This window comes from Alkalihalobacterium sp. TH-98, from assembly GCF_057473385.1.
Genome location: NZ_JBYCKM010000020.1, coordinates 1 through 57,671, shown reverse-complemented (window position 1 = coordinate 57,671; position 57,671 = coordinate 1). Strand labels below are relative to the sequence as shown.

The following is a 57,671-nucleotide window of genomic DNA, read 5'->3' as shown; positions in this document are numbered from 1 at the left end:
GGGACCAAGGCAATTTAGCGATGCTTGATAAAATTGTCCAAAATCAACATTCTGTAACAGATGAGTTTATTCTGTACTTACTGGAATTAAGGTGTTCTTTGACGCCAACGTACATTCATGATGCTGTCGCAAATAATCAAGCCAAAGTCGTTGCTTTGCTAGCTCACTTAGAGGATTTGAAAGACGATGCCGACAGTTATGCAGCATTTGATTGGAAGTTACAAAAAGAATTTGCCCGCCTATCGTCAAACCCTATTTACCTTCTTATTCTAAATAGCTTTGATTCCTTCTACTTAAGGATGGCAACTAGATACTTTTCTATAGAATCACATAGAAACTTATCATTGCAATATTACAACGAGCTGCTAACGATAGCTCTAAAGGGGGACGCCATTGAAGCCGAAAAGATTGCTAGACAGGTAATGAAAAGAAGCTTGACACTTTGGAAAGATCGAGACGATTAAAGGAGGATTTTAAATGAAAGGAAAATACGTAAAAGAGTTTTTCTTATTTCCCGATGTGTTAGTCATGAACTGCCTCTTCTTGATTAGTTTTGGTTGGATGATTTACTCCTTTTCGATAATAACCTTACTGGCTTTTTTTCTAGGAATGGTTGGCTATACGCTAAACGAATACCTCACACATCGATTTATATTCCATATGAAGCCACCTAAAAACCGTTATCTGCTTAAATTCATGAAGCGTATTCACTATGACCACCATTCAAAACCAAGTGACTTGCATCTACTATTTTTACCCCTATGGTACAGCTTACCTGCCATTGCTATTACTGCTGTTATTGTCTACCTTTTTACGTGGAGCTTCACCATTACCAATGCTTTTATTGCAGGTGTAATGCTTTTCTTATTATTTTATGAGTGGAAACATTATGTCGCTCACCGCCCCATTCAACCTGTTTCTCCATGGGGGAAGTGGATGAAGAAAATTCATCTATGGCATCATTATAAAAACGAAAATTACTGGTACGGTGTTACGAATCCAGCCTATGACTTTTTACTAGGAACATTTAAGGATCAAAAAGATGTTAAATCAAGTGAAACGGCTAAAAACCTTGAGAAACGAGGCGAACATAATATGAAGTTGTAATGTATAATAGATTATTTTCGGTTTGATGATCCACGAGACAATGAGCTGGTCAAAAAGCTGATTGGTGAAAGAACGTCCTTTTGGTTTTTGTGTTTCAACTCAAAAAAGGGGCCATAGTGTTGCCACTATGATCCCTTTACATTTATAAATGTTCAGAAATATTATATATTTCATTTTGAAGGATCTTTTTCGTTTTCTTCCATCAGTATAATTTGCGAATGTTTTTACTTAACTCCTTATCACTCAATTTTGAAAAGCTTTCTCATAATTGAGTGATGATTAATTCTTGTTCCCTACGTAATCTAGTATTTTTCGATTATCCATCTCTTTTTCTAACATTTTTATAAATTCTTTTTCTAAATTTAAATCTTTCGCCTTCTTGTATGTATTTACTAGCAATTCATCACTTAATTGATACATATTTCTACCACTCCTAAAAAACTAAGGTATAGTCCTATTCACTGTGATACCTATTCTTAAACCTATCCGATCATTTAAAAACTATGTTTATATAAAAAATTAGAATTATTAAGCATAGTATTAGTTATTTTAGGAGGCTAAATGGCTTTTTAACTTTTTACAGGCACTTCTTACAAAACTTTATTCCATACAGCTTTTAGAAACAAGCATGCCTGTTGAAGTAATATGTTTAAGGAGCTATAAATCACAAAAAAAGGAATATAGCTATAGCTTTATATTCCTAGTTAGATGTGATTTTTCACTTTACTTGGAGATATTTTGGGGATACTTTTTACAGCCTAGAAGATAAAATGACCGTAGGGAATTTTGCTTTCCTCTACTCTTTAAGATTTCCCTAATTCTTGAATTTCATCTGAAGGGTAGATGGTTACTCCTTTGTGATCCAATTGTGCTGCTTTAAACATAGCGTTAGCAACCGTTGTTCCTTGTATTGCTTTAAACTTTTTCAATGGGCCGATAAAGAAAACAGAAAGTGCTTTATAGACCACTTCAGCCGTTCTTTCTCCTATTCTAAATTCCCCGCGCTTTCCCATCAAAAGAGATGGACGGAAAATCGTAACAGAATCAAAATCAATCTTACTGACTTCTTCTTCTAGCTCTCCTTTTATTCTTAAGTAAAAGTTCGAGGCTTGAGCGTTTGCAGAAAGGGAACTCACAAACAGAAATTGCTTGGCTCCCATTTTTTTAGTTAGCCTTGCAATTGTTAACGGGTAGGTGACATCAATCTTACGCATCACTTCTTGAGACTTGGCTTTTTTGATCGTCGTTCCAAGGCAACTAAACACATCATCGACTTCAAAATTAATAATCGACTCATCTAATCGGTCAAAATCAATGACCTTTTCTTCTAATTTGGAATGGTTGAACCCAAGCGGTTTGCGTACAATTGCAATTATTTTTTTATATTCGGATTTGTTAAGTAAAATCTTTAATAATTCATTTCCAATTAAACCTGTAGCTCCTACTATGAGGGCAGTTTTTTGCTTCATTTTTATCTCCTCTAAGCGTGATCATAATTCTAACGATCGACTCTGGTAAAAATTATTTGTGTACTACTTAAAATGTTCTCACATCCATATTACTTAAAGTAAATGAAACAAGCCAGAAATCTCGCTCCTAAGCACTGACTGGTTTATAGGGAGATTTCTAGCTTTATTTTTTTAGATCCTATTACTTATACTGTGTCACTTTAGATTAAGTACCGCAAAATGTACGGTAAGGATGGCTTGATGGATCAGGCAGCGTGCTGTACTCTGCTTGTTCACAAGAATGTGCGTACGGATTAGATAACGCCTGAAGGAGTCTCTCCATCACACTGTAATCTCCACGTTCCACGGCTGCTTCTAACGCTTCCTCCACGCGATGGTTGCGAGGGATGATTGCAGGATTGTTATTTTTCATTAATTCGTGTGAAGCCTCTTTAGATTCTTCCTGTTTACCAAGTCGGGCTTGCCACAGTTCATACCATTGCTCAAATTCTTTTTTGCCTGACAAGCCTGTATCCTCGAGCTGATCGAACGTTAATGCGCGGAATGTATTAGTAAAATCAGCACGATACTCGTTCATGATACTTAGAAGGCCTTCAATCAAGGTTTCATCCTCTTCTTTCTCATGAAATAACCCTAACTTCGCTCTCATTCCAGCCATCCAGTTGGCTGTATACAACTCGGTAAATCCTGAAATTTCTGTTTGAGCGAGTTTCACAGCCTCCTCTTGATCATCATGTAGTAGCGGTAAAAGGGTTTCTGCAAATCGTGCTAAATTCCAACCTCCAATATAAGGCTGATTTCCATAAGCATAACGACCTTGTCTGTCAATTGAGCTGAATACGGTGTCCGGATCATAGGTATTCATAAATGCACATGGTCCATAGTCAATCGTTTCCCCGCAAATCGTCATGTTGTCTGTATTCATCACCCCGTGTATAAATCCAACCATTTGCCATTTCGTAATTAAACTCGCCTGTCGTTTAATCACTTCGCGAAGAAGCGAAAGGTATCGATTTGATTCCGTTTTAACCTCCGGGTAATGTCTCTCTATCGTATAATCAGCTAACGCTCTTACATCATCAACCGCACCCCATTTAGCGGCATACTGAAAGGTACCAACTCGCAGGTGACTGGCAGCCACGCGAGTCAAAATGGCACCTGGTAAATCGGTTTCACGAATAACGTGCTCACCTGTTGTTACCACCGCTAAACTGCGAGTCGTCGGGATTCCAAGTGCATGCATTGCTTCGCTGATAATATATTCACGCAGCATCGGTCCAAGTGCGGCTCGCCCGTCACCACCTCGTGAATAGGGTGTTCTCCCCGAGCCCTTAAGCTGAATATCAAACCGCTCACCACTAGGATTCAACTGTTCACCAATTAAAAGAGCCCTTCCATCTCCAAGCATCGTGAAATGACCAAACTGATGCCCCGCATAGGCCTGAGCAAGAGGTATCGAGCCTTCAGGCACCGCATTACCTGCAAACACCGCTACAGCGTCATCCCCTTTTAGCTCCTCAGCTTTTAATCCTAAAGAGACTGCCAACGATTCATTGAGAATAACTAGTTCAGGTGAACGAACAGGGTTTAAATCAATGGTAGAAAAAAAAGGTTTCGGTAGACTTGCATAACTATTGTCTAAATTCCAGCCTGCTTCTTGCATTGCATTTCTTTCGGTCATGATAATCTCCTTCTCTTCCTTCGTCTTTTTTTCTATCCTAACTTTTCTTCCCGTTAAAATAAAGCAATGTACATTACTTTAGTGAATCCCGATTTTATTAAAAAACTGAAATTCATTAGACAGGGATTTGACGAGTGGTAACCGTAACCGGACTCAGAGGCCTTTATCTGTGAACAAAACGTTGATTTGGATAGTTTCGCGGACTCAGAAGCCTCTATTCGATGAAAAGTCGGGCATTTTCACCTGTTTTTATTAAAATAAGAGCCTCTCAGTCCGCGAAAGTCAAAAAAACGAGGATTTTTGATAGATAAGGGCTTCTGAGTCCGTTAAAAAATCTACAAGACCATCCATTGCATTTTTTTTAAAAATTGACTAGATATTCAGAAAACACTAAGGGATTACCTTAACCAAAGTTTGATCCCCTTGAATTTTGCAATCAAATCAACAACATTATCTAACCTAGAATACATAGCCTTATTATTATCTGCTTTTCCAATTTATTATACTCTGTCTATACGAGGAAGCTTGTCATTTAAAACTAAAAAAACCGGTCAAGTAGTCATCCCCTTAACCGGTTTTAAATCATCAACCTAAATTATTGAGTTATGCTATACACCTTTAAAAGCATTTCGATAAATCTCTGCTAGCTCATTGACTAGAGGCAGCTTTGGATTCGCAGTTGTACATTGATCTTCAAATGCACGCTCTGCTAATTTTTCTACTTTCGCCTCGAAATCCTCTTTCGTTACGCCGCAAGCTTCAATACTCATTGGAATGTCTAGTTCTTTTGCCAAATCAATAACCGCTTGAACTAAGCTTTCAACTCCCTCTTCTATCGTTCTAGCAGGCAATCCGAGCATTCTTGCAATTTGAGCATATCGCTCGTTGGCAATGAAGTGCTCATACTTAGGAAAAGCGGTAAACTTCTTCGGTTTTGTTGCATTATAACGGATAACATGCGGCATTAAGATTGTATTGGCACGACCATGCGGAATATGGAATTCAGCACCTAGTTTATGGGCTAAACTATGATTAATTCCTAAGAAAGCATTCGCAAAGGCCATCCCTGCGATCGTTGAAGCATTATGCATTTTTTCTCGAGCAAGCTCGTTGCTTCCATTACGATAGGCTATTGGAAGGTAGTCAAAGACTAGCTGTATGGCTTTCATAGCCAAACCATCTGTATAATCATTAGCCATGATGGAAACATACGCTTCAATCGCATGAGTTAATACATCCATTCCTGTATCTGCAGTAACTTGCTTTGGTACTGTCATTACAAATTGAGGATCAATGATGGCTACATCAGGAGTTAACTCATAATCAGCTAACGGATATTTTACATTGTTTTCTTTATCAGTAATGACCGAGAAAGAGGTAACCTCTGAACCCGTTCCTGAAGTCGTTGGAATGGCAACAAACTGTGCTTTTCCACCTAGGTTTGGATATTTAAAAATTCGTTTACGAATATCGAGAAACTTTTGTTTTAAACCTTTAAAGTCCGTCTCTGGATGCTCATAAAACAACCACATTCCTTTGGCTGCGTCCATTGCAGAACCGCCGCCAAGCGCAATAATTACATCTGGTTGAAAATTGTGCATCATTTTTGCACCTTTCATGACGGTTTCAATCGATGGGTCTGGTTCAACATCTGAGAAGATTTCACAATGGACATAATCACTACGTTTTCTTAAGTAATACAAGACCTTGTCAACATAACCGAGATTGACCATGCCTGGATCAGTTACAATGAACGCTTTTGAGATTTTCGGCATCTTCGATAAATACTGAGTAGAATGTTTTTCAAAATAAACTTTCGGCGGCACTTTAAACCATTGCATGTTTGTATTCCTTCTCGCTAATCTCTTGATATTTAACAAATGAACGGCACTGACATTGGAAGAAACCGAATTACGTCCATAGGAACCGCAACCTAAAGTTAATGAAGGTAAAAATGCATTGTATATGTCTCCGATCGCGCCTTGACTAGAAGGTGAGTTAACAATTAAACGACCAGCTTTCATTCGATTTCCAAACGCTTTAATAACCGCATCATCTTCAGAATGGATGACCGCTGAGTGACCAAGTCCCCCAAAAGCTAGCATTTCTTCTGCCCGAGTTAAGCCTTCCTCTGTTGAATTCACTTGATAAAAGGCTAGAACTGGACTTAACTTTTCTCGAGACAGTGGATATTCTGGGCCGACACCTTTAATTTCTGCTATTAGTATTTTCGTATCTTCAGGTACATCCACACCAGCAAGGCTCGCAATATAATAGGGTGATTTTCCAACAATCTCTGGGTTAACTGCGCAACTCTTTTCGTTAATTACCAGCTTTTCTACTTTCTTTCGTTCGTTTTCATTAAGAAAATAGCAACCATTCGTCTTCATTTCTTCTTTCACTGCTTCATAGATTTCCTTGTCGACAATCGCCGCTTGTTCAGAAGCACAAATCATGCCATTATCAAAGGTTTTAGACAGGATTAAGTCGTTAACGGCTCGTTTTACACTGGCTGTTTTTTCAATATAACATGGAACATTTCCTGGACCGACCCCAAGAGCTGGTTTACCAGTACTATAAGCTGACTTCACCATACCTGCCCCACCTGTAGCTAGTACAAGTGCAATTCCAGAATGGTTCATCAATTGTTGGGTTGCTGCAATGGACGGTGTTTCAATCCACTGAATACAATGTTGCGGTGCGCCTGCTTTTATAGCTGCATCCCTCAGTACACGAGCTGCTTCACTACTAGATTTCTGTGCCGATGGATGGAATGCAAATATAATAGGGTTTCTCGTTTTTATAGCAATTAGTGCTTTAAACATAGTAGTAGATGTTGGGTTCGTTACCGGGGTGACGCCTGCTACTACGCCGACAGGCTCTGCGATTTGCAGAATTCCCTCGTGCTCGTTCTCTTCAATAACACCAACCGTTTTATCGTACTTTATGTTATGGTAGACATACTCTGTTGCGAACATATTTTTAATAATTTTATCCTCATACACTCCGCGCTGCGTTTCTTCAACAGCCATTTTTGCTAGCGGCATATGTTGGTCTAAACCGGCTAAAGCCATTTCTTTTACAATGCTATTGATCATTTCTTGGTCAAAACTCATAAACTGGGCTAATGCAGACTGGCCGTTTTCCACCAGTTTCTCAATCATACTCGTCACATCATTTTGTTGCTTTACTTCCTTTTCTAAAACTCCCACGTGAAGTCCCCCTTAAAAGTGAATACAAAGTTTGTGAAATGTTGAGCAAGTTATTTTAAAAAAAATGTTAACAATGGATTTCGTTCGAATGGTGTTAGTTCACCAACTGCCTTAGACTAGACATGCTTGTTATGTTTAAATTTCTCATTACTCACAAACTGGATTTCGTTGAATTTTTGTAATCGAGATATCATTGTAAAGCTTGGAGTTCTCATTAATGATACAAACGTAATTTACGGTCCAAATATAAGTCGGTATTTCCTTCCCCTCTTCAAACATCATCGCCTCAAACTCATCGCCAACAAAATCTTCAAACATCTCTAGTGAGTAAGTTTCAGTGTCGGTAGTAAAGTCTTTCCATTGGCATAATATCAATTTGATCAACTCCTTATGTCTTTCATACCTTTATCTTATCACTAAAAAGTTTGTGAAGTAGTGAACAAACTTTGTCTCTTTTTAAATCGCTTTCATGTTTCTATTTATTGTTGGCTTAAAGGCAGTTGTGGTAATAACCCATGCTTTTATGCCTTTACGGACTCAGTTACACTTCATTCTCATAAAAACTTGATATTGAGCTATAAAAAAACAAAAGGCCATAATTTAATCGGCCTTCTGCTTTAACTTTTTTTTTGGTGCTCATCTTTTTATTTTTGTTTGTTTTATGCTTTTTTCTAACCAACACTAGTCTAGGCGTTCGCTTGTCCTAAAACACCTTGAGTAGCTGCCATCCCAATAATGACACATCCCCACATGTGCTTATAAGCGGTTACCATGTCCGGTGCTGTAAAGCGAATCGTTTTTGGACCGATCAGTTCCACTGAAGGAATGGTTGTCGTCATCAATGCTTGGTTTGTTCCTTTAAATTCAATCTCAAAGGTGATAGGTCCCTCCACTTTATAAGGCTCGATGCTCTTAGCTTTTTCAACTGCTAATTGTGCTTTTTCTTTAATCATTTGCTGGGCTTTTTTAGGCGGAAACAGTTCGGCCGCCAAGCGATCAATACCTCGTTTGACAACAGCTGCTTCAACGTGAGGTAATGTCTCCTTCACTTCTTCCACATAAGCATCATCCCCAGTAATTAAAAGGGCAGGTACATTAAAATCACCTGCAACCGCTGCATTCAGCTCGGTTTCACCAACAACCTTGCCATTCATACGGAATTCATTTACACAAATACCTGCTAAAGAGTGATTGATGACTGTACGTTCAGAGCCACCTTCACGCCCATGGTGGCCAACAAACAAAATTCCATCATATGTATCGTCTAGTCCTTCTAGCTGGCACATCACACGATTATTACCAGAAATTAGACTTGCACGCTCATCAAGGTCCTCTATAAAAATATTTGACATATTTCCATGTCCGTCAGCAACAACAACTTCTGTAGCACCGCCATTAAAAGCCCCTTCAATTGCAGCGTTAACATCTTGAGTCATAAGCTTTCTGAAACGCTGATATTCACTTTCCTTTTTTAGCTGGACGCCTGTAGCAACTCCTGTGACCCCTTCAATATCTGCTGAAATAAAAAACTTCATCCTTTTTCTCCCTCTTTCTTTTTCTGATTATTTCTAGTTTAAACTAAATTTAGTATACCTACAAAATGTTTGAAGACCTGAATTCACTGAAATAAAGGATGCTGTGATCATCCCAGCAGGTAAAGCCGTTTCCGAAGTCCTTCGTTACTTGGTAGCAGAAGGTAAAATTCACAATCAAACGATTTATACGATTTTGATCATCCTTCTGGAGCGAACGGTCACCAGAAAAAGCAATATAAGGGAGAAGAAAGAGGGGTTTAAGGAGAAGCCAAGGGGTAACCTCACCGTACACTCCGAAATATTCTTCAAAACGACCTTGTTCAATACCATAAAGAAGGCATCTCAACAACTCACTTTTTTGAGATACCTTCTCTTTCATCACAATATTATTAAACACTCAAATACTTACTAACCTCTTCCTCAATTAGTTCACTACCTTCATATACGATCCGACCTTTATCAACGATATAAAAATAGTCAGCTACACTTTTGGCAAAATCAAAGCTCTGTTCTACTAGTAAGATTGATGTGTCCTCACTTGTTTCTTTGAGTTCACGAATAACGTCTTGAATATCTTGAACGATGTTTGGCTGAATCCCTTCAGTTGGTTCGTCGAGCAACAAGCAACGAGGATTGGCTACTAAAGCACGAGCAATCGCTAATTGTTGCTGTTGTCCTCCACTTAAGTCTCCTCCACTTCGATCCTTCATTTCTTTAATGACTGGGAAATAGTCATATACTTTTTCATCGATTTTCTTAATGCTATTATTCGCTTCAAGACCTAAAAGTAAATTTTCATGAACAGTTAACTGCGGAAAAATTTCCCTTCCTTGTGGTACATATCCAATACCTTTTCTTGCTCGATAATTAGGAGCCTTCTTTGTTACATCTTCATCATCATAGGAAATGGAGCCACCTTTTAGTTTCAAAAGGCCCATAATTGCTTTGATTAGTGTAGTTTTCCCAACTCCATTACGTCCCATTAAACAGACGACTTGACCTGGTCTCACCTCTAATGAAACATCACGGATAACTGTACTTTCATCATAAGCAATTTCAACCTGTTGTAGCTGCAGCATATTTTTCATCACCTTTTCTACCTAAATACACTTCCATGACACGTTCATTTCGTTGGACTTGTTCCATTTTACCATCACACAATAATTGCCCACCGTGCATGACGGTCACTTTTTCAGCATATTGACGAACAAAATCCATGTCATGTTCAACAACAACGACCGTACACTTTTCTTTTAACTTTAGTAGTAATTCACCCGTCTTATGTTCTTCTTCCTCTGTCATGCCAGCAATCGGTTCATCCAATAAAAGAAGATCTGGCTCCTGCATCATGACCATGCCAATCTCAAGCCATTGTTTTTGACCATGGGATAGACTTTTTGCTAGAACATCTTCTTCCTTTGTTAACCCTATCAACTCTTGCATCCCATAAATTTTTTTCTTTTCCTGTTCCTTTTTCTTTGCTCTCAAGATAGCAAACAAGCTCTTATCTTGCTTCATCGCAAGCTCCAAGTTCTCTGAAACAGTTAAGTTAGGAAAGATAGATGGCGCTTGGAATTTTCGCCCGATACCTTTACGAACAATTTCGTATTCTCTTAAATTCGTAATTTTTTCATCGTTCTTAAAGCGAATATCTCCTTTTACCATCTTCGTTTTCCCACATAGCACATCAAGGAATGTTGTTTTCCCCGCACCATTCGGGCCAATTATGAAATGAAGCTCATTATACTTTAACGAAAAGGAAAAGTTATTAATTGCAACAAAGCCTCCAAACGCCACGGTTATATCTTTACACTGCAGGATTGTTTCGCTCACTTGTTGTTTTACTTGTGTCATTACGATCACCCCTTCTTAATTTTGATTTCATTTTGCTAAATAAACTCATTAAGCCACCAGGTAAAAATAACACGACAACTACAAAGACAGTTCCAACAAAGTACAACCACATGTCTGGATAAGCTTCACTAAAGTGCGTCTTCGCTACATTCGTAACGATCGCTCCGATTACAGGTCCAATTAATGTTCCACGACCCCCAATCGCCACCCATAAAATCATCTCGATCGAAGGAACAATACCAATCATCGTCGGCGAAATAATACCAACTTGTAAAACAAACAGCATCCCTGCTAACCCTGCAATCCCAGCTGATATGGTAAAAACTAATACTTTAAAAATAGACGTATCATATCCTGAAAAACGAAGTCGGTTTTCCCCATCGCGGATCGCAATGAGCACTTTCCCAAACCGACTATTAACGAGTCCGTAGCAAAGGAAGAACACGGCAACTAAGCAAGCAATACTGATAAAATAAATAACCTTTTGTGTCACTGGAGCAGCTAGAGAATAGCCTAATACGGTAGAAAAACCTGTTAATCCATTGGTTCCTCCTGTATATTGCTGCCAACTAACGATCAAAGTTACGGTTACGATCACTAAAGCTTGGGTAAGAATTGTGAAATAAACATCTTTGATACGATTACGAAATATTACAAAACCTAAAATGGAAGCTATGATCATCGGAAGTAGAATTGCCCCTAATATAGCGACAAACGGATTTTGAAAGATCATCCAAAACCACGGTAACTCTGTAATTCCACTCCACATCATAAAGTCGGGAACCGTAGCTGTTGCCTCGAGCTTCAAGTACATTCCCATAATATAAGCACCAATTCCAAAAAAGATTCCATGCCCTAGACTTAGAACACCTGTGTATCCCCAAAGTAAATCTAAACCAATAACTAATATAGCAAATGCTAAAAAACGACCAAGTAAATTTAAACGAAAGTCTGATAGAAAAAAAGGACACAATGCGAGAATGACAACGATCGCTAAAAATAACCACCTGCGATCATATAAAATTTTTGATATGGATGCTTCCACTGTTTATATCTCTCCTTTCCTTCCTATTAATCAAGTGAGCGCGAACGAATAGAAAAAATTCCATTGGGGCGCCACTGTAGAAATAAAATGATAAGAGCAAAAACTAATACTTTCCCCATTGAAGCATTCGTCCAATATTCAAGAACCGTGTTAAACATCCCAATGCCCATCGCTCCAATAACAGTTCCTATTAACATTCCAACTCCTCCAACGACCACGACCATAAACGCATCAATGATATAATACGTTCCGATGGATGGACCAATTGGACCAATAAGAGTTAATGCTGATCCAGCTACACCAGCAAAGCCTGCTCCAATCGCAAATGTTGTAGAGTCGATTCGTCTTGAGGAAATCCCTAAACAAAGGGCCATGTTTCGATTTTGCATAACTGCCCTAATACGTCTACCACTTGTTGTCTTATACAAATATATAAAGAGTAAAGCGATGCTGATAACCACTAATGAAATGATGAATAAGCGCGTATATGGTAGCGTTACGGACATCACTTGAACACCACCTCGTAAAAACCCTGGCGATTCAACCCCAACATTAGGGGCACCAAAAATTGAACGAGCCGCTTGCTGTAAAATTAAGCCGACACCAAATGTAGCTAACAAACTATCAAGAGGACGGCCATATAAATGCCTAATTACGAGGAACTCCAATAGCATTCCGATTAATGCTGCCACCAAAAAAGCAAACGGTATTGCTAGAAAGAAGTACATATCAAACCAGCCTGCTGGTAGATACTTTTGAAATGTCATTTGAACGACATAAGTGGCATAGGCTCCAATCATGATTAGTTCTCCATGAGCCATATTAATAACTTTCATTAATCCAAATGTTATTGCTAAGCCCATGGCAATCAACAAAAGGATTGACCCTAGACTAATTCCGTTAAACGCTTGGACGATAACCCCTTCCATATTTCGCACATCCTTTGTTAATAGTAGTAGATTGGCTGACAACAAACGTCATCAGCCAAAGCACGCAATTACTTTACAGATCCACTAATGCCACTAGCCCAATCATAGTTCTCTAAAAATGGGTCTGGTTTAATAGGTTCTCCAGAATTCCAAACTTCCTTAAACTGACCGTCTGCCTGTACTTGACCGATACGAACTGTTTTATAAATATGTTGGTTTTCACCATCGATTTTAACGAGTCCACCCGGACCATTAAATTCAATTCCGTCAGCAGCAGCTTTAACTGCATCTACATCTGTAGACCCTGCTTTTTCTGCAGCAGCCGCCCATAAGTATACCGCCAAATACGCAGCTTCAATCGGGTCACCAGTCACACGGTCAGCACCGAATTTTTCTTTATACTTTTCTACAAACGCTTTATTTTCAGGAGTATCTGTTGTTTGGTAATAGTTCCAGCTAGCATAATGCCCTTCTAATACATCAGCACCAATTCCACGAATCTCTTCTTCGGCTACACTTACAGACATGATCGTAATATCATTTGGTGTAATTCCCGCATCAGCTAATTGCTTGAAAAACGCTACGTTACTATCTCCATTTAATGTGTTGAAAATTACTGTTGGTTTAGAGTCACGAATACGAGAGATGATTGTGTTGTAATCCGTATGACCTAAAGGTGTATATTGCTCCTCAACCACTGTTCCATTATTAGCTTCGAGCTGTGCTTTAATAATTTGGTTAGCTAAACGAGGAAAAACGTAATCAGAACCTAAAAGGAAAAATTCAGTTCCTTTATTTTCAAGTAACCAGTCCACTGCTGGGACGATTTGCTGGTTCGGTGCTGCACCTGTATAGAAAATATTGGGCGAAGCTTCCATTCCTTCATATTGAACAGGGTAGAAAAGTAACCCGTTATTTTCTTCAAAGACCGGTAGCATTGCTTTACGACTTGCAGAAGTCCAACCACCAAATACGACATCAACTTTATCTTGTTGCAATAGTTTTGTCGCTCGTTCCGAGAATGTCGGCCAATCAGAAGCACCATCTTCAATAATTGGAACAAGCTGTTTTCCTAAAACACCTCCAGCTGCATTGATCTCTTCAATCGCTAGAAGTTCAGCATCTCTTAATGATGTTTCACTCATTGCCATTGTTCCACTTAATGAATGAAGAATTCCGACCGCAATTTCATCAGAACCTACTTCAACTGCTTCACCTTCATCACTTGTTGCTGGTGTACTACTACTTTCCCCTCCACCACAAGCTGTCAGTAAACCTACTAAGACAGCAGAGCTTGCGATCGTTTTTAATACTTTACTAACCCTACCTTTTTTCTTTTTCATAATATCTCCCCTTTTCCAGTATTGTGTTTTCCTTCCACAATGAACACTTTAAACAGAAAAGTATGAATATTCATTCTTTATGTCAACTAATCTGACAGATAATTTACAAACGATGTTAGTAAGGTGTTAGGAATTTCTTTGTAAGATTTCCTAACAATTGCCTTGCCCCCTACCAACGATATCAAATACGATAAACAAAACCTCACATGTGATGTTAGGAAGGAGTGAACGAGACAGCATGAAATTAACACCTGTTGAGATAGAGAAATTAATGATATTTACAGCTGGTGAACTTGCATTAAAGAGAAAAGCACGCGGACTCAAACTAAATTACCCTGAAGCTTGTGCAATTCTTAGCTGCTTTATATTAGAAGGAGCAAGAGATGGACGAACAGTAGCGGAATTAATGGCGGAAGGCAAAAATGTACTCTCTGCAGATGATGTTATGGAAGGCGTTCCTGAAATGATTGATCAAATTCAAGTTGAAGCCACCTTTCCTGATGGTACAAAACTTGTCACTATTCATGAACCTATTCAATAAAGAAATTACTGGATAACGATAAGAACCAAGAATATAAGGAGGTTTCCAATGATACCTGGTGAATATCGAGTAGCTAAAGGCCATATTGTATGCAATCAAAATCGAAAGACAATCGTGTTAAGAGTTTCTCACACTGGTGATCGTCCAGTCCAAGTCGGCTCACACTATCATTTTGCAGAAACCAATCGTTTTCTTTCTTTTGATCGACGCACTGCTATAGGAATGCGCCTAAACATCGCAGCAGGAACAGCCGTTAGGTTTGAGCCTGGAGAAGAAAAAGAAGTTGAACTGGTTGAACTAGCTGGAGACAAAAAAGTATTCGGTATTAATAACCTAACGGATGGATCAATATCAGATGTAGACAACATTGCCACTGTTATTTCATCTAAAGGATTTAAAGGTAGGTCAGGACAATGAACCTAACGAGAAAACAATACGCAAACTTATATGGCCCTACAACTGGTGACAAAGTCCGCCTTGCTGATACTGATTTATGGCTTGAAATAGAAAAGGATTACACTGTATATGGTGATGAGTGTAAATTCGGTGGCGGAAAAGTCCTTCGTGATGGTATGGGACAAAATGGAATGCTTACACGCGATGAAGGTGTATTAGATTTAATTATTACAAACGCAACTGTTATTGATCACACAGGCATATACAAAGCGGACATCGGAGTAAAAGATGGGCGCATATCAGCGATTGGTAAAGGTGGCAATCCAGACTTAATGGATGGTGTAGATCCTAATATGATTGTTGGAGCTAGTACCGAAGCCATTGCAGCTGAAGGGCTTATTGTCACGGCTGGCGGGATTGATGCACACATTCACTTCATTGCTCCCCAACAAATTAATACAGCAATCGCTTCTGGAGTGACAACCATGATTGGCGGCGGGACAGGGCCAGCTACAGGTTCCAATGCAACGACATGTACACCAGGACGTTGGAACATCCATCGTATGCTAGAAGCAGTCGAGGAATTCCCGATGAACTTCGGTTTTTTAGGTAAAGGAAATGCTTCTGCATTAGATCCTCTTCGAGAGCAAATTCACGCAGGTGCTATCGGATTAAAACTTCATGAAGATTGGGGTACAACACCTGCAGCCATTAATACATGCTTAACAACGGCTGACGAATTAGATATTCAAGTCGCTATTCATACCGATACATTAAATGAAGCTGGTTTTGTAGAAGATACGATCGACGCTATAAATGACCGAGTCATTCATACGTATCATACAGAAGGTGCCGGTGGCGGCCACGCTCCAGATATTATGAAGGTAGCTTCCTTCAATAATGTTCTACCATCATCAACGAACCCTACACGACCTTTTACTATTAACACCATAGACGAACATTTAGATATGTTAATGGTTTGCCATCACTTAGATCCCGATGTTCCTGAAGATGTAGCATTTGCCGATTCACGAATTCGCCCTGAAACCATTGCCGCTGAGGATATTTTGCATGATTTAGGTGTCATTAGTATGATCGCCTCAGACTCTCAAGCAATGGGACGCGTTGGTGAGGTCATTCTTCGTACTTGGCAAACAGCAGATAAGATGAAGAAACAGAGAGGTTACCTCCCTGAAGATGCAGCAAATGAAAATGATAATACAAGAATTAAACGCTATGTAGCCAAGTATACAATCAACCCTGCGCTAACTCATGGAATGGCACATGAGATCGGTTCTATAGAGGTTGGAAAGTTAGCCGATATCGTTTTATGGGACCCTGCCTTTTTCGGTGTAAAACCAGAAATCATTCTAAAAGGTGGTCTCATAGCACATGCACAAATGGGAGATCCGAATGCTTCTATCCCTACACCACAGCCAGTCTTCCAACGACCGATGTTTGCTAGCTTTGGAAAAGCGCGATATGCGACTTCCATGACGTTTATCTCGCAATCAGCGTTTCAAGCAAATGTTCATAAAACACTTGGCTTACAAAAAATGATTGGCGTCGTTAAAAATTGTCGCAATATTTCTAAAAAGGATATGAAGTGGAATGATGGTACACCTGAAATCGATATAAATCCGGAAACCTATGAAGTAAAAGTAGATGGAAAACGAATTGAGTGCGAGCCATTTAAAGAAGTAGCTATGGCACAACGATATTTCTTGTTTTAAGACTTTGTTAAGGCAATGTTATTGGTGATATAAAACGGTATAGACTCTATATGTCAATTACAAGCAGAAAAGCGATGTATAGAACCTATTTAAAGGAGACGAAAACTATGATCTTAAGTACAATTGTTGGGAACGTAAAGGATATTGAAAATAATGAACTGATTGAATGGATTGAATTAGATTGGGAAGAGTTAACGAAGCGAATTCTTAGAAAAACGACAAATAAAGGCCGAGAAGTAGCGATTGCGTTTGAAAACGAAGACCATCATCTACATGTTGGTGATATCGTGTACAAAGATGAGAACGTGACGATTGCTATTCGTACAAAGCTTGAGCCTGCTTATGTGGTCAAACCAGAAACGATTGCAGAAATGGGTAAAATCTCTTGGGAGATTGGCAATCGCCACACGCCTGCTGTCTACGAGAACAATGAAATTATTTTAAGATACGATGAAACATTAGTCCCTCTATTTAAAAAGGTTGGTGTTCAATTTGAAAAAACAGAAAGAAGATTCTCACAGCCAATTAAATATAATGGACACCACCACCATTAATCCAAACATTCTTCATCTAATGCAAATACACGATTCAGCTTTTCCGATCGGCGCCTATACCCATTCCTTTGGGATGGAGACATTTATTCAAAAAGGAACGATCCATAATAGAGAAACGTTGCTGTCATTTTGCAAAACCTACTTACATGCCAATTTAGCTTGTGGAGATGGTATTATCGTGAAATTAGCTTACCTTCATACGAAACAGGAAGATCTTGAAGCGTTACGTGAACTCGACTTCATATGTAATAGCATGAAAGTAGCTACAGAATCTCGAAACGGGAGTATGCGAATGGGCAGGCAATTTCTACAGACTATCTCCCATATAGAAGAAACTGAATTTTTCTCAGGGTGGAGTCGTGAAGTTGTTGAAAAAAGAACAAAAGGCCATTTTGCCGTTACTTATGGCATTTATGCTGCTCTGCTTGATATCCCTTTGTCACTTGTGATCTCAACGTTCTTTTATTCATCGGTCAGCTCTTTAATTCATAATGCTGTAAGAGCGATACCGCTAGGACAAACTGACGGAGTAAAAGCGATCTATTCTTTGTTAAACGATTTTCAGACAACTGCTAATCACGTTCTGCAACTAACAGAGGATGACCTTGCTAACAATTCCATCGGCATTGAATTAGCATCAATGGAGCATCAATTTTTATTTTCGCGCTTGTTTATATCTTAAAAAATAACTATGAATATAGAAAGGAAGATTTATTAATGAAAACAGTACGTATCGGAATCGGAGGGCCTGTTGGCTCTGGAAAAACAGCCTTAGTTGAACGCTTAACTCGTGCGATGCATAATGACTACAATTTAGCGGTTATTACTAACGATATTTACACGCGAGAAGATGCCGAGTTCCTAACTAAAAATGGTGTATTATCACCTGAGCGAATTATTGGAGTAGAAACAGGCGGTTGCCCTCACACTGCCATTCGAGAAGATGCCTCGATGAACTTTGAAGCAATTCGTGAACTAGAGCAACGTTTTGAAAATCTTGATATTATCTTTCTAGAAAGTGGCGGTGACAATTTATCAGCTACTTTTAGTCCAGAACTTGTAGATGGCTTTATTTACGTCATCGACGTTGCCGAAGGACAGGACATCCCTAGAAAAGGCGGCCCTGGAGTAACTCGCTCCGATTTGCTCGTAATTAATAAAATTGACCTTGCACCATATGTAGAGGTTGACCTAGATGTAATGAAAGAGGATGCAACCCGTGCAAGAGATGGACGTCCATTTATTTTTACAAATCAGAAGAAAGACATTGGGGTCAATGAAGTAATTGCTTGGATAAAGAGACAATTACTACTTGAGGATTTAAGAAATGAAACGATAGGAAGTTAATAATGAATAACCTTTCCGGTCACCTTTCCTTACACTTTACTCCGAAACGTGAGAAAACTAGACTCGTAAATTGTAAGCAAATTCCGCCATTAAAAGCTGGACGTGCGTTATACTTAGATGATAGTAGTAAAGCAACGGTCTATTTAGTAGAAACATCAGGGGGAATGGTTTCAGGTGACAATAACCAAGTGGATGTGACTCTCGATGAAGGGAGTCAGGTCTGCTTAGTCCCTCAGTCAGCCTTAAAAATATACCCTTCGACTTCAAATAGAGCGAGTACACTTAAGACGACGGTACAAGTGGGAAAAAATGCTGTTTTGGAGTGGTTACCTGAAACAACGATTCCCTTCGAAGACGCCATTTTTCACTCGGAAACAAACGTTTCTTTAACATCCGAGTCTACATTTTTTTATGGCGAGATCCTCTCTTCTGGTCGTGAAAAAAGTAATGAGTCCTTTCAATATAAGCGAGTTCGAACAGCGATGAAAATTTACGTCGATGGTGTCTGCCAATGCTTCGATAGTATCGACCTGAATTGGTCACAGGTAGCGCCTCAACAGATTGGTTTTTTTGAGATGGCGAGTTACTTAGGGTCAATATGGTACTTTTCACCAGACACACATACCGTTGACCTACAAGAGCTATTATCTTCGTTTCAAAAAGGAAAAGATCATCGCGTTGGTGCAGCTACGCTAGATGGCGGCGGAATCCACTTCCGCTGGCTCTCCAACGACCTCTGCCTAGTCAAGAAGGAAATGGAGTTGTTGAGGGCGTCACTGTGACACCTCGAAAAATCCTGTTCCACAATAATGTTCCATGAAGCCCTTATAATACAAGAAGAAGCTCAAACCCACTATAAGGGCTGGGCTTCTTTTTAATGAAATACTCAGAATCAATCATTCTCTGGAATGCTCCTCTTATTTTAAATATACAAAAATAATTCTATTTTATTTCGAATGCCGAAATGATATGATAGAAGAATAGATTGAAAGATATGGAGGAATTTATGATGACCAAACGTCCAATAACAGCAGATGACTTATGTAAGTTTAAGTTTGTCGGAGACCCTCAACTGTCTCCAACCAAAGAAAAAATTGCTTATGTTTTAACTCACGTCGATAAAGAGAAAGATGGCTATTATTCTTTTATCTATGTAACTGACCTAAATGGAAATGGGAGACAGTTTACCTCTCATTATTCAACAGATAAATTAATAAAAGATACGGCTCCTACATGGTCTCCAGATGGAAGCATGATTGCCTTCCGCTCAAACCGTTCAGGAAAAAACCAAGTTTGGCTCTTACATATTGATGGTGGTGAGGCTGTTCAAGTAACCGATGTAAAGCAAGGAGTTGGAGACTTTTCTTGGTCCCCAGATGGAAGCCAGCTTGCCCTAACGATTACCGGTGAATTGAAGCTTACCTCTGATAAGGAAGAAAAAACTGAAGAAAAAAGTGATGTTAAAGTAATTACTAGACTTCGTTATAAAGGTGATGGAGTTGGTATTTATAACGATGACCGCAAGCATGTTTATTTATTTGACATTGAGACAAAATCTTTTACGAAGGTTACTGAAGGAGATCATGACTTTTCACAGCCTCGTTTCTCCCCAGACGGGAAAAGTTTATTTTATATTGGAACGAAGGCAGAAGATAAAGAGTGGGGCTACCTTCCAGCGATTTGGAAATATGATATTGCTACTAAAGAAGAGACCCTCTTTTATCAAGGAAATGGATATATTATGGCACCTTCCTTCTCACCAGATGGCAAATGGTTAGCCGTTGCTGGTCATACACGTGGAGAAAGAAGTCAAGGTAATGCGAATGTTCTCTTACTTTCTTTAGAGACAGGTACATTAACAAATTTAACAGAAAACTTTGATTATACAGTTGGTAACCTAGTAGGTGTGGATGCGAAGTATGACACAGCAGAGCTTCGATTAATTTGGGACTCTACTAGCAACCATATTTTCTTTGGTGCTACTGTTGGAGGAGATTGCCAACTATTTAAAGTAAATCTAAAAGGGGAAGTGTCCGCGGCCCTATCTCCATCTGTCGCTTCTGTTTCTTCTTACGATATTGTTAGTGATGATCAAGCAGTACTAGTTCTAGCAACACCTCATTCGACAGGAGATTTAGTAACTCAGGATCTAAATGATGTGAATAACATTAATGAGCTAACAGATTGGAACCAAGAGCTTTATAACGAGGTACATTTAAGCACTCCTGAAAACTTCCACTACAAGAGCACGGATGGCTGGGGTATTGAAGGATGGATTATGAAGCCTTATGGATTTGAGGAAGGAAAAACGTACCCTATGATCCTTCAAATTCACGGTGGCCCAGCAACAGCTTATGGTAATGGGTTGCACCACGAAATGCAATTAATGGCCTCAAAAGGTTATATCGTCCTATACACTAACCCAAGAGGAAGTCATGGATATGGGCATGATTTTGTAAATGCTGTTATTGGTGATTACGGTGGAATGGATTATGAAGATATTATGGCGGGTGTAGATTATGCTTTAGAAAACTTTAACTACATCGACCACGACCAATTATTCGTGACGGGTGGAAGCTACGGCGGATATATGACAAACGTTATCGTTACGCGTACAGACCGCTTTAAAGCAGCCGTTACCCAGCGTTGTATTAGTAATTGGCACAGCTTTTATGGCACGAGTGATATTGGTTTCTTTTTTACTGAATGGCAGCATGGGCATGCCGACTTATGGGAGGATGTAGACAAGCTAATCAAGCTGTCACCTCTCCATTACGCTCGTAACGTCAAAACACCGACACTCATCCTGCACAGCGAACAAGACTTACGTTGTCCAATGGAGCAAGCAGAACAATGGTATGTGGCACTTAAACGTCTAGGTGTCGAAACGATGCTAGTCCGCTTCCCAGATGAAGACCATAACCTTTCACGCTCTGGTAAACCGAAGCACCGCCTAGAGCGCTTACAGCATATTATTGGTTGGTTTGAAGATCGAAGAAAATAAGGATAATTACTAGTAAAGGTTTCGACTGAAACGGTCACACCACTTGGCCGATCCTTCAGTCGAAACTTATTTTTCAAATCAAAAGAGGTGGCAACTTGATGCCGCCTCTTTTACTTTTAATAATGACGAGCTAACCATTAAATGCAGTCTTCTGACTGGTTAATATCATATTTCTATCCTATAACGTCCTTCATCAACTCTATGAAGGACTCTTTCCATGCCTTTCCATCTTGTAATGTCCTTCATCAGCTCTTTGAAGGACTCTTCCCTTGTTTTCCTATCCTATAATGTCCTTCATCAACTCTATGAAGGACTCTTCTCTTGTCTTTCTATCCTGTAACGTCCTTCATCAACTCTTTGAAGGACTCTTCCCTTTCCTTCCTATCCTGTAATGTCCTTCATCCAACTCTTTGAAGGACTCAAACGAAAAATAGCATATCAATGATTGATATGCTATTTCTTTATACTTTTTACTAGTTTCTCCACAAAAATCGAACTACTTACGGAAACCCTCCAGCCCTACATTGTCCATATTTTATAATCTAAATCGATTGATCGTATCATTTAGTTGTTGCGCCACTTGACTTAGTTCTGTTGCTGAAGCATTGATCTCTTCCATTGTCGCGAGCTGTTCTTCAGTTGACGCAGCCACATTTTGTGTATTCATAGAGCTCTCTTGGGCAATCTTTGATAATTCACTCATGGTTGCTGCGACTTCCTCTGAATTGGCTGATAATTGCTGTGAAACAGCCGAAACGTCATGAATTTGGTTACTGACTTCATCAATAGATGACATAATTTCACTAAAGTCTAATCCTAAGCTTTCGATCACTCGTGTACCCGCCTCGACTTGCGAGGTCCCTTCTTCCATTACTTCTACAGCATGAGCGGTTAAGTCTTGGACTTGAAGGATGATTTTAGAGATTTGAGAAGTAGAATTTTTCGTTTCTTCGGCTAATTTACGTACCTCATTAGCAACTACAGCAAATCCTTTTCCATGTTCCCCAGCTCTTGCTGCTTCAATTGCTGCATTAAGTGCTAGAAGATTGGTTTGCTCCGCTACACTATTGATTAAATTCGTTATATTGCCAATTTCTTTCGAATGGTTACTCAGATCATTGATCACTTTCGACACATTCCCAACGAAATCTTTGATGATTTTAAATTGATTGACTGACTCATTAACAGCTATACTTCCAGCCTTCGCTTTTTCTGTTGTTTTCGTTGAGAGATCTGATACCGTTCCAGATGCCTCAGCAATCTTTTGAATTCCTTCAGCCATCTCCTCGGAAGCTAATGTACTTTCAGTTGCGCTGCTCACTTGTGTTTCTGCTCCATTTGCGACCTCTTCTATGACGGTGGCTACTTGTTTTACTGCTTCTGTTGTTTGATCTATACTTGCTGTAAGTTCTTCAGATGATGCCGCGATTTGTTCTGATATCTCTTTATTACTAAGGATAATCTCCTGAAACTCGCTAGCCATTTTATTAAAAGCTTCTCCAATCTGACTTGACTCGTCTTTGGTTTCCAAGCTCGTTTTAGCTGTAAGGTCTCCATTCGCAAACTGTTCCATTTTCTCCTTAATGTGCGTAATTGTGTTCCTAACACCAAAATAAAAAGACATAAAGAAATATATGATTAATAAAGTTACAAAGATCGATATCGCAATAACCGTCATCACTCTCGATTTTAATTCACTAATTTGCTGGTCTAAGCGATTATCGATGACAATCATTCCTTGGTTCATCAATACGTATATGTTATCTAGTGACTCAGTGATTGTAGAAAAGAACATACTTGTATCAACCCTTATTGACGAAGCATTTAAGATCTGTTCTTCAATCAGGTGAATAGACTTTTCTGCAGCTAATTGTGCCTCTCTATATTCAGCTGCAAGTTGTCTTTCAACTTCTGGACTTGCTGTAAATGCAAATTCTAACTTTCTACTTGTCGAGTTCAGGTAACTTTCCATTGTCTTTAGGTTAAATAACAAATCTAGACGTTCTTGATCTGACATTTCCTTGTTATTTACAATCGCTGTACCTACCGCACGAGACATCCCCATATATTCTGCCATATTAGGGAGATCTTCTAATAATGAACTAACTAGAAAAGAATTGGCCTTATCGGTATCTAAGATTAAGTTCGAAGTCGTTGCGATATACATCTGAAAATCAACTAGCTCTCTAATATAGTTACTATGTACGCTAATCGATTCTTCTGAGTTATAAGAGTATACATTGGAACTGATTTGGTTCCAGCCTTGTTTAATGTCATCCCATTGATATTCTACATTTAATCCCTTTCCTAACCGCTGATTAACTTTATCAATGTTCTGAATAACCGCTGCGATACTTTCCTGTCTTTGTCCCATATCTTCTTGAACATGAGTTCCTCCTTGCAGATACGTTACAGAAAGACCCCTGTGTTGCTGAACGAGTTGGACAAATTGACTCAATTCACTAATATATTCAATTCCTTCTCTTTCCTTCTCAGCAAAGGCCAATCTATCATTGGCATCATCTATCAAAAAAAATAATACGACAAGTAACGGAACTAGAAATAAAACTAAAATTAATGAAAATTTCTTTATGTACGAAAGCTTATTCATAAGGTGAATACCTAATCCAAAAAAGTTCCTCATATTTCTTCTCCTTCTCTGCCCACTCTAAGATCGCTCACATTGCTAGGAGAACCTATTACTGATTGGATCATTTTATAAAAGTGTGCCGTAAGTTTATTAAAGAAATCATACTAAAAAAGCCCTAAATTAGATGTGAAAAAAGTCACACTGTTCCACTTTGAGTTCATCATCCTTAATCTATTATACAGTCCTATAGACACCTACAACTTGTTGGTTCATACGTAAAAAAACGTCATTCATTACGAATGACGCCTTGCCAATCTTTAAGCATTCCAATAGACCTCATGCTCCCATAACCCCAGTTTTCCTTTAGCTGGAATAAAGTGATCTAACAGTCGCATATCCTCAACGACCCAAACATAGCCGCCTTCTGGATAACCACCTAAAAAGTAGTCATTCCCAGATACTTGTCGTCCATCTTCTAACACTGCCCAAGTTTGGTGGTTTTCCAATACCTTAAGGCACTCCTTCAGCTGGCAGACAGCAATTATTTGCCCGGTTGGCAAATCCTGAACGCTATACCCGTGCTTGCCTAATAATGACTGTACGGCAGGATGGCTACATACAGCCTTATCCACTTTTTTACTTGTATGTATCGCCAAAGACCCGCGGTAATTTGTCTTCCAACTCCTCGTTTCGTACTGAGCTTCCCGAAGAACAAAAAGGCTGGCCCAAGGCTGTATCATTGATAATACTTTCATGTCTTCGTCCTCCAACCAAAAAGCTAACTTTTTTTTATAGCTTTCCCCAGCCTAAAATATATTAAGCACAGTGACATTGGAAGACTTAAGTGTTGAGAGTTAGTACTATTTATATATTTTTTTCTATTACATAGTTTGTGATACAAAGGCTTCCTGTTTAATGATGGAGTTGACAATATGGACCGAGTCCCATTCCCCAGCAGAAAAAAACGTTATCGGATATTTCTTAGGAAACAGCTCATTATTAATGGCCTCTGGAGTCTTCCCTTCTTCATACAGCTTTAATATATTTCCTTGGATGTCCAACAAATAATTTAGTTTGTTTTTTAAAGCCGTTCGTCCATTGCTCAAGTGGCCCGCGTGATTGCAAAACACATCATCAAAGTCATAGGTTAAGACTCTTTCCAACGAAGCGATAATCTCAGGAATGCTCTCTTCCCGCAGCACCACCTTTGTCTTCTCCTGACAATAAAGGTCCCCAGTAAAAAGCTGTCCGGTTTCCTGATTTAAAAAAGCAAGGTGGTCAATCGCATGTCCTGGAGTTTCGATTACACTCCATGTTGCATTTGCAGATTGAAAGGTGTCACTAATTGAGCTGGCATGGAAAGGTCTGCGTTTCCCCCAGAACAATTGGCGATAGAGCAGATAATCGGCCTTTTTCTTGCAGTATTTAATCATTGTATTCTTCATAAAAAGAGGCACTTGATGCTCCTTTTGTAAATACGCTGCACACCCTGTATGATCTTCATGGAAGTGTGTCATGATTACTCTTTCAATATCCAATTGTTTAAAAAACGGGACAAATAATTTTTCTAATGATTTAGCACCTGTATCAATTAATACACCATCAACGAAAAAGCAATGAACATTTAGCTTTACACTCTTAAAAGCTACCGTACCATTGCCCATCTGTACCCCATTCACTGTCTCCTGGCCAAAGCTCTTTCTAAATAACACAGCCTCTTCCCCTCGCTTTTACTTCTTTTTATCATAGTAACACGTAATGAATGATTATTCAGTCATTTTGTTCAAGGAGGAGTTCTATTCCCATGCATTGCTGGAATTCAGTGCAATTGCTTTTACCGTAGATCTTTCCTCTACCATACACCATTCCGTACTTTTGGTGACTGCTTTCTGCTATCCCTCTTCTTTTTCGGGCGTCAAGAAGTCTTTTGCTTACCGTTTCCTCCTTTCCCCCTTCTTTTTCGGGCGTCAAGACGCCTTTTGCTTACCGTTTCCTCCTTTCCCCCTCCTTTTTCGGGCGTCAAGACTCCTTTTAATTACCGTTTTCTGCAAGAAAAAACCGCCGTCAATAGACTGACGGCGGTTACCTTTGATTTAGTTACCTGTTGTTTGAGCCTTTTTATCAAGCTTAAGATCGAAACGGTCTGCATTCATAATTTTAACCCATGCAGCGATAAAGTCATTTACAAACTTTCCTTTGTTATCGTCTTGAGCATAAACTTCTGCAATACCACGTAGAACAGAATTTGAACCGAATACAAGGTCAACACTCGTTGCTGTACGAAGTACTTTACCTGTCTTGCGGTCACGTCCTTCAAATACATCCCCTTCTGTCGGGTTCCACGCTACTCCCATATCAAGCAAGTTAACAAAGAAGTCGTTAGAAAGAGTTCCCACACGATCAGTGAAAACACCATGTTGTGTGTCGCCGTAGTTTGTACCTAGTACACGCATACCGCCAATAAGTGCCGTCATTTCTGGTGCAGTAAGGTTAAGCAGTTGTGCTTTGTCTACTAGAAGCTCTGCTGCACTTACACTATACTGTTTCTTTTGGTAGTTGCGGAAACCATCTGCGATAGGCTCCAGCACTTCAAATCCTTCTACATCTGTTTGCTCTTGTGTTGCATCACCACGTCCAGGAGCAAAAGGAACTGTAACATCAAAGCCTGCATCCTGTGCCGCTCTTTCAATGGCTGCACTTCCGCCTAATACAATCAAATCAGCGATGCTGACTTTTTTATCTAATTGACTTTGAATGTCTTCTAATACAGCAAGCACTTTTGTAAGTTGTTCCGGTTGGTTAACTTCCCACTCCTTTTGAGGAGCAAGACGGATACGAGCACCGTTAGCGCCACCACGGTTATCTGAGCCACGGAACGTACTAGCTGAAGCCCAAGCCGTTGTTACTAACTCGCTAACTGTAAGTCCAGAAGCCAAGATTTTTGCTTTAAGTTCTGCTACTTCTGCATCTGTTAGCTCATAATCAACTGTTGGTACAGGATCTTGCCAGATAAGATCTTCTTTTGGAACTTCTGGACCTAAATATCTTGCTTTAGGACCCATATCACGATGTAACAGTTTAAACCAAGCGCGAGCAAATACGTCTGCAAACTCCTCTGGGTTTTCATAGAAACGGCGAGAAATCTTTTCATATTCCGGATCATAACGCAATGCCATATCCGCAGTTGTCATCATCGTCGGAACACGAACGGATGGATCTTCTGCATCTGGTGCAAGATCTTCCTCGTCAGGATCAACCGCAAGCCACTGATAAGCACCTGCAGGACTCTTTGTCAGCCACCAGTCATATTTAAATAATAGTTCAAAGTAACCATTATCCCACTGTGTTGGATTAGCAGTCCAAGCCCCTTCAATACCGCTGGTGATTGTGTCACGTCCTTGACCGCTGCCATGCGTGCTTAACCAACCTAATCCTTGTGCTTCTACAGGAGCAGCTTCTGGTTCTGGACCAACCTGAGCAGCATCTCCTGCACCATGTGCCTTACCAAACGTATGTCCTCCGGCTATTAGCGCAACCGTTTCTTCGTCATTCATTCCCATACGAGCAAATGTTTCGCGGATATCTCTACCACTTGCAACCGGGTCTGGTTTTCCGTTAGGTCCTTCTGGATTTACATAAATTAGACCCATTTGAACAGCCGCTAATGGATTTTCAAGATCGCGGTCACCTGAATAACGTTTATCTCCTAACCATTCTGTTTCAGCACCCCAGTAAATATCTTCTTCTGGATGCCAAATGTCTGCACGTCCTGCTCCAAAACCAAACGTCTTACCGCCCATTGACTCAATAGCAACATTACCTGCTAGAACGAACAAATCGGCCCAAGAGATCTTGTTACCGTACTTTTGCTTAATCGGCCATAATAGTCTGCGGGCTTTATCAAGGTTACCGTTGTCAGGCCAGCTGTTAAGTGGAGCAAAGCGTTGATTTCCTGTATTCGCACCACCGCGACCGTCACCTGTACGGTATGTACCCGCTGCATGCCATGACATCCGGATAAATAATGGTCCATAATGACCGTAGTCAGCAGGCCACCAATCTTGACTTTCTGTCATTAGATTATGAAGATCCTGCTTGAGAGCATCGTAATCTAACTTTTGAAATTCTTCAACATAATCAAAGTCTTCTCCCATAGGATTCGTTTTTCTATCATGCTGATGTAGTATATTTAAGTTTAACTGATTTGGCCACCAGTCTCTATTTGATGTACCACTAGATTTACTGCTAGTAGCACCTCCGTGAAATGGGCATCCGCCAGTGTTAGCATTGTTTTTTGTATCCATATTTTTCCCCTCCGTGTAAATGAAGTAGTAAAGCAATAAGCCACTAGTCCTAAGAAACTTATAAAACAGAATATAATAATAACTTTTATTTAATTATTATTATAAGGTATTCCAATTTAAAGTAATAATGACAAATTTAGTACAAGTCTACTTTCCATATATACTAACGTTGAAATAGCTTGGTCTTATCACTTAAATATGTTTATTCTCGTAATTGTTAGGATAGACCAGATGAAATTCAGTAGAACTTCCTAAGGTTCATATTTCTTTGATTTGGATTGAATTAATACACAATTAAAACATGCTCAGCTAATGGCTTATCACCTTGTAATAGCTATAGCTCATTTGCTATAACTAAATGATAACAGATTTCAATTTAAAATCAATACTTATTTATAATAATTATTAAATAAAAAATAAAACTATTAAAAAGTCATTAAAAAAGGATATAAACGAGGTAATATTACCTGACTTATACCCTAAAAACGAAAAACTGAAACTTGTTTTTACTTGTTTTAGAACTATTATTAATTATTTCTATGCTTCCATATTTTAAAAATTTATTATAAAAATATGGATATGTTTGACGAATTTCATGTAGTTCAAGTCGATGATCGTTCTTTGTATTTTTCAATAAACTGATCCATATCATTAAAATCTTCTAATCTCTCTTTTATTTCCTCGTGACTCCAATTCCACCAAGCAATTTTCTCCAACTGGTCAATGACTTCTTTAGGAAATCGACTTCGAATGGGCTTTGCTGGATTTCCAACTACAATGGAATAAGGCTCTACATCTTTTGTTACTACACTGCTTGATCCAATGACAGCACCGTTTCCAATTTTTCTGCCTGGCATTACAATCGCTCCGTGACCAATCCAAACATCGTGGCCGATTGTAACATGATTTTCCTTACGCCAATTGAAAAGTTGTTCGTCATCTGTGTTACCAAATTGATATTTTATCCTTCTATAGGTCGCATGGTGCTGCATGACTCTCCAGGTAGGGTGATTACCAGGATTGACTCTAACATGTGAAGCAATAGAACAAAACTTTCCTATGTTTGCATAGGCGATTTGTACATCTCCAGCTGTATATGTAAAATCTCCAATAGTGGACTCTAAAATAGTTGTGTTTTTCCCAAAATCGGTCCACATTCCAAGTTCACTGTCTATTATCTTACATTGTTCACCAATTGTCGGACTTTCAGAAAGTATCATACACTATCCCTCTTCCTATAGCTGATTGATAACTTCTTTTTTTATAACTCCGTTTTTCATAGATAAATGATGATCTACAACCGTTTCCATAAACTCTAAATCATGAAAAATCCCCAACATGCTTGTTCCTTGTACCTTCAACTTTATGATCATATCGCGAACAGCTTCTTTCGAGTCACTATCTAGCGAGGCTGTCGGCTCATCTAATAATAGAAAACGGGGTTCTTTTACCATTGCTCTTGCTAAATTCAGCCGGAGTTTTTCACCGCCGCTGAACGTATTCGGGTACGCATCCCACAGGTTTTCAGGTAAGTTAAAGTGTTCTAACATTCGTTCGGCTTCTGCCATGGCTAGCTCTTGACTTTTACCAGCTTCAACTAAAGCTTCCATGACAACTTCGCGAGCCGTTACTCGGGGCAGCACTTTTAAAAACTGGGATACATATCCAATTTCCTTAGAACGTATGGCAATGATCTCCTGCTCATTTGCTTGGACTAAATCGATTTCCCCAAATTGCTTAGACTGAAAAATGATTTTTCCGCTAGTCGGCAAATAGGTGCGATATATACATTTTAAAATCGTAGACTTTCCAGCCCCGCTCTTCCCTGTAATACCGATAAACTCCCCCTGCTGTAATGAGAGATTAACATCTTTACAGCCATGGATTTGTTTATTGTTTAATTGATGTAATGTAAAAGTTTTGGTTACATTTTCTATATTTAAAATGACACTCATGAAGGACCTCCTTACTTTTTAAGATTTTTATATGAACGTTTTTTCATAACGATAATTAATTCCGTATACACATTTGCCAGACACAAATACCGTTTCAATGATTGGTCTCTTGTGATGCTCCCCTACAATCAGTACATCTCCTTCTTTTCCTTCTTCAATGGATCCTGTATGATGAGCAATTCCAAGTGCCTTTGCCGGGTTAATTGACACCATATTCACCGCATGAGGAAAGGTCATTTTCCCCTGATGATAAAGCTGAAATACTGACTGAATTAATGAAGGCGGATAATAGTCCGAACAAAGGACATCAACTACTCCTTCTTCAATAGCTATGTTTGCAGATAAATTATTACTGTGCGAACGCCCTAACAGGACATTAGGTGCGCCCATAACGACATGTAACCCGCGTTTTTTGGCTTCTCTAGCTACTTCAAGCTCAATTGGAAACTCACTAATACTAACAAACCAATCTTTAATAATATCAAGCTTGCTAATTGAGTCATCATCATGAGAAGCGATTGGAATCCCGTACTGGTAAGCAACGCTGGCAATCTCTTTTAATTGATCGGTATCCAACTTTGGCAGTTGTTGTCTTTCAATAATAATCTTTTCAATCTCTTCTTCTGTATAATCATGTTTACTTTTAATGAGCTTTTTTTGCAGTTCAATATTTCTCCATTGACCTTGTCCTGGCGTATGGTCCATAAAAGACAGTTGATCTAACAGCTTTTCCTTAATTAATTGCTCTACAATAGGAACAGCCGCAATATTCGTAATCTCAAAACGCAAGTGAGCTTTGTGGTTGACTAAGGATTTATCCTGAGCAGCTTTTTTAATAAATCGGATGTATTCTTCAACTTTCTGATTTTTCCTAGTGTCATTATCTGTATAATCACCGTGCATACTTAATGAATGGTGCATTGTTGTAATTCCGTGTCCCGCTATTTTACGCTCTAATTCAGAAAATGAAATATCAATAGGGAAAATACTCCCAGGACGAGGCTGAACTTCTCTTTCGATCGTATCACTATGGGTGTCAATGATTCCCGGCAGGATCCACTTTCCGCTTGCATCGAATCCGCCTTTTACAGGTATGCTTCGATTCGCAATATCAATGATCTTTCCATTTTCAATTGTAATGGTGCCGCCCCAAATTACCTTTTCTGGAGTAACAATATTTCCGCCATATATTGTTGTAATGCCCATTTTATTCACTCCCTTATAGCATGGAATTAATTAATAACTGTGAGTATTCGTGTTGTGGATCCTCCATAATTTGATCCGTAAGCCCAGATTCTACAATTCTTCCATTTTTCATAACGATTGTTCGTTGAGTTAACATTTTGATGACAGAAAAATCATGAGAAATGACAATCATCGTTACCTTTAATTCTCTTTGAATCTGTCTAATTAAATCTAAGACACGTGCTTGTACGGATACGTCCAAACCAGTTGTAACCTCGTCTAATAATAAAATGGGAGGATTATTAGCTAGAGCTTTAGAAATTTGCACTCTTTGTTGCATTCCCCCGCTAAAATATTTAGGGAGATCATCCATACGTTTAATGGGGATTTCAGTTTGCGTCAATAATTCTTTGGCTCTCTCTCTTATCTTCCCAACATGATACACATCAGCAGTTAATAGTTTTTCAGCAATATTACCGCCGCTGCTAAAATCGAGTCGCAACCCTACATGTGGGTGCTGGTAAACCATACCCATTAAGTGATTTCTAATCCAGCGCTTCTTTTGATTACTTAAAGTAAATAAGTTACTTTCTCCTTCGTCATAACAGGATAAATGGGCACTTCCGGACGTATGGCTTTCATCAAAATACAACATTTTAACGAGTGTACTTTTTCCAGATCCACTTTCACCGACAACCCCTAATATTTCGCCGGGATAAACATCAAAATTAATATCACCGCAAGCAACAATCGATCCACAGTTTGGACAAATATTGGTTTGTGCATGGGGACCCGTTTCTTCTAAGCAGTGCTCACAACCAGTTCCATAGATTTTAGATAAGTTCCTTACTTTTAATATCGCTTCATTCATCTCACCAAACGCCTCCAATCTGAACTGGGGTCCCTTGTCTCTCTTTCCTTTTCTTGTTACAGTAGCTCGTATCCGAACAATAAAAATTCTTTTCTCCTGTCTCTTGATCATAGACTTCGTCTAAAAATGTATGTGTACTTCCACAATGAGCACACTCACGGTCTGGTTTTTCGACTTGAAATTTATAATCTTCAAACTGTAACGGATCCACATCTGTATAAGGCGGAATGGCATATATTCGTTTTTCTCGGCCTGCCCCAAACAAAAATAACGTTTCAGCTTGATGTAATTTAGGTACATCAAAACGAGGAATTGGAGAAGGATCCATAATATAACGGTGGTTAACCATGACGGGATAACGTGCCGCTATTGTGATTTCGCCCCATTTAACGATATTTTCATAAAGTAAAACCCATAGCTTACTGTAATCCTTCTCCCCGTGCATTTCCCTGGTTTTTCTTTCACTCGGCTCTACTTTACGTAACGGTTCTGGAATAGGAACTTGAAAAACTAGAATTTGATCTTCAGTCATTTTTTCTTCAGGTATTCGATGTCTCGTTTGGATAATACTTGCCTCCAGCGTATCAGTTGTTGTTTTTACGTTCGTTGTATTTTCTATCAATTCACGAATATTACAAGCATTTACGCTGTCATCGCACCCTTGATCAATCACCTTAACCACATCATCATTCTCAATAATCGACAGGGACACCTGTAACCCGCCAGTTCCCCACCCTCTTGCAATTGGCAGTTCTCTAGAACCAAACGGAACTTGATAGCCTGGAATAGCAACAGCTTTTAAGATAGACCGGCGAATTTCTTTTTTTGTATTTTCATCTAAAAAAGCGTAATTATATCCCTTCATGATTATGTCCCTCTCTTTCTTGTACCGAACGCAGTCTTGATAAACCGGCTTGGAATGTAACGTAATGCGGAAGCTTCCAGTGAGAAACAAAGCCTGATGATTCGATGCCATCAATATGATACAAAACAAATTCCTCATCTTCGGCTGGTGCTGTCGGTTGCTCCACTTCCATCGCTCGATCTAGAGTCGCCATCGCCATCACTTTTACTTCGTTTTGTCCAAAACATAAACCGTAACCAATTGAATATTGTGCCTTGGAGCTTTCTTCCTCGTTGTCTTTCTTTTTCCCCGCACTTAACTTCGCAATAATTTCTGCTTCACTTATCATAATTTTGCCGATGGTAATTTGCTCTCCCTCATAAATGGGGTGTGGAATTGAAATAGGCACATAACCTACTCTTAATTCTCCTAATGTTGGGTGGACACTGCCATAACCACGAGCACTTGAATAAGCAAGCATCATCATCGCACCCGTTTCCCCTCTTGCCATCGCTTGGAGTCTTACTGCTCTTGATGCTGGAAATTGTATCGACTTTCGCGTAATGTCTTCAACTTCATCGAGATCGGTATTAGTAACTGAGCGGTCTTCTACCAGTCCTTGTTCCTTTAGTAAATCAATCACACGGGGGAAATCAGGTAGTTGTTCACTGCTGATTTTAACCTCATCATGACTTTCCATATTATCTAGGAATTCTTGCATATGTAATTCACTTTCTTCCATCAACTCAAAATCAAATAATCTCTTAGTATAGTCTTTTGTCGGGCCTAGATACTGACCACCAGGTATATTTTTAAAAGCAGCCGAAATTCGACGGATTGGTTGGATATCGGTTGTATCTACCACGATGGAATAGTGGTTTCGAGGCAGTGTTGAACGAAAGGCTCTCATCATAAAGGAAGCTTCAATTGTATCCCCCTCTGCTTGTTTTAAAGCAAGTGCCGCCAAATCCTCAGCATACAAAGATCCTTCTCCCATCACTTTATCAACAGCTAACCTTAATTGGTCTTTAATTTGTTTCACTTCTAAAGGAGAACTGCCGCCTCTTAAACGATAATAGTTTAAGAGCTTTTCAGCCTCTTCAATTGCCTTTTGGCCTCCTTTTACAGCTACATAAGCCACTTACAGCACCTCCAGCCCTATTTTTACACTACGTGGTAAACAGCAAACTTGACCATTTTCATCTAGTAAGATCATATCGATTCCTAGTGGAAATTCAGAATTACATACATTACGTCTTTCCATGATTTCTTTTTGGAGGCCTTTAATAATGCAGCGGCTCTCCGTTTTCACCCCAGGGCCAGTAATAGTTAGAAGGAGGCCACTTTCTAATCGACTCTCTTGGGATTGAATACTCTCAACCTGACAAATTACGGTAGCACTATCATCGGGATAATGAAGAGTACCTTTTTTTAAGTTTTCATATTGAAGCTTGTCTGTACCGTTCATAAAATAATAGTCGCACGTTTCTACTGAAGCATGCTTTGCCATCGTATGTATTTGCAAAAATGAAATTTGTTCCTGATCTTGAGCATGAATATGAAATTTCACTTCGCGGTCCAATAACGTCGAAGCTATACTTGAAACATATCCGCTAATACTGGTGTCATAACCGAAGTCCATTTGATCGATAGAACCTATTTTTCCTGGTCTAGCCATACAATCTAGTAACGTTCTAAATACTTTTTGGGTATGAAACACTTCTATATTTGCTTCTAACATTATGGTTCCTCCTAGTCATCCATCACATTAAAGTCAACTCGACTCTGTTTCATTAACTGAAACTCTTTTATTTGTTCTGTCTTTTGTCTTTCTTCTTCTAGTACCAGCCAGTTACTAAACTGTACTTTGAACTCAGACCATTTGGAGGAAGAGTGATGAAATACAGCGTCAATCATTGCAATTTTCTTCACTTTTTCTTCTTCATTTCCAATTAATGCAGCAAATCCAAGAGCCCCATCTACGGATACTGTTGCTTCTGTCATTAATATTTCTCCAACATTAAATACCTGTTTCTCCACGGACTCTTTTGCGCGCATCATGACCAATCCTAAACTAGGCGGTTTCACAATTTTCACTTCACCCATTTGTTCAATCTGCGTTTCCCAATGGACTAAATCTTCTTCAGTAGCATTAGATAGTATTTTCGTTCTCATTGCTGTGTCCATCTATGAATACCCCCTTTGTTGTTTCTATGTTCATCGTAACTTGTCGCCAAGTGAGTGATATTAAGAGATTGTTAAGTTCTTTTTAATTGTAGAGATAAATTGTAAACTTCTCTTAAAATGTATAAAAAAAGAAACTATTCGATCCCGGCTTATAAGATCCAAAACATCAAATAAGACTCGTCCATTGAATAGTTTGCATATGCATATTGACTTGCTATTTTTGTATGACTTTTAATCTTTCTTTTAAAGTTTCAATACATTCAACTCCTGGGCAGTTTAAACCAATTGTATTGTTTGGATCTGCTCCATATGGTCCATGAAAATCCGAACCGCCCGTCATTAATAAATTGTATGTTCCCGCCAAAGCTTTGCATCTCTCTATATCTTCTTCCTTATGGTCATGATGGTAGACCTCTATTCCTTGAAGGCCTAAATTCACCCATTCTGGAATAGCGTCATAATTGTTCATTTGACCTGGATGGGCAATAACTGGTATTCCACCAGCTTCGATAACCGCCGTAATAGCATCACAAACATCAATATACTGTATTGGCATAAACGCAATACCAACATTTCCTTTATGGTCTCCTCTTGAAAACAGTTTTTTATAAAGTGGACCATAGATTTCCTCTTCATATCCTGCATCGATTAGAGCATGCATAATATGTTGCTTATAAACTCCAGTTCCACCTTCTGCATGCCGTTCAACTTGTTCCCAAGTAATCTGATAACCTGATTCTATTATTTTTTCGACCATTCTTTTTGAAGTCTCGTGTCTCTTTTCTATTAACGGTTGGCATATCTTTTCAATCGCTGGATGGTTTGGTTCAATGTAGTACCCTAAAATATGAGCTCTTGTATTTCGTTTATAATCATAGGCTGAAATTTCAATTCCAGGAATGATCTCAACACCGTTTTTTTCACCAATGTCTTTGGCTATCGGAAGTCCTTTCGTCGTATCATGGTCGGTGATAGCAAGATGTGTTACACCATTGGACTTGGCTAGCTGGATTACTTCTTCGATCGTCATTGGATTATCTGATATTTTCGTATGACAATGTAAATCGACAACCATTTCATTTTCCTCCGATTCGAGTTTTACTTATAAACTTTGATTAAAAGACCAAGCAGCCTTCATACTATTAGTTTCGTAATAGTTTGACGGACACAAAGTAGCTAGAGCTAATGTCTAATCACTCCAACACCTTGTGTCCATTTTATAATTATATTTTTATAGTGTTTTAGCTAAACATTAATCCATTTGTGAAACATCTAAACCTAGAATATCTGCAGTTTCACGAATAATATCATAGCGAGCATCTTCCACTGGTTGATACCCATCTTCCAAGCCCATCTCTTCAATATATGTCTCAAGTTCTGGATGATTTAAAATATCAAAGAACGCTTCCTTAATGGCTTCTTTTAGACTTTCTGGTAAATCACCAGCAACCGTAATAGGACTTCTTGGAATTTGTGCTGTTTCTTCAAAAATTTTAATTTCGTTAATTCTTGGGTGATCTTTAAACTCATCTAAACGGCGGTCCCAGTGACTGCTTGCCATTGGACCTGCGTCAATATCACCATTTAAAACAGAGATGAACGTAGAGTCATGTCCCCCTGTGTACACTTGATTAGCAAAGAAACTATCCAGATCTGTCTCCTCTGATAATCCAACTTCACTCATAATATGTGCTTTTGGAAAGATAGCACCTGATGTAGATGCAGGGTCTACCCATCCAATGGTACGTCCTTCTAAATCAGCTACAGACTCAATTCCAGAATCCTCCATTGTTAGGAAAGCAGCTGTATAATAATCTAGACCACCACTTAAAGTAGTAGCAAACGCTTCTACACCGGCTCTTTGATTTGCTAATACGTAAGAGAAGGGCCCCCAAAATGCAATATGTGTATGTCCAGCTCGAGCAGCTTCAACCGCAGCTGTATAGTCTGATCCAACAAACATTTCGACTGGAATTCCTAATTGAGCTTCTAAGTAATCTGTAAAGTCAGCATAACGATTTGTAACTGTTTGAACATCCTCAGCTGGAATGGAAGAAATAACTAGCTTTTCCGGCCAATCTGCACGCTCGTCATTTTCTGCTGTTTCACTCGTTTGGTTAGAGCCTGTATTTTCAGAACTAGAGTTGCTTGATGTGGTATCTGATGAACCACATGCTGATAAAGCTAACAATACACTTGATACAATCGACAGTGAAAATAACTTTAAACTTTTCTTCATCTTGGAATTCCTCCTAATTTTTAGTTTTCCTGTTTTTGGATAAATGGATGGTACAAAAGATCGTTCTTTGTATCACCCCTTTCAAGGTTTTAAAAAGTATATATTTATTTACATTCTTGCGGCTTTGGCTGTTTCTGCATCAAATCTTCCTTTAATAAACCTTGAAATATATTCAACTGAAATGATCATAACGAAAATAATTAGTGTAACTCCAAGTACTTGACTGTAATCAGCCATTCTTGAGGCTCTCATTAATTCAAAGCCAATTCCACCAGCTCCAACGATTCCGAGAACAGCCGCATAGCGAATATTAATATCAAAGCGGAAGACGGACCAAGAGATGAAAATACTCATAATACTTGGAATAACACCTTGCATAATCACTTGAAACTTAGTTCCGCCAGCTGCCTGAATAGCTTCTACTACACCCATATCGATCTCTTCAATTGCCTCTGCGTAAACCTTTAAAAGCATTCCAATACTGTTAACAGCAAGGGCCATAATACCTGGCGTCGGTCCAAGCCCTACTGCGACAATGAATAAGATCGCCCAGATTAATGCTGGAACCGCACGAACAAAGCCCGCAAATGCCTTGATCGCATAGCTAATTGAAATATGCGGGGTTAAGTTTTTTGCTGCAAATACAGCTAAAACCATTGAAAAGACAATTCCAAACAGTGTACCGATTACGGCAACTTGGATCGATTCTATGGCGGCACTAAATAGATTTTCCGGTCCGTTAAAAGTAGGAGGCACCATAACCGAAATGATATAAGAACCTCGTTCAATACTATTTAATAGACGCTCTGGCATAATATTCATCTGCATTAAACTCACAATCAAGAAAACCGTTCCAAGGAAAAGAAATATAATTTTAGTCAGTCGATCTTTTTCCTTTTGTGCTTGCTTTTTTATCATATAATTCTCTCCCTTAGCTTAGCTGTTGTATATTCAACTAAAAGAATCATGAAGAATATCATCGCAATCGCTACTACCGCTTGATCATATCTAAATAGCCCGATATCAGCCATCAGTGCTGTCCCTAATCCACCAGCACCAATCATCCCAAGTATTGCAGACTCGCGGATGTTTAAGTCCATCTTGTAGAAAGACCAAGCGACAAAACCAGCATAAAATTGCGGCCAAACCGCTTGTCCCATCACTTGAAACCAGCTTGCTCCCGTAGAGCGTACCGCCTCTACTTGACCTGCATCAATTTCTTCAATAATGTCAGCAAAAGCTTTTGCTAAAATGCCGACACCCGCTATACCAATTGCTAACGTTCCTGCTAAAGGACCTAATCCAAGAGCTGCGACAAAAAAGATACCAATGACTAGAGTTGGCATCGCTCGAATGAAAGCAATCACCGAACGGCTCACTGAAGCTAATATAGGATGAAACGATGTGTTCTTGGCTGCTAAGAATCCTAAGAATATGGATAAAAACACCGAAATTAACGTTCCGACATAAGCCATATATAACGATTCAAAGGCCGGTTTTATATATTTTGGTATTGCACTAAGATCAGGAGGCAGCAAATCATTCCAAATAAAAGAAGCCATATTTCCTATCCCGCTAAAAAAGTAGGCTAATTTAAAATTTGTCCCCACCCATGACCAAATAATTAGGGCTAATATAGCTGCCCAAACAATGAATAGATTTTTTACTAATCCTTTATTTTTAGCCTTCAAATCTTTGTACATTTGATCGACATCAAATGCTTCCTGTTCTGCTGGCGCCACTTGATGCTTCTGAAGCTTTTCAGCTGGCATACTCATGTTTTTATCCAACTCCTTTCTTCATAATAGAAAAACTAGTTATATAGATATTTAATAACTTCATCTGTTAATTCTTTGGCTGTTCCATCAAAAACAATTTGGCCTGCCTTAATTCCAATAATTCTTGTTGCAAATTGCTTTGCTACATCGACTTGGTGGAGATTGACGACTGCTGTAATCCCATCTTCTTCACAAATTTTCTTCATATAACTCATTACACGTTCTGATGAAGCCGGATCTAGACTAGCAATAGGTTCGTCTGCAAGAAGTAACAATGGCTTTTGAGCTAAAGCCCTGGCAACACCAACCCTTTGCTGTTGGCCGCCACTTAATTCGTCTGCTCTTTTAAATGCTTGATCGGCAAGCCCCACTCTTCCTAATAACGTTAAAGCTTCCTTTGTATCTCCCTCTGAGAACAGTCCTAGACCACCTTTAATGGAAGAAACATAGCCGAGTCTGCCATGTAGGACATTTTTTACTGTTTGAGACCTTTTAATAAGATTAAATCCTTGAAAGACCATTCCAATTTCACGTCGGATATTACGCAGATCCTTACCTCTAGCTTTAGTAACTTCTTTACCGTTAAAGAGGATACTTCCACCAGTTGAAGTATTCAGACGATTAATGCATCTTAGAAAAGTACTTTTCCCTGCTCCACTTGAACCGATAATGGCAACTAATTCGCCCTTTTCAATAGTGACTGTAATTCCCTTTAAGGCTTCAGTTCCATCAGGATATACTTTCTTTAAATCGTTAACTTCAATTATCGCTTCTCCCATTTTGTAATTCTCCTTTTTGTTAATCTGTAATATCTCAACCGAGTTCAATTATGAATTATCTATCTTAAGAGAATATTATAAAAACGTTAAACATTTAAAAGAGTTAATAAACAGATTATTAACTCTTTTAACTTGTTTGTACTTGTACATTTACAATTTACATTTTCATTACATTACTAAAGTAAAGACAAATTCCGTGGCAGTTGAAATTATAGAAAAAACTCCTACACTTGTTTCAATGCAGGAGTTTGGAATACCATTTTTTATAGCAGCTATTCACTATCAGTTACCAACTTTCAATGACTCACATTTTATTAACAGCACTTGGCGTGTTTGTATAAAGATACTCTAACTCTCTAGCTACTCCTTCATCATTATTGGTTAAGGCTATCTTATCAGCTGCCTTCTTTAAGCCTTGCGGGGCATTATCCATCGCGATTCCCAGTCCTGCAAGTTGGATCATTTCTAAATCATTAAAATAATTCCCAAAGGCTACCGTTTCGTCTAAAGCAATATTATAACGATCAGCCATAATTGATAATGCGTTTCCTTTATTTACTGAAGGTTGAATTAAGTCCAGCGTATCTTCACCACTGCGAACGAGTTTTGTTGAACTCATTCGATTTAGTTGCTCCAAATACCACTCTATAGAATCCAGTTGCTCCTCGCTGGCCAAAATAGACATCTTAAGAATCTTCTCTTCAACACCCATCACATCTTTTAATACGACTGGATGATAAAAACCTTTACTATACCGTCTAGATAGGTAACTAGTATCCTTTTCGATATACATATTACTTATTGTATTTACTGTAAAATTCAACTGATGCTCGCGACAGTAGTGAATAATAGAGGAAACATGATTGATAGAGTAGCCCTCTTCTAATTCAACCTGTCCTGTTTGTGTGTCAATAATTCCTGCTCCATTGTAGACAATAATAGGTTCATGTAACCCTAATTCTTCGGCAATAGGCAGCGTCCTTTTCGGACTTCTTCCTGTAGCCAAAACCACTTTTACTCCTTCATTACGGATGTGCTGAATGATTTCTTTCGTGCGGTCACTAATCTTTTTTTCATCGTCTAGCAAAGTACCATCTAAATCTAGCGCTACTAATTTATACTTCATCCTTCACCACTCCTACTCTTTTGTCAGATCAAGCTTAACTAAGCATTTATTCATATCTCCACGTATTCTAGAATGTGTATACTCTACTGGAGTTCCATCCGGATGTACGGCAACACTTTCAATCGACATTAATGGGACTTCATTTGAGACGTTTAAATGAAACGACTCTACGCTGTTCGGTAATACAGCTTGAAAAATAGAATACTCACGTTGAGGAATAAAACCATAATTTGTATCTAATAACTGATAAAGAGAAGCAAAATCTCTTAAATACCACTCGAGATCAGGCACCTTGCTTTCTAGTAAAATCGTAGTTGAGTAGGTAATTGCCTTATTCTCAACATAACGAAGAATTTCTAAACGATAAACAGGTTCACTAGCAGCGAGCTTCAAATACTCCATTTCTTTTTTAGACGCTCGTTTTTTTTCCCAGTTTAACAGTTTACTGCTATGGTGCTTGCCGTTCTTCATCATATTCCGTGAAAACTGCGGCTTCCCTGCAAGAACATATGTTGTGGGAGTGGGCTTAGAAATGACATAATAACCTTTTCCCTGCTTGGATGAAATGACTTCTAAGTTAACAAGCTTTTTTAATGCTTGTCTGATCGTATAACGGTTTACTTGAAACAAATCACTTAGTTCCATCTCTGAAGGAAGTTTTTGATCTTCTTCATAAACCCCATTATTAATGCAGTCAATTAAGTAATCAGAGATAAATGCTGAGTCGTACACCTCATTATATTGTGTGTTCACTGTAACCCCTCCAACTTCTTAATTTTAAAAATTATCTCAATTTTACCTTGGCGCCAAGTGAAATTGATTAATTCTATATGGTTTTTTTACAAACTTTGTAATAATTTTATGAACAGATTGTTAATGAATGGTAGAGTTTGATAGGAGCGTTCAATAAAATTTGCAATTAAAATAGGCAGCAACTACTGTTGCCACCTTAATTGCCTTTATTATCAAAAAAATGAATACAAGCTAACGGATACTTGAATGAATTATGCACTTTTTCCTATCAAGTTTTTCCTTTGTTCCACATATTCTGTAAACCAAATATATGCAAGTACGAATAGAATAACTCCACTCACCATATAAGTGATGGCAATTCCATGATTTAATCCAAGAATAACATAACTAATTAAAGGCCCAAGAGCAGCTCCCGTATCTAAGAAAACAGCATAATAGGTCATTACAGTATGTTTGTCTGTGGTCATTGCAATATCAGAAGTTACAGCATCGCTGAGAGTTGTTAATATGGTGGAAACGCCCATAAAAACAAGTACAATAAACAGCCAAATATAAATAGGCATCTGAATGGGCATCAGCCATAGGCAAACGGCGCCCAACAACATAAATACAATAAATAACGGTAATCTGCCTCTCTGTCCATCAGATACCTTACCAAACCAAATGGCTAGAAAAGGCTCCCAAGCCCATCGGATCCCTTGTAGTATTCCAGCTAGAGCTGTAACACCTAGTGTTATACCAAATAGTATGATGATTTCACCATAATGACGACTCATCACTAGAGCGATCGTCGAAGCAAACATTCCCTGAATAAGAAAGGCTAATAATAATCCTGTCACAACAACTTTTAAGACAGGTATTGTCATCCAACGATAAGAAAATTTCCTCATTTTGTTTTTGGGCGCTGCTTCTTTCTTTCCTTTTGGCATCATCACCAAAACAAACGGGATACCCAATATCATAAGCAAACCAAAAATAATAGCTACTACACTGATACCGTATAGGCTAACTAAAATACCACCAACTAACATACCAAAAAGACTTCCTAACCGGTAAAGACCATTATAAGTCCCCATCAACTTTCCGCGATTCGCATCAGTTGAGCATTCTATGACTGTAAAAAATCCTCCTAATCTAAAAAATGACCAGGCGACTCCCCAAAGGATCCTAAGAATAATCCAGGCCACTAAACCATAGGCAACTCCATACCCCACTGTAGTTACTATAGCTAGAATAACAGCTAAAAACGTTCCTATTCTTAAAGACATTCTACGATAGAACCAACCGACCAAAGGATTTATAGGAATCCGAATTAATCGATTTAATGAGAGAATTAGACCAACTTCCCACAACGATTGAAGTCCCACCTCTTTGTAATAAATAGGAAGAGCAATATAAAGCATGGAGTCTCCCAATAAACAAAGAGCTGTTACTAACGATATAACAATTACCGGCTTTGTTTGATTTGTTTCTTTACTCAAGTTTCCAGCACCCTAACACTCCTCTTATTTCTGATGAATACTCCCCATACTACAAGATGTTGTTTAAGGTAAAATAAAATTAACGTAAAAATTGTTTAATTTTTGTACTGAAAGCTGTATTAATAGAACTCCGTATTGTTATATTTTTTCAACAATGTCTCTTGAACAAATTGTCTGCACTCAGTTGATAAGGGAGATCTGTCTTCATGAATGATATCCCCAAATGGCCTGCCACCTAAAAACTTAACTTCACCTTCAAAAGATTTGCCCATAACATCATCGTACACTGAGAAGGTCACAAAGGTTGTATTGTGTTGTGTACTCTGAAAATCGGTTATACTTAAACCATGTTTATAATGTTGCATTTAAAATTCCCCCTACTTATTTCTTTATCATGATGGTAGATTTTATTGATACTACAAAGGAAGGAGCCATAAAATGTCGACGATAGATATTAATGCTATACGTAAATGGAAAGCAATTCCTGATGATTTCAAACAGAAAATTCTAAGTAATGTATTTTGCGTTAACTGTGGCGTTACAACCATTATCAATTATAGTATACATGATGATTCAGACGGCATTCTCCTTAAAGGAGTCTGTAAAAAGTGTAAAGAACCAGTGGCCCGATGTATTGAGGATTGATAACCCTATAATTTTAATTTTTCGTTCTCTAAGTATTAAAACAAGAGAGAGGGCAAGAATGCTGCCTGTCCTCTCTCAACTTCTTCCGTATCATATTACACATTTTCATATAACAATCCCTTTTCATCCACAATTGCGTCTGGAACCTCTGTCTCAATATTTCTAACTCTAGGCTGAAGATAAACAATAGTTGTCACCATGACAAATAATAATCCAACGAAAATGAATAGTAATCCTATGCCGCGGCTTTCTCCTACGCCTATCAACTGACCTAAACTATTGGCAAGAAGTCCGTCTTGCCTCAGCAAAGGGTTAAACACATGGTCGACTAAAGGACCTGCGATTATGATTGCTAAAGGATAAAGGGAAGTACCCAGCATCCTTCTTATAGTAAAAACACGACCTTGGATCGCAGGATCAACTTTACTTTGCCAGATGGCCTGACTGCATGAATTGATAATTGGGATAAGAAAGAGAAATAATGTGAAGCTAGCCGTAATAAAAATAATAGACGTTGCAGCACCAGCAAAAGTGATCATAATACCTGCGATAGCACAGCTGAAGAAAACACCATGAATTCGATTTTTCGGGCCACCCCACGCACTAATTACTATCCCTCCAAGAAGCATTCCAAAACCTGAGATCGATAAAACAATTCCCAATGTTTGTTCTGATGATAACGAAATAATTAATGGTTGAAGCAGGACATTCACAAATCCGAGCAATAAATTGATCGATGCAGAAAAGAATAATAACCACTTAAACCCAGGCTGCTTCATTACGTATTGCCAGCCTTCTTTTGCTTCTATAATAAATTGTTTTGTGTCTAATTTAGTAGATCGCTTCTCTACAAGTTCAGGTATTTTAGCGAAAATTAAGGTTGTTACCGCTAAGGTAAATGCTGCCAAATCAACAAAGATAACTGCTTGCAACCCATATAGATGAACTAGAAAACCAGCCAACATTGGTGCAATAATAATTGAGGCTGACTCTCCTATCTGAATTAAGCCATTTGCTCGACCTAACTGATGTTTTGGGACCAATAAAGAAATCACCGATTGGTAGGTTGGCATTAAAAACGTATTAAAGCTAGACGCTAACGCTGTTGTTACGTAAATATGCCAAACTTCCAAATGACCTGTCAAAACTAATGCTAGAATAATTATGGTTGAAAACGCAGCTGCACTATTACTCATAATCATTAATTTCTTCCTCGAAAACCGGTCAATAATGACACCTGCAAATGGTGATAAAAGTAACGTTGGAAGTACTATAGAAAGAATAATCATAGAGAACTGTGTAACCGAACCTGTTTCTGTTAGGACCCAAAAACCTAAAGCAAATGAAGTCAAACTAGTTCCGATGACAGAAACAAATTGGCCCACCCATATTAATAAAAACATGTTAAAACTTTTAATATCCATATCCATTCCTCTTCTAGTCATTTTCCCTATTGGAAAGAGCCTATTTATTAAAGGGAAAGTTCACCTAAGTTTTGGATGAAAGATACCTTTTCAATAGATCTTTCTTCTCTAATTATTCCCGTTTTCAATCGAACGAGTTTTTGTAACGTACCTATATTTTTTTTCTCTGGAACAATTACTTCACCTAAAACGTCTAATGTTAAGATCTTGGTTGAGAGCACTTCTTCCGTCACATCGCTGTTTAAGGTTAATTGACCATTTACGATGAAATTCATCGGTTTTTCAAGGGCTAGAAATTGGTCATTCGTCCACTCTTCCTCACCTTCGATAAAAACAAATGTATTCTCATAAGTCAGCACTTCTGTTTCTACTTCTACACAACGTTCATATACTAAGTCTTCAATGTCTTCGTGACAAATAATAACGGAAGTTGAATGAATGTTTTCAATTGATTGAGAAAACACATCTCGTATAACATCCGCTTCTATAATGATAGGTTTTTGAGTATAAAGGTTTCCATGTTTCAATCGTTTAATTGATCTTGCATTTAACCTAAGTTGTTTTTTTATTAATTCATATCCCGACGGAATCACTCGAACAACACATGAAGACAACGAAGACGTTTTTTTATACAAATAAGCTTCTTGATTTTCATACATATAAATAAGCCCGTTAATCTCCATTTTCTTAATTTTTTCGCAAAATAAATCCATATCTAAATCCTGGCTGAATTGAAGCATTCCATTTACGATTAAATGGCTGGAAGGCTCAATCGCTAAAAGAAAAGAATTTGTAAGTGTAAATTTTCCATTTTCAATTCTCGGTAATTCTCCTTCATAAGTCTCAATCATCATTGAACCGTTTGAAAAAAGCTGACTCACCTTGCCAGAGAGGTGAGCTGGGCAAAAAATCTTTCCACTCACCAGTAATTGTAAAAAGTCACCTTTTATATGCTGCCCTTGAACATTTTTGTCGAACATCACCATACCGTTCACAACTAATTGGATAGGCGCATTAATTGATCGTAAGTATGCTTCATCGATCATTAAAATCCCGCTATATAACTGATATCCATCAGGTACTTCAATACCTTTTCCGATGTTCCCAATATTTAAAGAAGTTACCAAATGTGCATTTTCCTTCCGATAAATAACTAATCCAACATTTTCAATTCGTTCAATTTTCTCAACACTTGCTTCTGATGCGTTCATTAAATTAAGTACACCAATATTTCCAATTGTTTGTTTCATGTGTTATCGCTCCTCAATAATTATTCTCAAACGTTTTATTGCGATATGAAGCTTGTAGCGTACAGATGAGGGAGGTATTCCTACCTGTTTACCGATTTCTTGACTTGATAAGCCTAACCAATACTTCTTAAAAATTAAATCACTTAAATCATTAGGTAAATGGGACAATAATTCAGTAATTTCAAGATGATTTCCGACTATATGTTGCACTGGAAAATCTAGTTCTTCCTCCCATGAGGTCGTTCGCTTTTCTTTTCTACGAGCATCAATCAACTGATTTTTCATTACTCGAAAAAACCATGCCCGCTGCTTATGCAAAGGCAGACTGTGAATTTTTTCTTCACTTAATAATTTGATAAGTGCCTCTTGCACAAGATCATTCGCCTCTTGTTCATGCCTGGCAATGGACCTGGCAAAACGATGAAGATCATCTTTTAAACTGTTATAAACATCACTCGCTTTCACTTACACCACTCACTTTAACTTATAAAATTTCACTTAAACTACGATTTGAATAAACTCAATTTTTTCATACTTCATAAGGATAACGAATGAAACGACCAAAGTGTTTGAAAAAATTTTTTTATATCTATAGTATTCTCACTTCAATTAATAAAAACAAAAAAGAATGTTAGCAACTCATTCGTTTAGACTAAAAATATAAGTGGTTCCCCTTAGTGAGTTTGTTGTTTCTCAGAGATGTAAGACACCCTTCACAAAAAATTCCCCCAAACTAATAGTTTGAGGGAATATGTAATCTTCTCTAAACCTGTTCTATCAACACGACTGGTCTCCACATGACTTGAGTGGTGATCGCAGACATAATGATGTAGCAGTCTGTAGTTTTTCAATTACCTACTCTACTACACATGCATCCGTTGAACAAACAACTCTACAAACTTTTCACAACGAATTTGGTCTTGGTCTTGTGGAGTTAATTCGACTTTTAAAGTTACTGCTAAGTCTGTATGAACAAACAACATATCACGGAAGTGGTCAACGGCTCCGCAATAGTTAGGATAAAACCGATCTCCTGTACCAAAAACACCTGTTTTTATATGTTTTGCATTCTTTGTTTCGATAGCTTCATATAAATGAGTCCATTCTTGTGGTATATCCCCGTCTCCCCACGTATACGTACCAATTGCGAGTCCATCGTAATGTTCAATTGTCGTGACCTGAAACTCTTCGATAGAATACAACGAAACATTTAAATTATACTTTTTAAAGGCTCGGTAAATCATTTCGCTTAGCTGTCGAGTATTTCCTGTAATTGATGTATAAACCATTGCAACTTTCATTTTATAATTCATCAAATCCGTTCGACTGACTCACTTTTGTATAGGTTCTTGATTTTTGTTCAAAGAAATCCGACTTTGTTTCATTCATCATTTCATCACTAAATATATGAATCCACGGCATAGGGTTATCTCGTTCTTCAAAATAATTCGCCAAACCTAGCTGACGAAACCGCTTATTCGCTAAGTATTCTACATATCTGTCATATTCTGATAAATCAATGCCTTGTATGCCTTTTAAAATGGCATGCGCCCACTCTTTTTCTAGTTCTACTGCACTGCCGATGGTTTTATATATATATTGAATGTTTTTTTCACAGTTGAGCTCTGGGTTTTCTGTCATTAAAATTCTGATAAATTGGGAAACAAAATATGCATGTTGCATTTCATCCCTTTGAATGTAACTGATCATCGTGCTCGTACGTAACATTTTCTGCTGACGGGCAAGGTTATAGAAAAACGCAAATCCTGCATAGAAATAAATGCCTTCTAGATTAATAGAGTTTACACATAAGGAAAATAAATTCTGTAAGGTAGGGTTCTTACGAAAGGATTCATACGACTCCAATATAAGCTCATTTCTTTTCTGTACTAATGGATCATCTTTCGCTTGATTAAATTGATCAATTTGCTCATCTAAAGGAATAAGAGAACTTAATATATAGGAATACGATTCATTATGGACCGCTTCTTGTTGTGCGATGACTGCAAAAATCGCTTTAAAACTAGGATCTGTCACATAGTCCATCACGTGTGTCATCGTCGGTGTTTGAAGACTATCGAGAGATGCTAATTGTGTATTAATTCTTAAAAAAATTTCTTTTTCTTTTATCGTTAACTGATCCCATTGTTTAATATCATCTTGCATATTAATTTCTTGAGCTTTCCAAAAGTTAGATAATAACACATGATAAAAATCATACATTTGCGGATACGCTATATCGTTCCAATTTAATATTCCAGATGACTCTCCATTTACGATGCCTGTTGACTTATTAGGGAATTCTGGGTTAAGTAATTTAATTTTTGTTAACTCACTGTGTATATTCATTTATGGTCCTCCTAAATCTCCTCTAGCTGTGACAAGCTTGACATTCATCCATTTCAGCTTGCGAAGTGCTTCGAACATAATAGGTCGTCTTTAGCCCTTGCTTCCAAGCCTCTAGGTGAAGGTTTAATAAATCTAACGCTTTTACATTATGTTGAACATATAAGTTAAAGCTAACTGATTGATCAATATGTCGCTGTCTAGCGGCATTCTGCTTAATACTCCACTTCTGTTCTATTTCATGTCGTACTTTTTGATAATACGGATACGTAATATGAGTTAACTCGGGTGCCGTTACGATAAATTTAAAGTTTTTCTTTTCTTCGGCATATTCCACAGCGTACAACGGATCAATCCCATCAGTTGAACCACCAATTTTAGCTGTTGACGAGTTAGGAGCAATAGCCATCATCCAGCCATTCCGGACGCCATATTTTTTTACTTCTTCTATCACGTTTAACCAAGGAATAGAATTGTAACCTTTTCGTTTAAAATAAGCCCCGGTGTGCCATTCAGAACCTTCGAACTGGCTATAGGCTCCTTTTTCCTTAGCGAGTTCCAGTGACGCCCGTATCGTATAATAGGCAATCGTTTCATACAGCTCATCTGCGTATTGAACGGCTTCGTGAGACTCCCAGTGTAAGCCTTTAATTGCTAATAAATGATGCCAGCCAAATGTCCCTAAACCAACGGCTCGATATTTTTTATTGGTTACTTGCGCTTGTCCCACCGTAATGGTATTAAGGTCAATAACATTATCTAGCATGCGCATTTGGATTCGGACTAACCGTTCTAATGCATTCGCCTTCACCGCATTAGGTAGATGAATAGATGACAGATTACAAACGACAAAGTCACCTGGTTTACGAACGATCACAATGTTTCCATCTTCATCTCGATATTCGTTAACGATTTGCGTTGCAGACATATTTTGAGTAATCTCGGTGCATAAATTACTACAAAAAATGGATGTACGCCCTTTAGCAACTATATGTTTATTTGGATTTTGACGATTTACTTCGTCCCTATAAAACATAAATGGAGTCCCTGTTTCTAGCTGAGCAACCATTATTCGTTTCATGACATCCATCGCTCGATATGTTTTTCGAGGCAGTAATGGATGGTTTACCGCTTCTTCGTATTTCTCCTTAAAGTACCTTCTATCTGTTTCATCATAAAAATCTTCTAACCCTAATTTAGCTCCTCTTTCATCTTGCCATCCCATCATTTCCTTTACTTGATGTGGACAAAATGTATGCCAAACTCCACTACTCTTTCCAGTTTCATCAACTTCTTGTAATTTCTCCATAAACAAATCTGGTACTGTTACACCTGTAAAAATATCATGTGCTTTTCTTCGCTCATCGCCGTTATTTGTTTTCAAATCTAAAAACCCATTCATAATATCCTTATGAAAAAGATCAAGATAAACAGCGACTGCCCCTTGACGTTGACCGAGTTGATCAACACTCACTGCTGTATCATTAATGAGGCGGATCCACGGAACAACCCCAGAAGAATTTTCTTTAAATTTTTTTATATCAGAACCCAGTGCCCGAACCTTACCGTAGTATACTCCTATCCCCCCTCCATCTTTACTTAACCTAGCGATATCCCAATTGTTTAAATAAATGCTATCTAACGAATCCTCTACTGTATCAATAAAACAAGACGATAACTGACCAAAACTCTTCCCTGCATTAGCTAATGTAGGCGTTGCCACTGTCATAAAAAGATTACTTAATGCCCAATAGGCTTCTTTTACTAGAGATAAGCGATTTCCCCCTTTTTCGTCCTGCATCAAGGTCATCGCAATGATCATAAAACGTTCTTGCGGTAACTCGTATAAGTTTTGGTCATGATCTTTTGCAAGGTACCGGTCTGCCAGTAGGAAAAGACCAATAAAGTTAAACAAGCTGTCACGTTCGGGTTCTATTTCCTCCCTCAGCTCGTTAATTTCTTCAATACTATATCGTTCTAATAATTGTTGCGAATAAATCCCCTTTTCAGTTAACATCTTGATAAGGTGATAAAAGTCACCATACTTTTGTGTTTGGTCATAGCCGCGGTTGTCTGACGCTTTCTTATATAATTCATTCAAATATAGAGTTGCTGCAACATACGTCCAATCTGGTTCATCCATTGAAATTTGATTTAATGCATAAAATAACGCTTGTTGGTTGGCCTCGTTTTCTATATCTGGACCGCTTAATTCCTCAATACGGTTTATTAGCTTCGTAACGTCTATCGAATACCGTTCAGACGCTTCCTTAATAGCTTTCACTATACTTGTGTATTGTGTTTCTATTTGTTTAATCATACTCAGCTCCCTTGGTGATTTTTTCGGTTAAAAAGCTAGATAAAATAAAAAAACTCTTCCGATAATGGAAGAGTAACTGTCGTAAAAACGGCACAAATTGACATATGTAAAGAAATTTTCTGCACCGTTTCGACTTCTCACCCCCCGAAGAAATGAAACTTTTGGAAAGAATAGGCAGGTCTCCTGACTTGTGTTTCTCTTTACTCTGAGCCTTCCCATATAAGCACCAATTAAGTGAACTTATACAGTGGTGACCTCATTTCATCCACACTTACAGTTGCGGGGACAGTTCTGGACTTTCACCAGATTCCCTATTAAGTCTATTATCAGACACCTATCATTCCATCATATCAATATTTAGTTAACTACAAACAAAAAAACACTATATATTGTATATAGTAAAAGAAAGTCTAGCAAATTTCAATCTTTTTTATAAATATATCATGTTATAGTCAATCTCATATTGGTTCTATGATTTAGTTATAGAATTGAGTTTATACGTTGTTTCTTCCGTTCTTGTGCATGGTTATATAACTCTTTTTCCTCTTCTGTAACAGGGACCACACCTGGGACTGGTACTGGAACACCTCGTTCATTAATTGCAACCATTGTTAAGAATGAGGTAGTGGTAATTGTTCGCTCTCCCGTTTGTAAATCTTCACATTCAACTTTTACGTAAATTTCCATCGATGTTCTTCCTGTTGAGACTACAACAGCCTCTAAATATAAAATATCTCCTACCTTTGCAGAAGAAACAAAATTCACCCGATCAATGGATGCCGTTACGACAACATGCTTGCTGTGTTTCATCGCAGCAATAGCAGCTATTTCATCTATTTGCGATAAAACGGTCCCTCCAAAAATAGTCTCTAGATGATTTGTATCAGCAGGCAGGACTAACTTTGTTTGGACGGTCCTTGATACATCAGTCAATAAGGTTGTTTTCATTAAAATCACTCCAATGTATTAATAACAGCGAAATTTAATTTAATAGAAGCATTTTAAACCAAGTGGGCTAAAATGCTTCATAAATTTTATTAAACAGGTTGTTCTTGAACGCTTCGTAGCTTCCTAGTGGCTTCGACCATATTTTTTAACGATGCAATTGTTTCTTCTTCACGACGTGTTTTTAAACCACAATCAGGATTCACCCAAAACTGTTCTTTAGAAATAACTTCTAAGCTCTCTTCTAGGATCGTACTAATTTCTTCAACACTTGGGACACGCGGGCTGTGAATATCGTAGACACCTAACCCAATCCCAAGTTCATATGGATTTTGTTTTAGAGATTGTATGAATTCACCATGACTTCTTGATGTTTCAATTGAAATTACATCTGCATTAAGAGCACCTATTGGCTAAATAAAATCATTGAACTCGCAATAGCACATATGTGTATGAATTTGTGTTTCATTTTTCACACTTGAAGTCGCTAACTTAAATGCTTTTACAGCCCAATTTATATATTCATTCCAATTTTCTTTACGTAACGGTAACCCTTCTCGTAAGGCCAGTTCATCTACTTGAATGATAGAGAGTCCTGCTTCTTCAAGAGCATCTACCTCTTTTCTAATGGCCAAAGCAATTTGATAAGCTACTTGTTTACGAGAAATATCATCACGAACAAAAGACCAGTTTAATATTGTCACAGGGCCCGTTAACATTGCTTTGACATACTTAGAAGTTAATTGTTGTGCTTCTTTTATCTCTTTAACTGTCATCGGTTTAGTCCACTCGACATCACCATAGATAATTGGAGGTTTTACACAACGTGAACCATAGGATACGACCCATGCGTAGTCTGTAAAGGCAAAGCCTTCTAGCTTCTCACCAAAAAATTCGACCATATCTGTACGTTCAAATTCACCGTGGACTAAAACATCAAGTCCAATTTGTTCTTGAATTTGAATCCAGCGAGCTGTTTCACTTCTCACAAACTCTTTATAAGCTGAATCTGTAATTTCTTGATTACGCCATGCTGTACGTGTACGTTTTACTTGATCTGATTGGGGAAAGCTTCCGATTGTTGTTGTTGGGTAATCTGGTAACTTCATCGTTTCTTGCTGCAATGATTGACGTTCCTTATATCTCATTGGACGACAAAAATGCTCTGGCCTCACTTGTGCTACAAGCTCTTTTACACGTACATTATTTCGATCATCATGTTGAGCTAAAGCATCTGTAGCTAGCATAATTTCCGACACACTTTTTTTTCCCCGACCATTCTCTATCACGAATATAGGATGTGATATGAGTTAACTCCTTAATTTTTTCATCAGCAAATGACAAGGCATTGGTAAGAGTAGGGTCCAGCTTTTTTTCAGACTGTGTTGTTACTGGTACATGTTGTAAACTGCATGAAGACTGAATCCATGCTTCTTTTACACCACTTAAGGATAAAATGGCTTGGGTATTAGTTGCTTTTTCTGCTAAACTGGCCCGCCATATATCACGGCCGTTTATAATCCCAATTCCCAATACTTTATCTTGTGGAAAGCCATGTTTTCGAAGTGCGGTCATGTTTTCTTCAGCACCATGGATGAAATCTAGACCAATCCCTGCAACTGGTAATTTTGATAATTCTTCATACTCTGACAGTCCTTCAAAATAAGTTTGTAGCATAATTTGAACGTTAGGTACAATTTCTTCCAATTGTTTGTAAATTTGATGTACTAGTTTTACTTCATCTTTTGTTAAGGAAAGTACTAATGCTGGTTCTTCAACTTGAATCCAATTAGCACCTGCATCAACAAGTTGCTGTAAAACTTCCGCATATAGTGGTAGTTTGTGTTAAACCATTTTGTCATTTCACAAGCTACAACACTTTGTGATCCACGCGCCATTGCGTAATAGGTTGCTAGATCTACCTCATCGCCTCGCCAGTTATACCGGTTTGGTACTAAGCCAAACATTGCCGCTAGGTCAAGCATACGATCATAAAATGTAAAATCTCCTACAGTTAGTAATTCTATCCCAAGAGATTGCTGGCGCTTCAAATTATTTAAACGAATTTCTTTCATTTCTAAAACAAATTGTTCCTCTGATTTTATACCCTTCCAAAATGACTCTAAAATGCGTTTCCATTCACGTTTCTCACCTATATATGGGTAACCAACAGCCGTACTGATTAAATTCATATTCAATCCTCCTGGTAAATTTACATATTATAAAACGCAAAAAAACCATCTCCTAAATAGAAAATGGCTATACAATCAAGTTAAAGGGATGCTTAATAAAGAATGCTTAATCAGCATTGCTCTTAACTAGTTTGTCGTACAAATTGAATGTCACCACCTATTTCCACGTAGGTATTTGGTGTGTACTAGAGATAGGCAGGTCTCCTGGCTTATCATCAACGCTCCTCACACCTTCCCGTCACAAGACAGTGGTATTTGTGATTCACTCCGACATACAGTTGCGGGACAGCGACGGAATTTCACCGTTCTTCCCTTTTAAGCCAAACCGTGGTTTGGCACCAACTCTTACACTATATTTAATTTTTACTAACTATATCATATTCATTTTTCCAAGTATATAATTTCCTGAAAAAATAATTTTTTGTTTGAATGTCAAGCTTTAGAAATGACGGCGGCGAGAACCATAAACCACACCTCAATTCTTATCTAAATTGAATAACGCCATTGATACCTAACTATTTCAACTCTATCAACGCGACGGCCTCAACATGTGTTTTGATAGAATGATGATACTGAAACGCGTAAATATTGAACTCGCGTAAAAATGTACCCCCTATAATTATAAATAGCTTCTCGGAAATAAATTTTCCGTACCAGCTTTAGTCTTTCGACTAGGGATTTTTTATTGCTTCACCCCAAAACAGGAGTGCGAACAAACTTTCCTCTTGACGAACATTCGTTCCCTAAACAATTAAGTGAGGGTTTTTTCATCACTTAAAATGGGGGAACTATATGCTTACTAAGATTCGTACACATGATTCTTATCTTAATTTTGTAGTTGAACAGCTAGATTTACAATTCAATGACAAAACATTTTTAAAGGATTTTTACTCCTATCGCTTGGTGTTCTTTGGTTGATCTTACCGATGCTGGCACTCTTCTAAAACATCTCTATCCTCAATCCCAGAGGAAGGAAACCTCGTAATCCTTTTGATATGCTTCGCAGTTTAATGCTTATGCATCATCAAAAGATCACAAGTGTAGACCAATGGGTGTTCACCTTAAAAACAACTCCCATTTTTGCTATTCTTAGTGGTTTTTCTCCAGACGATATTCCTGGAGTCGGAACCTTTTATGACTTTTCCAACCGCCTTTTGCTAGCTTCAACTCCACATCTATCTCAAAAGAAGAAACGAAAGCTAAAGAAGCCAAGAAAGAAAGGGAAAAAGAATCAGAAACTTGAACTGAAAAAACCTAACGTTGTTCAGAAGCGCGTGAAACGTGCCTTACGAAACAAGAAAGTTCGATACACGCCTAATGCACATGATCAACTTCAAATCCTTTTTCAATCCTTGTTCGTCTATCAGTACGCATCAAAAGGTTTATTAGGAAACACGAATTCACTAAGCATTATGGCTGATGGATCTCCCGTAGTAACAGGAGGTCGACCTTATGGTAAGTTCCTTTGTGACTGCCGTAAACACGGCAACTGGAAATGCCAATGTCAACGACAATTTTCAGACCCTGATGCCGATTACGGCTGGGATAGTTCTCGTGAAAAATACTATTATGGTAGAAGTCTTTTCATGGTAGCTGCTTCGGATAGTCTTTATGATTTACCCATCTACCCAAGGCTCCATCGGGCCAGTAAACATGACTCCGTCTTGTTTGTGAGTACCTTCCATGAACTGAAGCATTGGTATCCAGATTGGACAATTGGAGAAGTCATCCTAGACTCAGCTTTGGATGCTTATCCCATCTATGATATGTTAGAGCACCATGATGTTTCTGCCATCATTGACCTCAATCCGAGGCGTTCGAAACAGTTCATCTACAATGAAATGGACATTAACTTAGACGGCGTCCCGGTCTGCCCTATCGGCCGAAAAATGCTCGATTGGGGAGTGGATTAGAAACGATATCGCCTTAAATGGCGCTGTCCAGCCGCAGTTGGAAAATGGAAATGTCCAACACCTTGTTCAGAATCTGCTTATGGACGGACTTTTTATACATCGACAAAGGATAACCCTCGTCTTTTTCCCTAGAGTCAAGCGTGATAGTAAGGAATGGTATAAGCGTTATGCTTTACGTACTGGGGTCGAGCGTTGTATCAAACGACAAAAGGTTGATTATCGTTTAGAGGATTCAAGAGGACGTAGTTCAAGACATTGGAATATTCGAAGTTACATCATCGGCATGTGCCACCATGCCGATGCGTGCTTCAAGGAAGCAAAAAAGAATAATTTTTTTAGCCTCCATCAAGGAATTAAATCTCTTTTGTCCCTATAACCTCATCTTAAAGTGCAAATTTTTAAAAATCCACTACCAGTGGTTTATTTGATATGCACTTTTTTTTTTGAAAATGGCTGTGAAAATTCCAATTAATCCTCTAGAAACTTGCTTTCATCCCCCATCAGACCCAAAATCAGTTACTTAATTTCCGAGTCTCTATTATAATAAATCAAATTAAATTCCACTCGTGTTTATTAGTTGTTTTATGTTCTTTCAGTAATATGAACGTTACATATTACTGAAAATCAATAATGTTATAATACGTTTAAAATAACAATAATAAGATTGAACTAACTTTTTAGAATTCTATAGTGATTCATTGTTATATTCAATAAACCCTATATACATCTGGACATTCGGATTCAACAGGTGAGTAGAAGCAATGAAGTTTATATCGGCCACTGTTCCACTGATT

The 57,671-nt window shown here is 38.3% G+C and carries 52 protein-coding genes, 1 pseudogene and 2 riboswitches (1 of these 55 running past the window's edge); of the genes and pseudogenes, 12 read left to right on the top strand and 41 right to left on the bottom strand.

Going from position 1 to position 57,671, the window contains the following annotated elements:
- A protein-coding gene (locus tag AC2VNP_RS08045) for a GntR family transcriptional regulator (RefSeq protein ID WP_486916829.1) crosses the window boundary here: on the top strand, positions 1-464 show its 3' portion. Its footprint begins 220 nt before the window's first position; only the last 464 of its 684 coding nucleotides appear in the window; the start codon falls outside the window, past its left edge; it ends in the stop codon at positions 462-464.
- 13 nt (positions 465-477) lie between these two features.
- A complete protein-coding gene (locus tag AC2VNP_RS08040; protein WP_486916828.1) occupies positions 478-1,107 on the top strand; it encodes a sterol desaturase family protein in 630 nt (209 codons plus the stop codon).
- A gap of 279 nt (positions 1,108-1,386) precedes the next feature.
- On the opposite strand, the gene sda is transcribed toward AC2VNP_RS08040, so the two are convergent.
- The 12 genes from sda to urtA all read right to left on the bottom strand — a co-directional run bounded on the left by sda (position 1,387) and on the right by urtA (position 14,175).
- Positions 1,387-1,527, bottom strand: coding sequence for a sporulation histidine kinase inhibitor Sda (gene sda / locus AC2VNP_RS08035; RefSeq protein ID WP_486916827.1), 141 nt, complete (start codon positions 1,525-1,527; stop codon positions 1,387-1,389).
- Positions 1,528-1,910: 383 nt separating this feature from the next.
- Entirely contained in the window at positions 1,911-2,576 is a 666-nt protein-coding gene (locus AC2VNP_RS08030) for an NAD-dependent epimerase/dehydratase family protein (RefSeq protein WP_486916826.1), read from the bottom strand.
- Between the two features lie 205 nt (positions 2,577-2,781).
- Positions 2,782-4,257, bottom strand: a complete 1,476-nt coding sequence (locus tag AC2VNP_RS08025; RefSeq protein ID WP_486916825.1) for a protein adenylyltransferase SelO — start codon at positions 4,255-4,257, stop codon at positions 2,782-2,784.
- Positions 4,258-4,865: 608 nt separating this feature from the next.
- Positions 4,866-7,469 (bottom strand): bifunctional acetaldehyde-CoA/alcohol dehydrogenase, encoded by a 2,604-nt coding sequence (adhE, locus tag AC2VNP_RS08020; RefSeq protein ID WP_486916824.1) that lies wholly within the window; start codon positions 7,467-7,469, stop codon positions 4,866-4,868.
- 147 nt (positions 7,470-7,616) lie between these two features.
- The gene (locus AC2VNP_RS08015) at positions 7,617-7,844 is read right to left on the bottom strand and encodes a hypothetical protein (protein ID WP_486916920.1); all 228 of its coding nucleotides are present in this window, start codon (positions 7,842-7,844) and stop codon (positions 7,617-7,619) included.
- Between the two features lie 311 nt (positions 7,845-8,155).
- A complete protein-coding gene (locus tag AC2VNP_RS08010) occupies positions 8,156-9,004 on the bottom strand; it encodes a M55 family metallopeptidase (protein ID WP_486916823.1) in 849 nt (282 codons plus the stop codon).
- A 58-nt stretch (positions 9,005-9,062) separates the two neighbouring features.
- The gene (locus AC2VNP_RS08005) at positions 9,063-9,386 is read right to left on the bottom strand and encodes a hypothetical protein (RefSeq protein ID WP_486916822.1); all 324 of its coding nucleotides are present in this window, start codon (positions 9,384-9,386) and stop codon (positions 9,063-9,065) included.
- Positions 9,387-9,393: 7 nt separating this feature from the next.
- On the bottom strand, positions 9,394-10,083 hold the full coding sequence (gene urtE / locus AC2VNP_RS08000; protein ID WP_486916821.1) for an urea ABC transporter ATP-binding subunit UrtE: 690 nt from the start codon (positions 10,081-10,083) through the stop codon (positions 9,394-9,396).
- Entirely contained in the window at positions 10,061-10,858 is a 798-nt protein-coding gene (gene urtD, locus AC2VNP_RS07995; RefSeq protein WP_486916820.1) for an urea ABC transporter ATP-binding protein UrtD, read from the bottom strand. Before urtD ends, urtE begins: the two co-directional genes overlap by 23 nt.
- Positions 10,812-11,903: an urea ABC transporter permease subunit UrtC gene (gene urtC, locus AC2VNP_RS07990; protein WP_486916819.1), complete on the bottom strand. Its 1,092-nt coding sequence runs from the start codon at positions 11,901-11,903 to the stop codon at positions 10,812-10,814. Before urtC ends, urtD begins: the two co-directional genes overlap by 47 nt.
- A 26-nt stretch (positions 11,904-11,929) precedes the next feature.
- On the bottom strand, positions 11,930-12,832 hold the full coding sequence (gene urtB / locus AC2VNP_RS07985) for an urea ABC transporter permease subunit UrtB (RefSeq protein ID WP_486916818.1): 903 nt from the start codon (positions 12,830-12,832) through the stop codon (positions 11,930-11,932).
- Between the two features lie 68 nt (positions 12,833-12,900).
- Positions 12,901-14,175, bottom strand: a complete 1,275-nt coding sequence (gene urtA, locus AC2VNP_RS07980) for an urea ABC transporter substrate-binding protein (protein WP_486916817.1) — start codon at positions 14,173-14,175, stop codon at positions 12,901-12,903.
- 238 nt (positions 14,176-14,413) lie between these two features.
- Between urtA and ureA the strand changes: the two genes are divergently transcribed.
- The 8 genes from ureA (at position 14,414) to AC2VNP_RS07940 (ending at position 21,750) form a co-directional block, all read left to right on the top strand.
- A complete protein-coding gene (gene ureA, locus AC2VNP_RS07975) occupies positions 14,414-14,716 on the top strand; it encodes an urease subunit gamma (RefSeq protein ID WP_486916816.1) in 303 nt (100 codons plus the stop codon).
- Positions 14,717-14,764: 48 nt separating this feature from the next.
- The gene (locus AC2VNP_RS07970) at positions 14,765-15,133 is read left to right on the top strand and encodes an urease subunit beta (RefSeq protein WP_486916815.1); all 369 of its coding nucleotides are present in this window, start codon (positions 14,765-14,767) and stop codon (positions 15,131-15,133) included.
- Entirely contained in the window at positions 15,130-16,845 is a 1,716-nt protein-coding gene (gene ureC / locus AC2VNP_RS07965; RefSeq protein WP_486916814.1) for an urease subunit alpha, read from the top strand. Before AC2VNP_RS07970 ends, ureC begins: the two co-directional genes overlap by 4 nt.
- A 107-nt stretch (positions 16,846-16,952) precedes the next feature.
- Complete coding sequence (locus AC2VNP_RS07960) at positions 16,953-17,399, top strand: urease accessory protein UreE (protein ID WP_486916813.1); 447 nt, start codon at positions 16,953-16,955, stop codon at positions 17,397-17,399.
- 19 nt (positions 17,400-17,418) lie between these two features.
- Positions 17,419-18,081, top strand: a complete 663-nt coding sequence (locus AC2VNP_RS07955; protein ID WP_486916812.1) for an urease accessory protein UreF — start codon at positions 17,419-17,421, stop codon at positions 18,079-18,081.
- A 35-nt stretch (positions 18,082-18,116) separates the two neighbouring features.
- Positions 18,117-18,746, top strand: a complete 630-nt coding sequence (ureG, locus tag AC2VNP_RS07950; RefSeq protein WP_486916811.1) for an urease accessory protein UreG — start codon at positions 18,117-18,119, stop codon at positions 18,744-18,746.
- A gap of 2 nt (positions 18,747-18,748) precedes the next feature.
- Positions 18,749-19,528, top strand: coding sequence for an urease accessory protein UreD (locus AC2VNP_RS07945; protein WP_486916810.1), 780 nt, complete (start codon positions 18,749-18,751; stop codon positions 19,526-19,528).
- A gap of 224 nt (positions 19,529-19,752) precedes the next feature.
- Positions 19,753-21,750, top strand: a complete 1,998-nt coding sequence (locus AC2VNP_RS07940) for a S9 family peptidase (protein ID WP_486916809.1) — start codon at positions 19,753-19,755, stop codon at positions 21,748-21,750.
- A 535-nt stretch (positions 21,751-22,285) separates the two neighbouring features.
- Here the strand turns inward: AC2VNP_RS07940 and AC2VNP_RS07935 are convergent.
- From AC2VNP_RS07935 to AC2VNP_RS07835, 21 genes are all read right to left on the bottom strand, one after another.
- Positions 22,286-24,394, bottom strand: a complete 2,109-nt coding sequence (locus tag AC2VNP_RS07935; protein WP_486916808.1) for a methyl-accepting chemotaxis protein — start codon at positions 24,392-24,394, stop codon at positions 22,286-22,288.
- A 263-nt stretch (positions 24,395-24,657) separates the two neighbouring features.
- Positions 24,658-25,095, bottom strand: a complete 438-nt coding sequence (locus tag AC2VNP_RS07930; RefSeq protein ID WP_486916807.1) for an ASCH domain-containing protein — start codon at positions 25,093-25,095, stop codon at positions 24,658-24,660.
- A 126-nt stretch (positions 25,096-25,221) separates the two neighbouring features.
- A complete protein-coding gene (locus AC2VNP_RS07925; RefSeq protein ID WP_486916806.1) occupies positions 25,222-26,052 on the bottom strand; it encodes an MBL fold metallo-hydrolase in 831 nt (276 codons plus the stop codon).
- Between the two features lie 381 nt (positions 26,053-26,433).
- Positions 26,434-28,644, bottom strand: coding sequence for a catalase/peroxidase HPI (gene katG, locus AC2VNP_RS07920; protein WP_486916805.1), 2,211 nt, complete (start codon positions 28,642-28,644; stop codon positions 26,434-26,436).
- 602 nt (positions 28,645-29,246) lie between these two features.
- Complete coding sequence (locus AC2VNP_RS07915) at positions 29,247-29,864, bottom strand: LbetaH domain-containing protein (protein ID WP_486916804.1); 618 nt, start codon at positions 29,862-29,864, stop codon at positions 29,247-29,249.
- A 15-nt stretch (positions 29,865-29,879) separates the two neighbouring features.
- Positions 29,880-30,599, bottom strand: coding sequence for a phosphonate C-P lyase system protein PhnL (phnL, locus tag AC2VNP_RS07910; protein ID WP_486916803.1), 720 nt, complete (start codon positions 30,597-30,599; stop codon positions 29,880-29,882).
- Between the two features lie 27 nt (positions 30,600-30,626).
- Positions 30,627-31,805 carry an alpha-D-ribose 1-methylphosphonate 5-triphosphate diphosphatase gene (locus AC2VNP_RS07905; protein WP_486916802.1) on the bottom strand — a complete coding sequence of 393 codons (1,179 nt, stop codon included), beginning with the start codon at positions 31,803-31,805 and terminating at the stop codon, positions 30,627-30,629.
- A gap of 13 nt (positions 31,806-31,818) precedes the next feature.
- The gene (locus AC2VNP_RS07900; RefSeq protein ID WP_486916801.1) at positions 31,819-32,655 is read right to left on the bottom strand and encodes an ATP-binding cassette domain-containing protein; all 837 of its coding nucleotides are present in this window, start codon (positions 32,653-32,655) and stop codon (positions 31,819-31,821) included.
- A 1-nt stretch (position 32,656) separates the two neighbouring features.
- The gene (locus AC2VNP_RS07895) at positions 32,657-33,520 is read right to left on the bottom strand and encodes an alpha-D-ribose 1-methylphosphonate 5-phosphate C-P-lyase PhnJ (protein WP_486916800.1); all 864 of its coding nucleotides are present in this window, start codon (positions 33,518-33,520) and stop codon (positions 32,657-32,659) included.
- Positions 33,507-34,640, bottom strand: a complete 1,134-nt coding sequence (locus AC2VNP_RS07890; protein ID WP_486916799.1) for a carbon-phosphorus lyase complex subunit PhnI — start codon at positions 34,638-34,640, stop codon at positions 33,507-33,509. The genes AC2VNP_RS07895 and AC2VNP_RS07890 overlap by 14 nt, the downstream gene beginning before the upstream one ends.
- Positions 34,641-35,240 (bottom strand): phosphonate C-P lyase system protein PhnH, encoded by a 600-nt coding sequence (gene phnH / locus AC2VNP_RS07885; protein WP_486916798.1) that lies wholly within the window; start codon positions 35,238-35,240, stop codon positions 34,641-34,643.
- 11 nt (positions 35,241-35,251) lie between these two features.
- Positions 35,252-35,686, bottom strand: a complete 435-nt coding sequence (gene phnG / locus AC2VNP_RS07880) for a phosphonate C-P lyase system protein PhnG (RefSeq protein ID WP_486916797.1) — start codon at positions 35,684-35,686, stop codon at positions 35,252-35,254.
- A 214-nt stretch (positions 35,687-35,900) separates the two neighbouring features.
- On the bottom strand, positions 35,901-36,761 hold the full coding sequence (locus AC2VNP_RS07875; RefSeq protein WP_486916796.1) for a PHP domain-containing protein: 861 nt from the start codon (positions 36,759-36,761) through the stop codon (positions 35,901-35,903).
- Between the two features lie 177 nt (positions 36,762-36,938).
- A complete protein-coding gene (locus tag AC2VNP_RS07870) occupies positions 36,939-37,925 on the bottom strand; it encodes a phosphate/phosphite/phosphonate ABC transporter substrate-binding protein (RefSeq protein ID WP_486916795.1) in 987 nt (328 codons plus the stop codon).
- 108 nt (positions 37,926-38,033) lie between these two features.
- Positions 38,034-38,843, bottom strand: a complete 810-nt coding sequence (gene phnE / locus AC2VNP_RS07865) for a phosphonate ABC transporter, permease protein PhnE (RefSeq protein WP_486916794.1) — start codon at positions 38,841-38,843, stop codon at positions 38,034-38,036.
- Positions 38,840-39,703: a phosphonate ABC transporter, permease protein PhnE gene (phnE, locus tag AC2VNP_RS07860; RefSeq protein WP_486916793.1), complete on the bottom strand. Its 864-nt coding sequence runs from the start codon at positions 39,701-39,703 to the stop codon at positions 38,840-38,842. The genes phnE (AC2VNP_RS07865) and phnE (AC2VNP_RS07860) overlap by 4 nt, the downstream gene beginning before the upstream one ends.
- A gap of 35 nt (positions 39,704-39,738) precedes the next feature.
- Positions 39,739-40,482 (bottom strand): phosphonate ABC transporter ATP-binding protein, encoded by a 744-nt coding sequence (gene phnC / locus AC2VNP_RS07855; RefSeq protein WP_486916792.1) that lies wholly within the window; start codon positions 40,480-40,482, stop codon positions 39,739-39,741.
- A gap of 304 nt (positions 40,483-40,786) precedes the next feature.
- A complete protein-coding gene (locus tag AC2VNP_RS07850; RefSeq protein ID WP_486916791.1) occupies positions 40,787-41,608 on the bottom strand; it encodes an HAD family hydrolase in 822 nt (273 codons plus the stop codon).
- Positions 41,609-41,620: 12 nt separating this feature from the next.
- Positions 41,621-42,361 carry a GntR family transcriptional regulator gene (locus tag AC2VNP_RS07845; protein ID WP_486916790.1) on the bottom strand — a complete coding sequence of 247 codons (741 nt, stop codon included), beginning with the start codon at positions 42,359-42,361 and terminating at the stop codon, positions 41,621-41,623.
- A 251-nt stretch (positions 42,362-42,612) separates the two neighbouring features.
- Positions 42,613-43,842: an MFS transporter gene (locus AC2VNP_RS07840; protein WP_486916789.1), complete on the bottom strand. Its 1,230-nt coding sequence runs from the start codon at positions 43,840-43,842 to the stop codon at positions 42,613-42,615.
- A 119-nt stretch (positions 43,843-43,961) separates the two neighbouring features.
- Positions 43,962-44,207, bottom strand: coding sequence for a hypothetical protein (locus tag AC2VNP_RS07835; protein WP_486916788.1), 246 nt, complete (start codon positions 44,205-44,207; stop codon positions 43,962-43,964).
- 73 nt (positions 44,208-44,280) lie between these two features.
- Here AC2VNP_RS07835 and AC2VNP_RS07830 point away from each other — a divergent pair, with 73 nt between their 5' ends.
- Complete coding sequence (locus tag AC2VNP_RS07830) at positions 44,281-44,487, top strand: hypothetical protein (protein WP_486916787.1); 207 nt, start codon at positions 44,281-44,283, stop codon at positions 44,485-44,487.
- A 95-nt stretch (positions 44,488-44,582) separates the two neighbouring features.
- Here AC2VNP_RS07830 and AC2VNP_RS07825 read toward each other — a convergent pair whose 3' ends face one another.
- The 8 genes and pseudogenes from AC2VNP_RS07825 to metE form a co-directional block, all read right to left on the bottom strand.
- The gene (locus AC2VNP_RS07825; protein ID WP_486916786.1) at positions 44,583-45,911 is read right to left on the bottom strand and encodes an MFS transporter; all 1,329 of its coding nucleotides are present in this window, start codon (positions 45,909-45,911) and stop codon (positions 44,583-44,585) included.
- 47 nt (positions 45,912-45,958) lie between these two features.
- On the bottom strand, positions 45,959-47,161 hold the full coding sequence (locus AC2VNP_RS07820) for a hypothetical protein (RefSeq protein ID WP_486916785.1): 1,203 nt from the start codon (positions 47,159-47,161) through the stop codon (positions 45,959-45,961).
- A 3-nt stretch (positions 47,162-47,164) separates the two neighbouring features.
- On the bottom strand, positions 47,165-47,626 hold the full coding sequence (locus AC2VNP_RS07815; RefSeq protein ID WP_486916784.1) for an RNA polymerase sigma factor: 462 nt from the start codon (positions 47,624-47,626) through the stop codon (positions 47,165-47,167).
- Between the two features lie 398 nt (positions 47,627-48,024).
- Positions 48,025-48,462, bottom strand: a complete 438-nt coding sequence (locus tag AC2VNP_RS07810; protein WP_486916783.1) for a flavodoxin domain-containing protein — start codon at positions 48,460-48,462, stop codon at positions 48,025-48,027.
- A 1-nt stretch (position 48,463) separates the two neighbouring features.
- A complete protein-coding gene (locus AC2VNP_RS07805; protein ID WP_486916782.1) occupies positions 48,464-49,510 on the bottom strand; it encodes a ribonucleotide-diphosphate reductase subunit beta in 1,047 nt (348 codons plus the stop codon).
- A gap of 22 nt (positions 49,511-49,532) precedes the next feature.
- Entirely contained in the window at positions 49,533-51,827 is a 2,295-nt protein-coding gene (locus AC2VNP_RS07800; protein ID WP_486916781.1) for a ribonucleoside-diphosphate reductase subunit alpha, read from the bottom strand.
- A gap of 156 nt (positions 51,828-51,983) precedes the next feature.
- Positions 51,984-52,180: riboswitch (cobalamin riboswitch) on the bottom strand.
- A 127-nt stretch (positions 52,181-52,307) separates the two neighbouring features.
- Complete coding sequence (locus AC2VNP_RS07795; protein ID WP_486916780.1) at positions 52,308-52,775, bottom strand: acyl-CoA thioesterase; 468 nt, start codon at positions 52,773-52,775, stop codon at positions 52,308-52,310.
- Positions 52,776-52,864: 89 nt separating this feature from the next.
- Positions 52,865-54,964, bottom strand: a pseudogene (gene metE, locus AC2VNP_RS07790) (5-methyltetrahydropteroyltriglutamate--homocysteine S-methyltransferase).
- A 177-nt stretch (positions 54,965-55,141) separates the two neighbouring features.
- A riboswitch (cobalamin riboswitch) is annotated at positions 55,142-55,322 on the bottom strand.
- Positions 55,323-55,959: 637 nt separating this feature from the next.
- Here metE and AC2VNP_RS07785 point away from each other — a divergent pair.
- Entirely contained in the window at positions 55,960-56,877 is a 918-nt protein-coding gene (locus AC2VNP_RS07785) for a transposase (protein WP_486916779.1), read from the top strand.
- The last annotated feature ends 794 nt before the right edge of the window (positions 56,878-57,671 follow it).

What these genes read in the sequence shown, in the direction of transcription:
- AC2VNP_RS07895 (WP_486916800.1), bottom strand. Translation starts at nt 33,520, where the DNA reads ATGAAGGGATATAATTACGCTTTTTTAGATGAAAATACAAAAAAAGAA.
- urtA (WP_486916817.1), bottom strand. Translation starts at nt 14,175, where the DNA reads ATGAAAAAGAAAAAAGGTAGGGTTAGTAAAGTATTAAAAACGATCGCA.
- AC2VNP_RS08010 (WP_486916823.1), bottom strand. Translation starts at nt 9,004, where the DNA reads ATGAAGTTTTTTATTTCAGCAGATATTGAAGGGGTCACAGGAGTTGCT.
- AC2VNP_RS08040 (WP_486916828.1), top strand. Translation starts at nt 478, where the DNA reads ATGAAAGGAAAATACGTAAAAGAGTTTTTCTTATTTCCCGATGTGTTA.
- phnE (WP_486916794.1), bottom strand. Translation starts at nt 38,843, where the DNA reads ATGATAAAAAAGCAAGCACAAAAGGAAAAAGATCGACTGACTAAAATT.
- AC2VNP_RS07875 (WP_486916796.1), bottom strand. Translation starts at nt 36,761, where the DNA reads ATGGTTGTCGATTTACATTGTCATACGAAAATATCAGATAATCCAATG.
- AC2VNP_RS07805 (WP_486916782.1), bottom strand. Translation starts at nt 49,510, where the DNA reads ATGAATATACACAGTGAGTTAACAAAAATTAAATTACTTAACCCAGAA.
- AC2VNP_RS07960 (WP_486916813.1), top strand. Translation starts at nt 16,953, where the DNA reads ATGATCTTAAGTACAATTGTTGGGAACGTAAAGGATATTGAAAATAAT.
- ureA (WP_486916816.1), top strand. Translation starts at nt 14,414, where the DNA reads ATGAAATTAACACCTGTTGAGATAGAGAAATTAATGATATTTACAGCT.
- AC2VNP_RS07830 (WP_486916787.1), top strand. Translation starts at nt 44,281, where the DNA reads ATGTCGACGATAGATATTAATGCTATACGTAAATGGAAAGCAATTCCT.
- AC2VNP_RS07930 (WP_486916807.1), bottom strand. Translation starts at nt 25,095, where the DNA reads ATGAAAGTATTATCAATGATACAGCCTTGGGCCAGCCTTTTTGTTCTT.
- AC2VNP_RS07795 (WP_486916780.1), bottom strand. Translation starts at nt 52,775, where the DNA reads ATGAAAACAACCTTATTGACTGATGTATCAAGGACCGTCCAAACAAAG.
- AC2VNP_RS07940 (WP_486916809.1), top strand. Translation starts at nt 19,753, where the DNA reads ATGATGACCAAACGTCCAATAACAGCAGATGACTTATGTAAGTTTAAG.
- phnG (WP_486916797.1), bottom strand. Translation starts at nt 35,686, where the DNA reads ATGGACACAGCAATGAGAACGAAAATACTATCTAATGCTACTGAAGAA.
- phnE (WP_486916793.1), bottom strand. Translation starts at nt 39,703, where the DNA reads ATGAGTATGCCAGCTGAAAAGCTTCAGAAGCATCAAGTGGCGCCAGCA.
- AC2VNP_RS07870 (WP_486916795.1), bottom strand. Translation starts at nt 37,925, where the DNA reads ATGAAGAAAAGTTTAAAGTTATTTTCACTGTCGATTGTATCAAGTGTA.
- urtD (WP_486916820.1), bottom strand. Translation starts at nt 10,858, where the DNA reads ATGACACAAGTAAAACAACAAGTGAGCGAAACAATCCTGCAGTGTAAA.
- AC2VNP_RS07915 (WP_486916804.1), bottom strand. Translation starts at nt 29,864, where the DNA reads ATGATACTTTCTGAAAGTCCGACAATTGGTGAACAATGTAAGATAATA.
- AC2VNP_RS07820 (WP_486916785.1), bottom strand. Translation starts at nt 47,161, where the DNA reads ATGAAACAAACAATTGGAAATATTGGTGTACTTAATTTAATGAACGCA.
- sda (WP_486916827.1), bottom strand. Translation starts at nt 1,527, where the DNA reads ATGTATCAATTAAGTGATGAATTGCTAGTAAATACATACAAGAAGGCG.
- AC2VNP_RS08030 (WP_486916826.1), bottom strand. Translation starts at nt 2,576, where the DNA reads ATGAAGCAAAAAACTGCCCTCATAGTAGGAGCTACAGGTTTAATTGGA.
- phnH (WP_486916798.1), bottom strand. Translation starts at nt 35,240, where the DNA reads ATGTTAGAAGCAAATATAGAAGTGTTTCATACCCAAAAAGTATTTAGA.
- urtE (WP_486916821.1), bottom strand. Translation starts at nt 10,083, where the DNA reads ATGCTGCAGCTACAACAGGTTGAAATTGCTTATGATGAAAGTACAGTT.
- AC2VNP_RS07900 (WP_486916801.1), bottom strand. Translation starts at nt 32,655, where the DNA reads ATGAATGAAGCGATATTAAAAGTAAGGAACTTATCTAAAATCTATGGA.
- phnC (WP_486916792.1), bottom strand. Translation starts at nt 40,482, where the DNA reads ATGGGAGAAGCGATAATTGAAGTTAACGATTTAAAGAAAGTATATCCT.
- urtB (WP_486916818.1), bottom strand. Translation starts at nt 12,832, where the DNA reads ATGGAAGGGGTTATCGTCCAAGCGTTTAACGGAATTAGTCTAGGGTCA.
- AC2VNP_RS07850 (WP_486916791.1), bottom strand. Translation starts at nt 41,608, where the DNA reads ATGAAGTATAAATTAGTAGCGCTAGATTTAGATGGTACTTTGCTAGAC.
- AC2VNP_RS07945 (WP_486916810.1), top strand. Translation starts at nt 18,749, where the DNA reads ATGAATAACCTTTCCGGTCACCTTTCCTTACACTTTACTCCGAAACGT.
- ureC (WP_486916814.1), top strand. Translation starts at nt 15,130, where the DNA reads ATGAACCTAACGAGAAAACAATACGCAAACTTATATGGCCCTACAACT.
- AC2VNP_RS07935 (WP_486916808.1), bottom strand. Translation starts at nt 24,394, where the DNA reads ATGAGGAACTTTTTTGGATTAGGTATTCACCTTATGAATAAGCTTTCG.
- AC2VNP_RS07905 (WP_486916802.1), bottom strand. Translation starts at nt 31,805, where the DNA reads ATGGGCATTACAACAATATATGGCGGAAATATTGTTACTCCAGAAAAG.
- AC2VNP_RS07810 (WP_486916783.1), bottom strand. Translation starts at nt 48,462, where the DNA reads ATGAAAGTTGCAATGGTTTATACATCAATTACAGGAAATACTCGACAG.
- AC2VNP_RS07785 (WP_486916779.1), top strand. Translation starts at nt 55,960, where the DNA reads ATGCTTCGCAGTTTAATGCTTATGCATCATCAAAAGATCACAAGTGTA.
- AC2VNP_RS07955 (WP_486916812.1), top strand. Translation starts at nt 17,419, where the DNA reads ATGCAAATACACGATTCAGCTTTTCCGATCGGCGCCTATACCCATTCC.
- AC2VNP_RS07835 (WP_486916788.1), bottom strand. Translation starts at nt 44,207, where the DNA reads ATGCAACATTATAAACATGGTTTAAGTATAACCGATTTTCAGAGTACA.
- AC2VNP_RS07825 (WP_486916786.1), bottom strand. Translation starts at nt 45,911, where the DNA reads ATGGATATTAAAAGTTTTAACATGTTTTTATTAATATGGGTGGGCCAA.
- ureG (WP_486916811.1), top strand. Translation starts at nt 18,117, where the DNA reads ATGAAAACAGTACGTATCGGAATCGGAGGGCCTGTTGGCTCTGGAAAA.
- phnL (WP_486916803.1), bottom strand. Translation starts at nt 30,599, where the DNA reads ATGAGTGTCATTTTAAATATAGAAAATGTAACCAAAACTTTTACATTA.
- AC2VNP_RS07800 (WP_486916781.1), bottom strand. Translation starts at nt 51,827, where the DNA reads ATGATTAAACAAATAGAAACACAATACACAAGTATAGTGAAAGCTATT.
- katG (WP_486916805.1), bottom strand. Translation starts at nt 28,644, where the DNA reads ATGGATACAAAAAACAATGCTAACACTGGCGGATGCCCATTTCACGGA.
- AC2VNP_RS07970 (WP_486916815.1), top strand. Translation starts at nt 14,765, where the DNA reads ATGATACCTGGTGAATATCGAGTAGCTAAAGGCCATATTGTATGCAAT.
- AC2VNP_RS08025 (WP_486916825.1), bottom strand. Translation starts at nt 4,257, where the DNA reads ATGACCGAAAGAAATGCAATGCAAGAAGCAGGCTGGAATTTAGACAAT.